Genomic DNA, 57,671 nt, shown 5'->3' with positions numbered 1-57,671 from the left:
GGCCACGCAGGCTTTCCGACCTGGGAGGTATGGATGAAGAAAGCGGGTGTGACGAACGCGCCTCCCACGCGCGGCATGCAGATCAACAATTCCGCCGCAGTGCTCCAGGCTGCGATCGAGGGACACGGCATTGCGCTCGCACGCAGCGTCATGGCGCGGGATGATCTCGCGAGCGGGCGATTGGTTCGATTGTTCCCGGATATCAGCGTTGCATCCGAGTTGGCCTACTACGTCGTTTATCGGCCGGAGTGCGCCAGCTTGCCGAGATTGGTCGCCTTTCGTGACTGGTTGCTCGCCGAGGCGCAGCATGACGGAACAAGTCCCTGATCGAAAGATCTAGCGCTTACTCGTACCAACATTCTCCCATCTGCCGCATACCTTAGCGGCAGATTTGTTGTTTTGGCGATTGGTGGTTATGGCTTTCCGCCGAAAATGCGAAAAGCCACGCCGTGCCGTTCAGTCGTGAAGGGGCGTGCGGGGAAGTAGACATACGGACGTATCGATTGACGGTGCCGTTGCTCGACGACATGAAGTGGTGGTTCGAAGCGACACTCACCACGCTCTCCGCGAAGTCGGACGCGACCAAGGCGAGCCTACGCGCTAAACCGCTGGTCGGCGCTCATCTACTGCTGCAGCGAAGGGCCACGGTGATCGACAGCCTGATTGCCGAGTTAGCGCTGGGGCGGAGTCGCGTCCAGCGCGTGGGCGGCGTGCGTATGAGGCATCCAATGGGGCTGGCGCGTCGTAGCTTTTCGGCAAGCGCCGGGTTGCGCGCATTCATACGCTCGGGAATATCTCGGAGAACGTCACGAACCATCTGCCGCAACCGCGCTTGATACCGGTGCTGCCAGGTTGTGTTGCGCGATGCGCGACACTGAGGGCGGTGACTAGCGGCGTTGCCGGACGCCTGTGGGCGCGCACGACCGGCAGCCCCGCGCCTTCAGCGCGCGCCGCCGGACGTCCCGCGCAAGCGCCGGCAAGGCCACTCGCCCCGATTTCGCCCCTTTTCCTATTACCTGTTGCCATAACGCGCCGCGAGCGTCCGCCGCGATGGGGGGCCTTTGATTTTCATGTGTTTTTCCGGTTAAGCGCTTTTCGGCCTTGTAAGGCTTTGCCTTGCGGCCCCCAATAACTATTCCGATAAAACAATGAGTTAGTGTCTACCCTTTGCTCGCGAAGCGGAGGGCGTCCTCGGATGCCGCGGTATCACCGACGGGTGTTATCACGATCAGCGGAGTGAGTTCACCTCGTCGTTACGCGCTCCGACTGGTTCATGGGATGAGGTTGTCGGCCGCGACAGTAGGCAAGATCCGCCTTGCGTAGAGCACCCCGGGAAAGTTGAACATGCCGCACAAGTTGATGTCCTCGAGATGAGCGGAGGCAATTCGCCGAGTTGCTCGATCGTGATTGGCTGCCCCCAGCTGCCTTCAATGTTCTCCAGGGGGCGTTGCATGTAGGTGGTGTTCCACGCCATCAAGATGTTTGATAACAGTGTCAATGCCGATGACACCGCAGCGAGCGCGCCGCGCACGCTCCACCGGAATGCGCCCGATGTGAATTGCGCGTTGCACGGTATGCACCGCTTCTTCTCGATTCAGCGTATGTTGCATCTCCGACCGGAACGAAACATTGGTGAAGTAGCCGATCAAAAACACGCTTCTTAACAGGCGACCGATGTGAACGTCGACATCCCACCCAGCTTGCCCTCGACCAGTGGAACGGAATCTGTCGGTCGCCTCGATAGCTGTACGTCGCTGCCTGCTTGAGACAGTTCCTCAATCGCCTCAATTTCGACGCTGCGCTCCGTGCGATATCGCGTTACCGATGCCCGCGCTAACAGTCAGGAAAACACGGCGCTAGCAGTATTACTGGACGCTGCTAGCACTCTTGTGAACGCCGCTAGCAGTGATTGTGAACGCCTACAGACGCTGAAGCGTTTCGGCCATCCGCGGCCGCGCGCTGTGCGCCGGCCGCCGGCGCAGCTTCCCGGACAGCAAGATTTCTTCGCTGATAGCAACGAACTCGAGCAGCTGGCAGATCACTAATCGGGCGCTGCTATCGGACTGCTACTATCCATCCACACCAATCGTCGGCGACGTCGGATGTGCCGGCGCCGCTGGCTACGAGCGGCACTGAGTCAACTTTTGGGCTGCTATCGAAAGGATTCTCCGATGAGCACATTCCGCACCGAACAAGATCTTCGGCACGCATTGAGCGAGGCCGGATTGGACTCGCTGTCGGACCGGATCGTGGCGACGATGCGTCCCGCCATTCAGTTCGTTCGCAGACAACAGCCTGACGATGCACTGCCGCCTGGCACAAGCAAGATCGGCGGCCTGCCCGATCTGCCCCCGGGCTTCGCCTGGCCACACCGGCGATCGCCGGTGGATGCCGATACACAGATTCGCGCATTGCGCGAACAGCGCATTCGCGACCGGGAGCGCTCGGCCTCGTCCAGATCGCAACGGCCCAGTGACGATATCTTGGCTTTGCTGTCGGAACACGAGCGGGAAGCGTGGCTTCGCTCGATAGAAGCCAACCGTCCCGACCCGGACAAGCTCACGGCCATACACGCGCAAGAGGACCGTTACGACGACTTGATGGTGGTTGCTTTGGGCTGCGAATTCCCGCTGGCTTTTCTTGCGCAGATCAACCTCGGCGCTTTGTCGAATGAATCAGGCTTCGACCGTGATTTTCCCCGGCACGGCGTGTTTAGCTTGTTCGAGGATCTGACGGCTCGCGATGGCGACGGCTCGTTCCAAATGCATTGGTTCGACGTCACCGCCGAGACACTGGAGCGCGGAGCGCCCCCCGCGACGTTGATCGAATTGTCCGACGCCCGGCAACCGGATTTTCCCTGGCACGAACAGATGATGGCGGAAGTGTTGCAGCCACATTCCACATTGGTGGTGCCTTTCCACTGGATCGAGGCCGTCGGTCCTGAGCGAGACGCCGTATTCGACTTTTTGCACCGGCCTGTCGGCGGCTATTTCCCGCAGCCGGATGTCGTCGAAGGTGAGCAGGCCGGCAATTTCGGCGACTTCCTCGGCGGCTGGCCGAAGCCGATCCAGGGCGATCCGGAACGCATGTTCATCGGGGATGCGCGGAGTTTTCTCAGCCCCGGGGACGACAGGATTCGTCACCTCTTTTCGTGGGGCGGCGAATACTACGCAGGCACCCGGCGGATGCACGCGCCCTCCGGCGGAGACGGTACGACCTATCTCATGATTCAACGCGACGATCTGCTGAGTCGTCGCTTCGACAAGGCCCAATCGCTCTATCAGTGCGACTGACCTTAAATCCGCCCCCTCAATATATAAGGAGATCCAATGCGCTGGTGCACCCGACTATCTGCAGCAATGGTGGCCGCAGCCACGTTCAGCGCGATCGTTCCGCATATGCAGGCAAGGGCAGCCACTCCATCTGCAGACGTTTATCGTCCTTTAACGGCAGAGGCTCTGCTCTCCGGAATCGACAACGGAACACTGGCAGGCAGCGAAGAAGGCGAGGTGAGGCAACGAACAATCTCGACGAACAGGGCGACGAGCTTCATCTACGGCGTGGCCGACACGACCGCCGGAATGGCATGGTGTCCGCCGCCCAGGATGGCGGCGACCGAACTGGTTGTCGCGACCTATGGGTATCTGACCAAGCTTTCGCCGCGCGACCTGCAGGCCCCGGCTGCGCCCCTGATCACTCGGGCATTGAAGACTGCTTACCCTTGCATCCGATAAGAAGCGTGGCCCACAACCGTCCAAGTCAGGGGGAGGCCATTACCAAGAGGACCAGCCGCAAGAATTGCTTTTAGGTGCAGAGAGCGGCATGAACAATTAGATTCGATCTGGCGACGCTCGCAATCGCCGCGCCTCCACAAAACCGGGACCGCGCGGGGAGCGACCGTCGCGAACACCTACGGGAGTAGTTGCTCATTCGAGTACGGGGAAATCCCATCAAGACGCTGGGCGCCGAGCCTCCTAAGCAACCGCGCGCAAAGGGACGTCGGCCCGAACACGTACTCGGCTGTTTCGTGCCGACAAGTCGATGCCGCCGAGCTGCTTGCCGCACGGACTCCCGACAAAACGCGAAGCGCTCGCGCGCTGGCTCTCGGTCTACCGAGAAGGCCAGGCACCCACGGAGGCGCGCGCGACCCTGGCCGCCGCGCCCGCGCAACTGGAATCGCTCGTCAGTGCACTCGAGGTGGCGGCCGACACTTTGTCGGCCGCCGATGCGGACCACCTGTGGACGCAGTTGCAGACGATCGCTCGGACGTTAAAGCGCGCCGGCCATCCGCGGCCGCGTGCAGCACGCCGGCCGCCGGCACCACTGCCGGGACAGCCTGACTTCTTCGACGAATGCGACGATCTCAAGCAGTTGGCCGAACAGTAAGCTCGCCTCCCTCCGGGACAACCACGATGCATCTACACCGTATCGTCGAAGCCACGAGTCGAAAGCGGATCCCGACTCCCCCGGCCAACGTCGAGGACGGCCGGCGCTCGGCTTCGCTCCGCTGGTGTCTGCGCGCACTTCGAGTCTTCAGCGCATCATTCAAGGTCCATTGAGAGGTCTGACGAGAGATCGTCATGTCGAACCGACACGCACCTTCATCACGACGACACCACCCGGCCGCGCACGCGAAGCTCGCCCCGACCTTGTTGCTGTCAACGCCCCGACTGAAAGCAGAGGAACTCGCATTGCAGTATCACGCGGCCTTCCGGCCCCTGCGGACTGGTTGTTCTCCTCCAGGTGGTCGTGCTTATGGGGTTCGTCAACAAAGCCCATAAGCACGAATTGTGTGTCGAGGTTACGGTGGCAACCCCACGCGCCATCAATGCTGTGCTCGAGCAGGGCAAGACGATGGATAACACGAGATGTCGAGCTGGTCGGGCGGTCCGCTCGGTGCCGACTGCGTCCCGCATTTCAGTTCCCGTGGCGTAGAGCAAAACAATTCCGTCACACCTGATTCCTCGTGGATCAAGGCTTCCGGCCGGCGAGTTGACGACTTTATTGACGGTCACTTCAAAATAATGTCGTCAATTCGCCTACGTCCGCAGTAAATTTGTCAATTCGCGTTGTGGACCAAGCGTTCCGGCGGTAACGTCCTGATTTCTCGGCCGATTGTCGACGCACCGCTCTGTCGGTCGAAGCGCTGAGTTCAAGCAGGACTCTCTCTGCCTCAAGCTCAGTCACCTATGCTGGGAAAGCAGTGTTGCGGGACGTTCGGGGTCGACTGCGTCCGGCGGCTCTCGGCCAGTTTCGGTCAGTCGACCGGCGAGGGAGTCGGACATTCGAAGGTCCGATAGACGCAGCCAAGCGACGTTCAGTCCATGATTTTGTTCGTCGGGTCAATTGCCGGTATCGATGCCTTGGCGCTCGTTTGGGGGACGACAGTTGCTAGTCGCGCGAGGACGTTAGCTTGACTGTATCAAGGTGACCAACAAGGGCATCAATGAAAGCGCGGACCTTTGCTGACATGCTGCGGTGAGTCGGATACAGCGCGTGAAGCTCAATGGGTTCCCGCCTCAATGACGGAAGTACCCGAACCAGGGTACCTGCCGTCAAGGCGGGAGCTGCGAGGTAGCTTGGAAGAAAACCGATCCCGCCACCGCCTTCAAGAACAATCTTCTGCGCAGCCGCGTCCGGGATGATTGCCGAACCGCGCGGGTGTAGGGCCAATTCCGTGTGGCCATCGTGAAAGACCCAACTAGTGGGGGCCTCCCGAACGACGAGCCTATGCCCATGAAGTTCATCTGCCTCCATCGGGACGCCCGATCGCGATAGGTAGGATGGACTTGCGCATAGCCACAATTCGACAGGTGGCAGTCTGCGAGCGATGAGCGACGAGTCAGGAAGTGTACCGACGCGCACCGCTACGTCGATACCTTCGCGCGCGATGTCAACGTAATTTGAGTCCGTGGTCAGCTCGACGGTAAGTTCCGGATAGCGGTCTAGAAAGTCAGGCAGCATGGGCGCAATGAGTCCCTGTGCGAACGATTGCGTTGTGTTAATGCGTAGCAGCCCGCGTGGCTCCCCCGCGTAGCCATCGATGATCGCCTGTGCTTCCTGCAGGTCGTGAACTGCCCGCGACGCGTAGGGCAGTAGCAGTTTTCCCGCGTCAGTCAGCCTGAAGTGTCGTGTGGACCGGTCGAAGAGCGCTGATCCAATCTCCGTCTCCAATCGTAAGAGCGCCCGGCTTACGGATGATTTGGGGGCCTTCAGCGTCCGTGCCGTGCCTGAAAGGCTTCCGCTGTGAGCTAATCGGAGAAATATGATGAGGTCGGCCTGGTCCATTTCGTGTCGTTTTCCGGAACAGCGAGTCGCGATTAAGCTATCTTATATTCAAACGTGGAACGCCCTAGACTTCTCCCCGACGCCCTACACCGCGCGTCACGACGAACCGAGGGAGATATGGAGAACACACACGCGAGCTATCTGGTCGCCGGCGCCGCCGGCGGTCTGGGACACCGAATCATCGATGCGTTACTTCGCACACGGCCCGGCAGGAAGATCCGTGCGGGTGTTCGAGGCGGTTCAGCAGGCAAACACGGCAATCGGGCAAGGGTGTGGATAGCGAACGGCGTAACCGTCGTCAATCTGGATCTGGACGACCCGCTCAGCCTCAAGCACGCCTGTGCAGGCGTTGGTACCGTTATTTCGGCAGTTCAGGGTGGCCCTGACACCATCATTGATGGCCAGTCCCGTTTGCTTGAGGCGGCGCTCGCGGCGGGCATCGGGCGATTTGTTCCGTCGGACTTTTCTGAGAACCTGTTCTCAATCCCCGAGGGCATTAACCCTTATCTCGACATGCGGCGGACCTTCGATCGCAAGGTCGAACTGAGCGGCATTGGCTACACCCATATCCTGAACGGTGGATTCATGGAAGTCGTGTTCTCTAACCCCGGCCTGATCAACGCGGATGCGGGCACGATCACTTATTGGGGCGACCCCGAAGTGGCCCTCGATTTCACCTCCATGAACGACGTTGCAGCCTGGACGGTGGCCGCCATTGACGATCCTGCGACGATGAATAGCGTGGTTTCCGTAGCGGGTGACCGTCGCACCATTGCCCAGATTGCGGGTGACTATGCCCTGGCAACGGGCAGCGCGCTTCATCCGGTGCGCAGAGGGTCGATCGAGGACGGATATGCCGAACTACGGAGAATGGCGAAAGCCGGTGCTCATCCGTTGGCAATGCTGCCGCTCCAGTATCTGCTACCCATGATGTCGGGCGAAGGGACCTTGCGCGACATTGCAAACGACCGGTATCCGACAGTGCGGCCGACATCGCTCCTTGACTTCATGAAACGCCACTACATAACCGGGGGTAGCAAGCGATGAGTGGTCTGATCAAGCCATTCCAGCTCAATGTGTCCGAGCGGGAGTTGTCCGAGTTGCGTGGGCGACTGCAGCGGGCGCGCTGGCCAGACCGTGAAACCGTCAATGACACGAGCCAGGGTCCGCAACTTGCAAAGCTGCAGGCACTGGTCGCGCATTGGATAGACGGTTACGACTGGCGTCGCTGCGAGTCAATGTTGAATGACTTCGGGCAGTTCAAGACGACCATTGACGGCCTGGACATCCATTTTCTTCACATTCGGTCACCTGAACCGGATGCGATTCCCTTACTGATGGCGCATGGTTGGCCCGGCTCTGTGCTTGAATTCCGCAAGGTGATAGCGCCGCTCAGCAATCCCGCCGCGCATGGCGACGATCCGAGGCAGGCGTTTCACCTCGTCATTCCCTCGATGCCGGGATTTGGGTTTTCTGACAAACCAGGTGAACCTGGGTGGGACATGACGCGCATTGGGCGTGCTTACGTTGCACTGATGCGACGGCTTGGCTATGACCGTTGGGCCATGCAGGGTGGTGATTTTGGCGCAGGAGTGACCGACGAAGTCGCGTCACTAGCGCTCCCCGAGCTTATCGGTATCCATCTGAACTTCGCGATGTTCATGCCCACGCCAGACGAAATCCGCGACGCTACGCCGGATGAAGAGGGCATGCTTGCCAGTGCCCGGTATTTCTGGAGCACGCTATCTGGATACGCCCAGGTGCAGCAGACCCGACCGCAGACGATAGGCTACGCGCTCGCAGATTCTCCGGTCGCGCAGGCAGCGTGGATTTACGCAATGTTCCAGGACACGTGTGGTACGGCAGGCAACGCAGAAGCTTCCTTCACGCTCGACGAAATACTCGACGACATCATGTTGTATTGGATACCCAATGCGTCAGCTTCGTCGGCTCGACTTTATTGGGAATTGAAGCGATCCAACTGGTCCTCTGCGGCTCGCATCGATCGTCCAATTGTCGTGCCGTCTGGATTCACCATGCTTGCCGGCGAACAGGTGCGTAAATCGCGACGCTGGATTGAACAACGCTACAGCGATGTGCGGCACTTCGCTGAGCACGAGCAGGGCGGCCACTTTGCCGCGTTGGAAAATCCGCATGCTCTGGTAGGCGATATTCGCTCGACCTTCGCGAGCCTTCGCGAAAGCTAACCCAATGGCATGCCCGCGTCGAAGCGATGTTCGGGTACTTCCTTCATGCGGCAATTAGCTGCGGACGTCGACGACGCAAGTAGGCTGATTACTTGTCCACCAACTTCGCCTCGGGGAAATGACCGTTATATCCTGTAAGCAGCCTTAGGCTTGGCGCCCGGCTGTCGGACCGAGTTGGGTCGGTTATGCCTGTTGCATGAGACGTGGACCGGGGGCGAGCGGCGTGCCCGGTCGTGGGACGCAGTGCGGCCAGAAGGAGACCGCCGACAGGCCCGCAGTGTTCGTCGACAATTCCCCGGGGAAGTGGCGGTGAACGCTGTCCGCCGGCAATCGATCTTCAGCTTGCCGATTATGATTGAATACAAAGACCAGACGGTTCGGAAGCTTTACCATCGCGCCAACGCGCTATGCCGTTAGGATATCAGCCCAATCGTGAGAAAAAACGGTGATGCGGTTCCCTTTCAATGATCTTCACAGCTTCAAGGACTATGTTGTCTTTGTAAGGATGTGCGCCCCGAACCAGTTTCCAGTGCGCGAAGGCGCCTCCTTCGAAGACCAGTGGACGTTAACGCTAGCCTTTCGTGGATTGAGGGAGGGGCTGTCTCGAGCAGTAGAAGAGATGGGACCGCGGGATGAGTTCGATCGATGCACAAAACTGGTTGACGAGGCCTACGCGTACTATGAAGCGGGGCAACGGAAGGAGGGCTTCATGGCATTGGATCAGGTTCACAAAATCTTGAGGAAGATTCGTACCCGGTAGCGTCCCTACCGGCGTTTTGACCGCGAATATGAATGGCTGCTTTTGGCATTGGCGACCGTCGCTTAAGGGTCGTAAAGAGCCTTTCGCGCGACTCAAGAACGGCCACCCGGTGTCGCTCACAGCTGTTTGCAGGCATCGCCGAAGGACTCGCCCGCGAGATAGGGCCTGTCAGTAATTTCGTGTTCAAGGCATATGATCCTCCCCAGGAGAACCTATGCCTCGCAAACCGAAAACCCCACCGGTAGAGCTACCGGCGATTCCCGCTGAACTGCTTGAACAATTCGGCAACGGCCCGATGACGGCCGAAGCGATCAATGCCGCGACGCTAGCCCTCAAGAAGGCGCTGATCGAGCGAGCGCTGGGCGGTGAGATGAATCACCACCTCGGCTACGCGCCGGGCGCGGCAAAACCGGCCAGCGTGACGAACCAGCGCAACGGCCGTGGCGCCAAGACGGTTCTGACCGAAGACGGACCGATCCGCATCGAAGTACCGCGCGACCGCGACGGCAGTTTCGAACCACTGCTGATCCCCAAACACGAACGACGCTTCACGGGCTTCGACGACAAGATCGTTGCGATGTACGCACGGGGCATGACCGTGCGCGAGATTCAGGGCTTTGTGCTGGAGCAGTACGGCACGGAAGTTTCGCCCGAATTCATCAGTTCGGTGACCGATGAGGTCATGGCCGAAGTGACGGCCTGGCAGGCCCGGCCACTCGAACCGATGTATCCGGTCGTATTCTTCGACGCGCTGCGCGTGAAGATTCGCGAAGATGCCGTCGTGCGCAACAAGGCCGTCTATCTGGCACTGGGCATTCTGCCCGACGGCACGCGTGACATCCTGGGCCTGTGGATCGAGAACACCGAGGGCGCCAAGTTCTGGATGAAGGTATTCAATGATCTGAAAACACGCGGCGTGGGCGACATCCTGATTGCCGTGACCGACGGCCTCAAGGGCATGCCCGAAGCACTTGCGGTGGTGTTTCCGGCCACGACGCTGCAAACCTGCATCGTCCACCTGATCCGCAACAGTCTCGATTACGCGAGCTGGAAAGACCGCAAGTCCCTCGCTGCTGCGATCCGCCCGATCTATACCGCCCCGAGCGCTGAAGCCGCGCAGGCCGAGCTGGATGCGTTTGCTGACGGTCCGTGGGGGCAGAAATTCCCGCCGGTCAGCACGGCGTGGCGCAACGCCTGGGATCGCGTGATTCCGTTCTTTGCGTTCCCGCCGGGCGTGCGCAAGGTGATCTACACGACGAACGCCATCGAGAACATCAATTCGCAGCTACGCAAGATCATCAAGACCCGAGGTCACTTCCCGACCGATGATGCCGCGACGAAACTGATCTGGCTGGCGCTGCGCAACATCACTGCCGATTGGGGACGTGCCGCTCACGACTGGAAGACAGCGATGAACCAATTCGCTATCCTCTACGAGGACCGGTTCGTTCGACCATCCGTGTGAATCTCAACCCCGCCTTGAACACGGAAATTCTGACACCCCCGCGAGATAATTTTTTTACCACTACGGCACGATCGGCTGCTCAAACTCCGTTTTCGCACGACGCGCGACAGGGGCTGATAGCGCTACAACGGCGCCGCGGGGAAGTTGACACCGGTCTTCGCAACCCCGTGGCCGGTGACAACTTTAATTCGCGACGTGCAACCTCATGAATTCACGACGGTTTCGCCTTTCATCGCAGGCGCGAGGCGGCGAAGTGACATTTTTACTTCGCAAACGGTGACAACTTTAATTTGGTCTACGGTCTACGGTCTACGGTAGGGCCGACCCGCCGCTCAACGGTCCCGGGAGTCTTCGGGGTACTCGATTCCGTGCAGGAACCATAAGCTCTTGGCTTTACTGTCGTTGGGCGCTTGGTTGAAGATCAAAGCATGGCATTCTTCGTCTGCCTTGTCGATCAACTTGGCCAGCAAGGCGACGTTGCGGCACTGTTGGTCTGAAAGTTTCGCTCGCCAACCCTCCAACTGCTCGATGCTGAGCTTTTCCATGCAACTGAAATGCTTGCCCAGAATCCCGCATAGAACGTCTGACACCTGAATGGCGGGCTCGCTCCGGGAGTTTGCGAAACGGTACATGATGGGTTGGTCGCCGTGGACGATCCGCCGCTGCTCCAAGCTCGCACGGACCTGAGGCTCATCGTCGAACACGTGCACGGCGTTCGTGAACGTGGCCAGTCGATTGAGGAACACCGTGTCGAAGCTGTCCACCAAGACGTCCGAATCGTTGCCGACCAAGAAGTCAAGTGTAGTGTCGTGCGCTGCATCCTGCAGCAGGTCGCACAGCGTCATCGTCTCGAGGTTTCTGAACGCGAACCCGTTACGAAACAGGAAGGTGCGAACGGCTCTTACGAACTCCGGCATTCGGCCGACGCCGACATTGGGGTAGTCAAAGGTCTTGAGAAGGCGAAAATAACCAAGCGGGTCGTGCCGGACAAGCGCGTGCAGCTCGTTTTTCAGTTTGTCGTGCACCGCTATCAGATGCCGAAAGCGCTCTGATACTATGAGCGAATCGATTAGGTCTACGATAGACCAGTTCAGGATGCTGAAGTTTGAGTAGTGGATGTACACCGCTGCCTCGAGGACCCAGGCGAGGAAGTGCTCGACTTTTCGCGAATCGAGGCAAGCTGCGTAATCTCCTTTCACGAGGTGCCTGAGTTTCATCTCGGGCGCTGACGGTTGAATCCGCAGCTGCGCTTTCAGTGCCGCGACGTCCGAAAGCATGGTCCCCGGCTCCAATGCGATGCCTCCGAGGACAAAACAGTCCAGCGCGTCGTGGTTCAGTCCGGCACGGGTGAGCGTTAGACGACGGATGTTGTTGGTTTCGTCGTAGTACAGCGTGTATCGCTTATGGACGTTCGGCATGAAGTCGAGCCCAACGGGCCTGAAGCGCTCGACGTCGATGGTAGGCTTTTCCCGGTTTCCGTTGTTCATATCGTCAGCCTTGGAGATGGGCGGGGGCGAGCGCTTGGCGTTGCGAGCTGCCGATCGTGCCACGATGAAATCCTGATCGAGTCCATTCGGGCGCGATGCCCCAGCTATTGGCAGGTAACTCAGTCGTCTGCGTTGGCTAGCTGTGTCTTCACTCCGTTCTCCTGACGGGGCACGCCAGCCAGCCCCAGAATGCGTCCGTAGACCCGTTTGCAAAACGCATCATCTCGTTCGTCCTGGTCACCATCATCGCGCACGACGTGCTCGAGTAGCGCACCGCGCCGCCGCATGATCTCGTGAGTGCCGGCCTTCTGAAGCAGATAGCTTTCCGAGTCCGATCCCATGGTTTCGATCACAATTCGGTGGCGCTGCGCGTCAGGCGCTTCCTGCGTCACTTCGTGAAACTCCAGTTCGAAGTCGGCTCGGCAATTGGCCGTCTCACCCGACTCGAGCGTCACCTCACTGTCGAACAATGGCTTCGTCAGCGTGACGGTTACGCCCTTTCTACGAACCCATTCGATCACCTTGAGCAGTTGTACTAGCGTACGCCGCTCGTAGTGACTGTCGAGCGGCACCGGTTCGTCTTTGCTGTACGCGTGCTGTGCGAACGCTTCCCGCACGCGGGCAGTCCCATCCCGGCCGCGGTCGACGACCGCGAGCACCCAGTACGGGGGGTGACTGTGGCGCTGGTCCCTGCCGCCAATGCGCAATGGCTGCTGTGGTGTCACCCTTGCAGGTTTGAATCGCGTGTGCTTGACCGCAGTTCCATCATCGATCTCGTCAGCTACGAACAGCATGAAGGCGCTGCGCTTCTTGCCAGCGGGCCAGGGAAGTGCATCGATCTCGCTCATTTTGGCCGGAAGCCTGGTCCACGGCTCTGTGAATAGCACATCGCTCAGGGACAGCGACTCGCTCATTTCCTCGGCTTTGGCAAACGCGTTGACGCGCGCCCACCACGACTGCTCGCCTGATAACCACGTCGCCCCGGAGGCCACCGTGTTGATGCCCGCATGATGGAGCATCGTGTAAAGGACGCGCCCGAGTTTCGGTAATCGCCGGCCCCGGGCGGCTCCCCCGGCGCCGCGTTGTCCACCGGAAGGGTTCCTGCCACCACGCGGCTCGTGTTCGTCGTCGAGATAGTCGAGGGTATCCTCGACCGGACGCAGCGGGCGGTGTTTGCCTGGCTCCGGCGCTTCGTCCTCGTCAACTTCCACGTCCGGATCAGTACGAAAGGACTGCAGCGCGCATGCATGGGGCCCGTACCCATTCAGACGCATGAAATGCACCGGTCCCTGTTCGCGTGCCCGAGCCGTTAATCTCGGCTGCTGGCTACCCTTAATCTCGGTGCCGCGACAGTCGCATTCGAGCCAATACTGAACATCCCGACCATCGCGCATCTCGGCGAGGATTCCCGCAATGACGCCGGCGTCGTGAGCTTCAGTTTTCTCACCGGCGCCGCAAAAGCGGCGCACCGACTCGGCTTCGTCGGCACTCAATTCCCGGACCACCGCGTCTGGCTTCTTTCGATTGATCAGGCGCATGACAAGAGTTGGCAAACATATGAAGTTTTCCATTCTAGATCGGTTGAGCGGGTCGGGGGGTATGGTGGCTGAGCCGGGGTTATTCAACGGCGTCGACCAATGGAGGCGTGCTGGCCGACTTCAAAGGCCGCATCAACGAGATATTTGTCGGGTACCAAAATGCCCCATCCGACAATGTTCATTATCAGAAGGGCGATTTTTGCCAGATTGGCGTTTCTCGGCGACACTTTCGTCGTACCCTTGATCGGCGCGACGCCCGCCCCGTTGCGGTTTCCGTAGCGCGCGACACACGCTTGAGCCGACCGCCCAGGAGGACGAGATGCAGCTGAATCTCACCGAGGCTACCGAGAGGATGCGGCGTTACCCACAGCAGGTCTGGTCCGAGGGCCTCAGCTGCGCGGGGCGCTACACCGCGCTGTTCGCCCGCCACCCCGCGCACCTGCAGTTCGAGAAGGACGGTGCGCTGAGCCTGTACTACCTCGGGTTCCGCTCCGAGCCGAGCTTCCACCTGGCTGACGCGCCGCGCGCGGCACCCGCGTTCGTGCGCGACGTGCAGGCGCACATGGCCGCACTCGTCCCCGACGCGCCGCAGCGCTCGGCAACCGGAGGCCACGCATGAGCGAACTGCGTGCGACGCGCCGCTGGCAGTCGATCGAACACTGGCCGGAATGGCTCCGCATCCGCTATCACGCGCTGCTGGGCGGTCTGCTGATCGTGATCGCGTCGGCCTTCGAGGGCGCCGGCGACGCATGGCGCAAGGCGGCTCAGCACGGGGATCCAGGCGCGCGCGCCGCGCGAGCATGGGTCCGCGCGGCCATTGGACATCGCGATGCGCTGTCCGCGCTCGAGCAGTGGCCACCGGCGCCGGCTGCGCCCTGATCGGCTTCGGGTTCCTGCAGGTCGGCTATGCAGTACTCGTGTCGGGACGCGACCGGCCCGTCGAGCCGTTCGCCGAACCGTTCGCTGCGTGGCAATGGGTGGTCTTTGCGCTCGGCACGGCCGGCCTGAGCTATGGCGTAGGGTCGGTTACGTATCCAGGCACGGGTGTGCTGATGGGGGGGATCACGGCAGCGTACGTGCTCGTGCCGCTGACCTACCGCCAGCAGGTCGCAAGTGCGGCGCTCGCAGTGCCGCAGTGGATCACGACCGCAGCGGGTCTGCCCTTTTGGCTACTCGCCGACTTCATGTGGAAGCTCTATCACGCCCCGCGCGTGCACGAGGCGCCGGCGATGGTGGCCGTGCATCTGGGTCTCGGCCTCGCCGGCCTTGTGATGGCCAGCTGCGGACTCGGCTGGATCGCGAAGCGTACCGTGTGGCTGCACCCGGCGCCGACCGGAGGCCAGTGACGTGCGTGCCTCACCCGCCCGCGCCACGATGCGCCTGACGCCGGCCCACTTCGCGCTGTACCGCGCGTACCTCGGAGGGCTCGACGAAGCGACGCTGCATGCGCGCTACGGCGTGCCGGGCACCGACGTGCGGATGACGCGACGCACCTGCTGCGCCTGAAGCCTGGCAGCTTGCCGCGAGACGCGCACGCCGGTGGAGCCGGCTGGGAAGTGCCGCCGCTCGTGGTGTTCCCGGGCGAGGTGGGTCCCCGACGCGTTCTATAGCGAGCGCGAGCTCGTCGCGCTGTACGTCAAAACCTATCCGCCGGCTTCGTCGCCGGCGCTCGATCGGAAAGACGCGCGCAATAGTCGCCTGCGCGATCGCTAGGACGCCGCGCTCGCGCTGATGGAGGCGACTGTCGTTGAGGCGCGGCCGCCGGAGCACGCCCCGGCGGCTGCGGCCGGGGGCGCGTCCTCGCGCGCGTCGGGCGCGAGGTGCTGGCCGGCGTGGCGCGCACGCCGACCCGCGATGGGGTGACCGTGCTGCAGGTGCCGTTCGTGAGCGACGAGGCATTCGATCGACGCGTCGATGACCTGCTGGTCGCGATCGCGCTCACCGCCGAGCAACACCGATGTGCTTCGGAAAGCTAGGCTTCGGCGGAAGTCGCGGGGCAGACGTGGCGAGGGTAGAGGCGGTCGTCGTCGCGGCCGGCGGTCACGCCAACTGGTGTTTACATGGTCCTATGGTTGGCCGAGAAAAATTTTTCGAACCTCGGTAGACTGGATGTCCCATCGGCAATCCCGCCGAAGGGAATAACCGAGCTACATTTTATGAAACAGAAGAAGTACAAAGACTCATTTTGTCGGCCGATCGTGACCAACGAAGGCACCAAGCTGGCCGGCGGCGCCGCGCGTAACTATCGCATCGGCCAATTCGAAGACGGCCTCGACGAGATCATCGCCGAAGCGATCCAGAGCGTGCACGAACGCCTGTTCGACCGCATGACCGAGAAGCACACGAGTCGCCGGATTCTCCGTACACCGCCGGCACCGAGCGCGGGGTTGCCGAACTGATCTAGTCTTCGCTTGAAGTTCGCGCGGGTCTAAGCGTTCAAGACTGTTGCGACATCAACTATCACTGCCGAGTAGCAACCAATGGATGACCGAATCCAGTGCTTCATGCGACGCATGGAGCGTGCGAGCGAGCGCCGCACACCAGGCCGCCGATGCGGCCTTTTTTTTCGCCCGTCGGCCGGTGGGTCGCGCACTGCGGGCCGTGGCCGGCACATCGCGTAAATTTTCTTGCGAATGGGGCCGGTCGCAGCCACTTTCGCGACTATACGAACATGCAGGCCGTTGCGACGCCTGCCCCAAGGCCGGCCCATCCGCGGCACGGAAGGCGCAGCATATCGAGGTGCAACATGCCGAATGATTGGCGTGGCTGGGCGGTGTCCGCCCTGATGCTGTTGTTGCTGCTCGCGCAACTGCGCGGCTGCAGCTCCCTGTGAGCCCCGCGGCCGAAAGGTCGCATCTTCCCCCTGTGGTCCGCTGGCACCATCTCGGATAGGGTCACGCTGCAGGCCACCCAACCCTTGCGCCGCCCCGACGAGGGGCGGATCAATGAAGCGGCAAGCCGGGTCGGGAGCGTGCGCACCGCGCTGGCGGCCGCCTTCGTATTCGGCGTGCTGGACTACGTGCTGACGTCGACCAAGCTGCTGGTGACCGGAAAGCTGCTCGCGTCGGGCAATCTGATGCGCCAGGTCGTCGAGGGCATCGCGATCGCCGCGCTTTGCTCGACCGACGAGCTGCTGATCATCGAGCCGAAGAAGGGCGGACCGGTCACGGCACGCTATTGGGAAAAACTCGAAGCCGGCGACAGTCGTACGCACGGCTACCTCGCCCTCGGCCAGCTATCGCAGAATGCCGCGAAGCTCGGCTTCAATGTCGATGCGGTGAAGCGCCTCACCGCCGCGAAGCGACACTACAACGGCTTCAGCCACGCCGGCACGTTCTCGATTGCGGCCCGGGTAGCGCCGCATGAACCGGGCACGGCGTTCGTCGGCGGCCACTTCGACGAAGCCAAGCTCAACGGCTACCGCGCCGAGCTACGTGAACAGATCGGTTTGTGCGGGATGCTGCCGGCCTTCATGCGCCGCATACTTGCCAGCCTCACACCCGACCCGCGCGCGGCGCTGGCGGTTCCTGCCTGAACGCGATCTCAACCTGCAGGAGACACATCGATGTCCATCAGCTACGGGCCAATCATCCTGGCCGCGGCGGCCTTCGGCGCCGGCCTGACGAGCGCGTGGTACTGGTACGGGTCCGCCCGGGTCGAGTTCCGGCGTCCACCGGCCACGCCGTTTGGGCCGCTCGATCTGAACGATCCGATGGCGCGCGAGCCCATTTTGCCGGAGCAGAAACCAGGCTGGTATGCCTACTGGCAGAGGACGGCGACCGATGCACTCGCGCTCGCGGCCGAGCAGAATTGGAATGCGATGGTCGACGCGAATCGCGAGATGGGACGACTGAACCAGATCGCCGCGCGATGGACCGCGGCGGCGGTCCTGCTCGGCACGGCCAGCAGCGTGTGGTCGGCGCTCGGCGGGGCTTGATACGACAAAATGTCGTGCTACGATGCAGGGGCACGACATTTTGTCGCCTTTGGAGGTAAGTCCGATGTCCACCACTGTTCCGACGCTTGCGACGGACCGGCCGACGGCCGAGATGTTGCGTCAACTGCGGGAGCGCAGCAACCGCACGCAAGGCCAGATGGCCGTGCTGCTGAATCTCACGGAACGTCAGTATCAACGATTCGAGGCCGGCGATAGCAAGATGCCGCTCGGCACTTGGAAACTGCTGCGCAGCGTGTGGGGTAGCCGCCATCCGATCGATTTCGAGGTCGTAACCGAATCGACTCGCGGCTGGGACACGCGGCGTGACACCCGGCGCGACACCATCGAGCGCGGCGACGTAGTCGAGCTGCAGCCGATCGTCGGCCCGCTACTGCGCGCGACCGTCTGCATGGACCGCGTGCACGATGGCCTGGGGGACGAAGACGGCTACGGCGCCTTCGTCATCGAATTCGTCGGCGCCGATGGTGCCGGTCAGGAATATCTCGGTTTCTATATCGGTGAGCGCGTGCGGTTCGCTCGCGAAAACGTCATCCACCTCGAGCAGCGCGCGCCGCGCCGCTAAATCAGGACCTCTCTGATGCGCAAAGAATATGAACTGCAGACCGACGTGCTCGCGACGATCGTTGCGGTGACACCGGTGGTGCCGAAGCATGCTGAGTTGTTGACCGCATTCGCGACCCGCACCGACTATCGCAGCGCGCGATACGCGGTGACGCGTGACGAATTCTGCGAACGGCCCGCGCGCGTAATCGACGCCGAGGGCCGCGAGATCGCGGCCGACTATCACGCGTGGATCGACATGCAACTCGACGCCCACCACGGCTCGGTCGAGGAGCTGTTGCGTGCGCACCGGGATTCCGGCTACAAGCTGGTCGAGGTCCAGCCGCTGTTGCACTACTTCGTGCACGACCGCGGCGGCGACCAGGACAATTTCGTGCAGCTCGAGATCTGGGAAGAGCAGGAGTTCGTCGAGCGTGAGGTGTTTCCGCGCCGCACGCCCTGGCGGTTGCCGGATGCGCGTGAATTGCGCTCGGGCTGGCATGACATGGAGGGCGAACCGGTCGAGCGACGCACCCTCGGCGCGCCGCGCTATCGGCTTCAGGCCGTGATCGACATGAAGCACTTCTCGGCACTGGCCGAAGCGACATTTCAGGAGCGCCGGCAGCGCGACGGCGACCGGCAATTGGTGGAGCGCAACGTCGACACGGGCGCATCGCGCGTGATCAGCGTGCGCGATCTCACTCCCGGGTATGACAACCAACAATGGCGCGGCCGCAGATTCTTCGACGATTGGGCCGCGTCGAGTGCTGGCCGTGCTGGCGAGCGCGTGTGTCAGCGGTGGGTGTTCAGCGCCGAGGACTATACCGATTCGCGCAGCGGCCGCGACATGAATTTCGTGCCGCGCTGGACCCATACGCGCAAGATCGCCGGGCTGAAGAACACCGCGAAGCTCAACGTATACAGCCTCGCCGGCAAGCTGACGCAATTCGACGAGCGTATTGGCCACCGGTTCGCCTGGTACTTCTACGGCGTGCACGGCAACCTGATCCTGAGCGGCCAGATGGAACGCATGCTGGAGGCCGCCGAGTCGGGCCTGATCGTATTGCCCGAACACGACTACCAGGTGCTGCGGCGCTGGGGCGACGATCAATACGGATTTTGACGGGGATCTCTGCGATGGCCAGCGGACCCCAAAAAGTTGGATCACGGCGGCCTGCACCGGACCCAGATGAAGGTGACGCGTCGCACGCTGACGGAGTTGCGTCGACGAGGAAACCGTTCGCGAGATCGGTGCCTGCGGAGTTTCGAGAGCGTGTTCACCGCTTTTGCTCGCTTGGCGATGGGCAACCGAACCTCCCGAAGCCCAGAGGGCTGTCACGAGGGCCATAGTGGCGGCCCTCGTTTCATGACATTGGTAATCCTCATGGCTTGCGTTTTTCAAGCACTATGATTGATTCGGCACCGACTCGATAAATTCGAGATAAGCGTGCGCGACGCCCGGTTAGAATCGCTGCGTCTACCTATGTATGAGCACGGAACCGATTGAGAGATCGGCGTGACCATCTGAAAAGCGTATGGCCATCGAACCCGAGGATCTTCTACCGCATTTTGAGCGTGAGTTGGGTCTGCTGCGCCGCTCGACGCGCGCATTCACCGAGCGTTACCCCAAAATCGCGGCTCGTCTTGCGATGTCCGGTGAGCACTCGGATGACCCACACGTCGAGCGGCTGCTGCAATCGTTCGCGTTGATGTGCGCTCGGCACGACATCCGACTCGAAGATGAGGTGCCGGAGTTTACTCACGCGTTGATTGACACAATCCACGGAGCGTTCCTGCGGCCGTTTCCATCTTGTGCGATGGCCCAATTCCGCGTGGATCGAGCTAGCAAGCAGACCGAGCCGCGGATAGTTCCACGCGGCACGCCACTGGTGGCGCCGAATAGCCGCCTGGTGTTCCGCACCGCCGCCGACGTCACGTTGGTGCCGTTGACTGTCTCCGGTGTACGTTACGCGACGTCGACCGTCGCGCCGATGGAAACGACACTGCCGTCCGACACCACGGGGATTTTGTCTTTCACCCTTGAGCTCACGGCGCCGTCAGCCCAGTTCTCCATCGCGCCAGATATGCTGCGGTTGCACTTGGCAGGGGAGAGGGAGGTCGCGGCCGCGCTCGCCGACGGCGTGCTGATGCACGCCACGCGTGCCTTCGTTGAACTGGACGGCAACGGGCGCTGGCGCCGGGTGGACATGCCGCTAGCGGCCGCAGGTTTCGACGATGCCGACGCGCTGCTTCCGCCGCCTCGCGACAACACGATTGCTCCGTTTCATCTGTTGATGGAGTACGGGGCGTTTCCCGCTCGATTTGACAACCTCGATCTGAATTTGGCGCGGTTGAAACGGTTGGCGGTTGGCGCGCGCCGGATCACGTTGCATTTGGCCGTTGCCGGCATCCACCCTGACTCACGTCGCGCGCAACGGCTGGTAGCCGCGTCGGCCGACAATCTCCGGCTATTTTGCACGCCAGTAGTCAACTTGTTCTCGAGCAATGCGGAGCCAATCGAAACGAGGGCTGGGCAACCGTACTATGCGCTGAAACCGTTTTCGCTCAAGACCGCAGCTACGAGCGAGGTCTGGTCAGTTGATCAGGTCCGTATAACGACGGCCCAGGGTGCCGTGCTTCTGCCGCCCTTCGAATCTTTGCAGCACGCGCTTGGCGCAGCGCCTGGCCTCTATTGGGTTGTTTTGCGCGACGAAGCCCGGCGCGCGCCGAAGCCGCCTTCCGAGCCCGCCAAGCCGGGACAGGAAGCGCTGCGCGGACAGGCAACGGTAGCGCGCGCAGACGGATTGCGCGGCTTGGAACTCGCGCTTGTGAACGCTCGCGGCGAGCCCGTTGATCCGGCCGCGCAGCGCCAACTCGACATCGTGCTGTCTTGCACAAATGGCGACCTGGCGGACATGCGCGAGAGCCAGTTGGCCGTGCGCGATGGGGACTCCGGTGACGAGCTCGAGTTATTGGCTCAACCCAGTTCAAGTCCCGCGCCGATTCTCCGCCGCGGCGAGCTGTGGGAATTGCTGTCGTGGCTGGTTCCGCAGGCAGCGCGGCTGAACGCCGAAGGCCTCAATGAGCTGAAGCGGCTGTGCACTCGCTTCGGCATGTTTGCGCCCGACGCCGGCCGGCGATTCGACGCGCTCGTGTCCCTTTCGACTGAAAGGGTGCGGCGCTGGATGCCAGGCAAGCCGGCTTCAGCGTTCGTCCAAGGATTGGAGGTCCGGCTCGTGATCGACGAGCAGCGTTTCGTCCAATTCAGTCTCGCCGGATTAGGGCGCGTGATGGATCGACTATTTTCCCCGTACGTTCCAGTCACGAGCTTCGTGCAAATCGTGTTGGTCTCGGCAGAGACCGGTGCGGTTCTGCGACGGGGAGAACCCCGCGCCGGTTCCCAACCGCTTATTTGATTGGCGGGTGGAAGTGGTGTCAGCTAGGAAATTGCAAAGGAATTTCAGGTATCTTTCGCTGGCAAACGTTTTGTCCTACAGTAGCGGGGCCTCAAGCTGGTGAGTCAGTTGGGGACAGAACCTGAGACGAAAATAAAGGGTATTCAAATGAGTTTCGCCCCAAATGGCGGTATTCCGGCCGGTTCCGGTGGGAATCTGTTGGGCTCGTTGAGCGCGCTTGGCGGCCTCGCCGGGCCGGTTGCGTCCACGGTGGCAGGCCAGATTGGCCCGCTCGCCGGCGTCGCAAGTCATATCGACACGGTGCAACGCGCCGTCCAGCTTGCGCAGACCGGTTTCTCGCTGATGAACAAAACGCCGGCCGCAATTGCGGACGCGCTCAACAATGCGGCTGGCGGCGTTGCGCGACTGACTCAGCTAAATCGATACGTGACCATCGACTCGCCGCTTGGTCCGGACATGCTACTGGTCAGCACCGCGGTCATCGATGAACACGTCAATCGGTTGCCGGAAATCCACCTCGATTTGCTGTCGCACCAGCACGATCTGGCGCCCGATCAGCTGATCGGCCAACCGATCAAGATCCGATTTGACCAAAGCGCGCGGCAGTCCACGCTAGAGCGCATCGTCTCGTCAGGCGGGGCCGACGGTATTCGCTACTTCGACGGCTACGTCACGTCGTTCGACCGGGCGGGCAACCCGGGCAAGGTGACGCAATATCAAATGACGGTGGCGCCGTGGTTCTGGTTTCTGACGCGCTCGACCGACTGCCGGATTTTCCAGAACAAGACCGCTCAGGACATCCTCACCGAGATTTTTCAGGATCACGGGTTCACCGATTTCGAGTTCGACATCCGGACCGCACAGAAGCCGCTCGAATACATCGTGATGTACCAGGAGTCGTACTTCAACTTCTGTGCACGTCTGATGGAGCAGGAAGGCCTGATTTGGACGCATCGCTACGAAAAGGAAAAGCACTTCCTTGTCATTGGCGATACGAATTTCGTTTTCCGCCCAATCGACGGGTTGGCCAATTTGCCGTATGCAGCCACCGCTGCGAGTGAAGACAACGGGATCGACCAGTTGCACGAAGGGCGACGCTTTGGCGTTGGTAAGATCGCCTTTCGCGACTTCAATCACCAGAACCCGTCGTCGCCGCTGATGCTGGCGCAGGCCGAGCCAGAGAATCTCCGGCATGCGGGACTCGAGACAACGGAGCGATTCGAACACCAGTCGTTATTCGACCACGGTGATGATGGCGATCGCTACGCACGCATTGCGATGCAGGCGGAAGAAGCGAGCGCGCATCGCTATACGGGCAGCGGCTATGCATGGCGGATGACGGCTGCAGGCAGCGTGACGGTGTCGAACCATCCGGTCATGGCCAACAATCAGGAATACGTCATCCTGCACGTTCGCCACGAGGCCGTGAACGATTACACGGAACACAACGCAAAGCTGCCGTACCGCAATACATTTTCTCTGCTTCCGAAGAAGTTTCCGTATCGTTCGCCCAGAAATACGCCGAAGCCCGTCATTCACGGCACGCAGTCGGCGATCGTGGTCGGCCCAAAGGGCGAAGAAATTCACACGAACGGCAGTGCTGTGAAGGTGCACTTCCTGTGGGATCGCCGCGGCAAGTTGGACGGGTCGGATTCGATGTGGATCCGCGTGTCCCAACCGTGGGCAGGCGACGGGTGGGGGGCCGCAGCCATTCCGCGGATCAAACAGGAGGTCTTGGTCGCGTTTAATCAAGGGGACCCAGACAATCCGGTCATTGTGGGCCGCGTCTACAACGGCGAGCAGGGCAACCCTTATCACGGGGCTGCAGGGCAGACGATGGGGATCAAGAGCCAGACGCACAAGGGCGCCGGCTCGAACGAACTGCGGTTCTCCGACGTGAACGGCGCGCAAGAGGTCTTTCTGCACGCGCAGAAGGACATGAACACGGTCATCAAGGATTCGGAAACGCATACGGTCGAAGCCGGCGGGCGCACGGTGTCGCTGCTCAAGGGCAGCGAGACGAAGCAGATCGCCCAGGGCGGATTGAAGGAAACCATCGCGCTGACTCGCGACACCACGGCGAACGTGATCAATACGAAGGCCATCGCAAGCAAGGCCGGGCCCGGCATGCAAAGCCATCAGGCGAGCGACGGCATCGAGCATCGGGTCGGCGATGGCGTCGTGACGATGACGCCGGACAGCATCAAGCTGACCTTCGGTCCGTCAACGATCGTCATCAACGCGAACGGCATCTATCTCGACGGGCCGGTCATCCATCTGAATCGCGGCAGCGCGCCGTCCGCCGAACAGGCGCTCGCACTCGAGTGGGCGGCGGAGCAGGCGACGATCGCGAAGGGGCTGGCGAGCTCCGACCCGGCGACGCGCGCGGCGGCAGCCAAGCTGGCGAGCTCGCTGAAGGCGCAGCAACTGGCGAAACTCGCGGATCACGTGTATCACCCGAACGATCCGCCGCCGACCGGGTGGAAGATGGCGACCAACGATCCGGAAGCATTGAAGGCGTTCGGCCTAAAGCCGGGTGATTTCGAGAAAAGCGGTAGCAACTTCGGGGCGCAGATGTACATCCCGGATCCGAAAGTCTTCGGCGACAGCATGAAGCCGACGGTCGCGTTCAAGGGGACGCAGCAGCTCTTCGGCGAAGACATGAGCAACAACATGGCCCAAGGGCTCGGCGCGGATGCGCCGTATTACCGCAACGCGGTCACGATCGGCAAGAACATCGAGACCACGGGCGCGTCGGCCGGCGTCGATTTCACCGGGCATTCGCTCGGCGGTGGCCTGGCGTCCGCTGCAGCCGAGGCCAGCGGCGGTTCGGCTGTGACCTTCAATGCTGCAGGCCTCAATCCGGAGACCGTCGCGCAATACGGCGGGACCGCCCAGCCGGCCAACATCACGGCCTACCGCGTCGACGGCGATATCCTGACCGGCCTGCAGGAAGGCCGCCTCGGACCGATCAGCGACGGTACGGCGGCGTTGATGCCCAAGGCGGTTGGCAGCCCCGTCACGCTCGACGGTGAAAGCGTGACCACGGTCGGCCGTCACCTGATGGGTGACGTGACGAACGGGATCAACCAGCAGGTCGCGAAGGATCAACTCGACCTGGTCTCCCAACTGAATTCATCTCACTGATGCGATACAAAAAAGCGATAACCGCCGGCGCGATTGCCGCACTCGTTGGAGTGTCCTCGCCGCTCTGGTGGCCCACTCAAGCCCAAGGGACGAACATGACTGGCTTCAAGCGTTACGCACCGGAAGATTTCTTTTCGGGGCAGCAACTCACGTTGGCTCAGGCCATTCATGACGGCGACCTCACTCGCGTTCAGCAGCTTGCGCCTAAGACCGATCTGAATGCGCCGGGCGCGAAGAATACGACGCTGCTGTCGTATGCCGTGCAGGAAATCGTTCCGGTCAAGAATGACGCGTCCAATCCGCGCTACCAGATCATTTCGGTGCTCGTGAAGAACGGCGCAGATCCCAAGGCGCCGGTCGGTGCCAGCGGCGGATCGGTAGTCGACGTCGCATTGCGGGCCGATACGCCCAACCTCCTGCGCGTGTTGTTGAACAGCGGGCTCGATCCCAACTGGCAATACAACGGCGACACGCCGATGATTTTTGCAGTTGCAGAGAACCGGCTGCTGCCCCAGCTGAAACTGCTGGTTGAGCACAAGGCGAACGTGAATGCTCGTGATTCGCTCGGAAAGACGGCACTCTTCGAGGCGACGATGATTCAGCAGTGGGACGTCGTCGACTATCTCCTCTCGCACGGCGCGGATCCGAAGATTGCCAGCCAGCTCGGCGTGTCGTACGGGTGGGTGCTGCAGAACGAGTTGAAGAACCATACGGCCGCGGACTCGCCGGCGCGTACGCGTATCGAAGAGGTTCGTCGCAAGATCGTTTCGGCCGGCGCGCCGTGGCCGCCGCTCGATCCGAAGGCGCAACGCGCAGCGATGCGCGCGCGCGGCGAGAAGGTTGTGACGCCGGCCGGCCAGACGGATTGAACGCACGCGTGACGGTTGAAGCGTCGTGCAATGGATTCGGGAAATGATGAACGTTTTTGATTCGACGCCGCGTATCAGGCGGGAGACGGTCCTCGGTGTATCCGGGGCGCTGTACCTCCTCTCGCTGACGATGCCGGCGATGCATTTCGAAAAGGAAGCGTCGCTCAGCGGGCTGTCGGTTCTCGCCCAGGGCTGGTTGGGACTGTTCATGCTCAATCCAGCATGGCTCGCCAATCCGCTCTACGTGGCCGCGGCCGTCCAGCTCGCTCGGAGCCGATATACCCGCGCGAGCCAGCTTTCGGCCGCTGCGCTCGCGTGTGCGCTCTGTTCACTGTTCACGACGAAGTGGTACTTCAACGAAGCAGATGCGACGCCGATATCCGGCTACGGCGTTGCGTTTTACGCGTGGCTCGTCGCACATGTCGTATTGCTCGCGGGCAGCTTGCGCTTGCGCCGGGAAAGCGCCGTCGCGCTGCAAGGAAAATGAGTGGTGGCGCGAGTGGGCGCTGATTTCCACTCATTCCAACAACTACACATCACGAGAGAACCAGCATGACGGATTCCGAAAACCGTATCCGGATTCACGAAGGCAGCATCGTTCTGCCTAACGGTTTCGAGGATCGCACGACCAACCTGTTCGTGCCGGCCGATACTGCCGCACAGCCGAACCTCAGTGTCGCACGCGACTGGCTGAAGGACGGAGAGACCCTTGCGCCGTATATCGATCGGCAGATCGCGCTGCTCAAATCGAGGCTGCAGGGACACCGGGTGCTTTCGCGTCAGACTGAACGGCTTGGACCTGAAACCGATGGAATGCCGGGGGAGCGCATCGACGCTGCCTATCGGAACGGCCCCAAGACCGTTTTTCAACGGCAAGGCGCATTCATTGTTGCCCCAGGACGCGTGCTGATCTTTACCGCTTCGAGCGCGAAGAGCTTCGGCGAAACGCTCGACGCATTGTGGCGCGACTGGCTCGACGGCTATCGTCCGGCAGAACAAGAGTCGGCATAACAACAGCAAAGGACCATCATCGTGTACGAAGCCGCACGAGTCACTGACCCGATCGATCACACCAGCGCGCTCGCGGGCTTTCTGGTCGGCGCCGTGCTGGGCATTGCCCTGATCGCCGCAGTCGCCTTCGCCACATTCACATGCGGATTCGGCGTGGCCTTGCTGGCCGGCATGATGGCCGGTATCGGAGCGCAGGCTCTCCTATCAATAGGGGAGTCGATCGGGAAGATGTTCAGCTCGCAATCCGGCAACATCATTACCGGCTCGCCGGACGTCTACGTCAACTCCCTTTCGGCGGCCTATGCGACGCTGAGCGGCGTCGCGTGCAGCAAGCACAATCCCATTCCGCTTGTCGCGCAAGGATCGACGAACATCTTCATCAACGGGCGGCCCGCGGCGCGGAAGGACGACAAGATTACCTGCGGCGCGACGGTCGGCGACGGTTCTCACGACACGTTCTTTCACGGCGGCACGCAGACATACCTACCGGTTGATGACGAAGTGCCGCCTTGGTTACGGACCGGGACCGACTGGGCGTTTGCGCTGGCGGGACTGGTCGGGGGGCTTGGCGGACTCTTGAAGGCAGCTGGCGGCCTGTCGCGCGCGGTTCTACCGTGCGCCGCAAAGTTCATCGGCGGGTTTGTTCTTGGAGAAGCCTTTGGGCGCTACGTCGCCGGCCCTGCGATCAACAAGGCGATAGGCGGGATGTTTGGTAACCCGGTCGATGTGACGACCGGCCGGAAGATCCTGCAGGCCGAATCGGAAACCGACTTCGTGATCCCGAGCCCGATGCCGGTTTCCGTCGAACGATTTTATTCAAGCAGTATTGACTATGCGGGAACGCTCGGCCGCGGGTGGGTGCTGCCGTGGGAGCGCCGTCTGCATGCTCGTGACGGGCGCCTCTGGTTGACTGACACACAAGGACGCGAGAGTGGGTTTCCGCTGCTGAGGGCTGGGCAAGCTGCGTTCAGCGAAGCCGAGCAGCAATATCTGACCTGTACGCCGGATGGACGTTACATCCTGCATGACATTGGCGAGACGTATTACGACTTCGGCCGATACGATCCGGACTCCGGCCGTATCGCATGGGTGCGCCGCATCGAGGATCAGGCTGGGCAGTGGTGCCAGTTCGAGCGCGACAGCCGCGGCCGCGTCACCGAGATTCTGACGTGCGGCGGATTGAATGCCGTGCTCGATTACGAGCAGGGACACGGACGGCTTAGCGCGGTCACGCTCGTTCATGGCAATGAGCGCCGGCTGGCCGTCGCTTACGGATACGATGAGAACGGCCAGCTGGCGTCGGTGACGGACGCAAATGGGGCGGTCGTGCGCCAGTTCGCATATACCAACGGCCTGATGGCGAGTCATGTGAACGCACTGGGTTTCACGTCGAGTTACGTGTGGTCGACGATAGAAGGCCAGCCGCGGGTAGTCGCGACACGCACCAGCGAAGGCGAGGACGCGACGCTCGAATACGACATCGAAGGCCGTCAAACCCGCGTTCGGTACGCCGATGGCCGCACCGGGCACTGGCGCTTCGACGCACAGTTTCAGATTGTCGAGTACATCGACTTCGACGGCGGACTCTACCGGATCAAATACAACGACGCTGGCATGCCGGTGATGCTGATGCTGCCGGGTGAGCGCACGGTCGAGTTCGAGTACGACGATGCAGGCCGGATCGTCGCCGAGACCGATCCGCTGGGCCGTACGACTCGCACTCGCTATGACGGCAACAGCATGCGGCCCGTGGAGGTTGTCGGGGCTGACGGCGGCGCCTGGCGCGCGGAATACGATCCGCAGGGCCGGCTGCTGTTGAGTCAGGATCCGCTTGGTCGGGAAAATCGCTACGAATATCCCAAAGGGCTGACCGCGCTGCCGATCGCGCACGTCGACGCGCGTGGCGGCCGTTCGACGCTGGAGTGGAACAGCCTCGGCGAGCTGGTCCGCTACACGGACTGTTCCGGCAAAACGACGCGGACGATTTTCGATGCGTTCGGCCTGCCGCTCGCGCGCGAGAATGCTCTGGGGCAACGCATCTCGTACGATCTGCGCGCCACGGGGGAGCCGCGCCAGATTAGGTATCCAGACGGCAGCGCGGAGACATTCGAGCACGATGCGGCAGGATTGATGGTCAGACACGTCGACCGTGGCGGACACGTCCAGCAATTGCTGCGGAATACTCGAGGGCAGCTAATCGAGACGATCGATCCCGCCGGAAGGCGGCTTTGCTATCGCTACGATGCACAAGGACGGCTTCGCGAGCTCCGACAGGGCCACGCCCACTACACATTCACGTATAGCGCAGGCGGCCGCCTGTTGACCGAGACCCGTCCGGATGGCGTGCAGCGGCGGTTTGAGTATGGGGAAGCTGGTGAATTGTTGGCTGTAGACTTTGTTGGTGCGGCAGAAGGCCGTTCGGCGCAAGATCGTCCGATTCGAACCATCCGATTGGAACGTGACCGGATGGGAAATGTGAAGGTGCAATATTCGCCGACCGAAGTCACGCGCTTCGAGTACAACAAGGGCGACCAGTTAGTGAGGGTAGAGCGGACGCCGACGTCAGCCGGGATAGCACTTGGGATCTCGCCGGACGTTGTGAACTTCGAATACGACAAGGCCGGTCGACTGGTTGCCGAGCATGGGGCGAATGGCAGGGTCGAATATGCGCTCGATGCACTCGATAACGTGATGGCGCTCGAGTTGCCTCACAACCAGACGTTGCAGATGTTGCGTTACGGCTCTGGGCACGTGCACCAGATCCGCTGCGGCGATCAGGTGGTGAGCGACTTCGAGCGTGACGACTTGCATCGCGAGATCACGCGTACACAGGGGCGGCTGACTCAACGCTCCGCCTATGATCCGCTCGGTCGTAAGGTCTGGCAGTCGTCTGGCCTCCAACCTGAAGCGTTGGGACGCGGGCGCGGTCAGTTGTGGCGAAACTACGGATACGATGCCGCCGGCGAGTTGATCGAGATGAGCGACAGCCTACGCGGCAACACGCAGTACAACTACGATCCGGCTGGGCAACTGACTCGCCGCGCAAACACCGTGGACCGGCAGCTCGAGGAATTTGCTTGGGACGCCGCCGGAAATCTGCTCGACGAAGCGCAGCGGCGAAGTCGTGGGTACGTCGAAGGCAATCGCCTGCGCATGTGGCAGGACCTGCGCTTTGAATACGACGCGTTCGGCAATCTGGCGGCAAAGTTTCGCGGGGCGAACCGGACGCAGCGCTTCACGTATGACGGACAGGACCGGCTGATTCTGGTCCGAACGCAGGACGTGCGTGGCGTCGTCGAAACTCATTTTGCCTACGATCCGCTCGGTCGGCGCATCGCGAAAACCGATACCACTTTCGATGTGCGCGGCGCGAAGCAACGGTCCGAGACGAAACGGTTTGTTTGGGAGGGGGCGCGACTGGCTCAGGAGGTCCGCGAGACTGGTGTGAGCAGCTATGTGTACAGTCCAGACGCACCTTACTCGCCAGTGGCGCGCGTCGACGCGGTACTTGCAGAGGCGTTGGCTGCAGCGGCAATCGACACGGCCAAGCGTGCCGCGCGGATCTACTACTTCCATACCGATCTCGTGGGGGCGCCGCTCGAAGTGACCGACGAGGCGGGGGAGCTAGCGTGGGCCGGCCAATATGCGGCTTGGGGTAAGGTCGAACCAGGCGGCCGGCAAGTAACCGCCGCGCGCACCGATCAGCCGTTGCGCTATGCTGGGCAATATGCCGACGACAGCACTGGCCTCCACTACAACACGTTTCGATACTATGATCCGGACGTAGGGCGGTTCATCAACCAAGATCCGATCGGCTTGTTGGGTGGTGACAATCTGTACGCGTATGCGCCCAATCCAACCGGATGGATTGATCCGTGGGGATGGTGTGTTACACCTGCTGTTTCGCGTGGGGCCGCCGGTCAGCCACTTCGTGCAACCGCGACGATCACGGCTGCGGACCTCGGCACCGGAACCGCAACGAATGCGTCGTCTCGAGCGTGGGCGAGATTATTGGGGTATCCAACTGACGATGCGGGCCACATTCTAGGAAAACTTCTCGGCGGGAGTGGTGGAAAGGACGGTGTCTTCCCTCAGTTGCCAGGCATCAACCGTGGTTTGTTCAGGGATTTCGAGGGACGGGTCGCAGCTTATGTGAAGAGGGCTGGCTCGGCTGATGTGGACATCCAATTCGTCTACGGTAACGGTGGCACTCGGCCTACGCAGATAATCTATGACGTATTCCAGAATGGGCAGAAGATTATGGGTAGTATTTTCAATAATTAAAGGTTTAAGATGATGGATGATAATGTTGAGCAAGCACGAGCGGCGTTGCGATCATTTATGTTGGAGATGAATCAATGGGAAAAGGATTTTTACGAGAAAAAGCATAGTGCTCTGAAAAGTGGTGGCGATGTTTCTGGTATTGATGACCGTGCACGGAAAGATCTTTCTGCTATTTTAGAGAAATGGGCGTTCCAGGAAAAAACAAACCAAGGTCGTTTGATTGACTTGGGTTGTTCGGATCCGCCGACATACGATCCTGAAACTGATGTTGAAGATAGCGTCGAATCCAAAGACGGAGAGGTGGTTTTCACCATTCGCCAGACATTGGGAATGTTGACGATATCCCGATTCACGATGAAGGAAAAGGCGGGTAAATGGATGGTGAAGAAAAAAGAGTTTCTTAATTTTAACGACAAATGGCAGCGTTCAGTTCTATAACAACGTCGTTCGCCCCGTTTTTCTGATTGGGCGTTGTCAAGCCTGGCGGAATGGGGCACCCTTTGATTCCGTGCAGAAAGGTAAATAGTATCGGCCTGGATGTCGTGGGTGCTGAGAGTAACACGTCGACATTTTTTCTTGAGCCGTGTGAGGCCGGGATGCGCGAGGAGTTTGCACCGCGCCATAATAGCTGATGGATTCTCGGTATTTATGGAATTTGGATGTGGGGCGGTGCGTGAGTAACGTTTACGGTTTGAGGCAGGATGAAGGATTTCAGCCTCTCGTTCAAGTCGATGATGGCGGTGAAATCGCATATGACAATAGCGTAGCTATACGAGCAACCGCTCTATGTGGGCGAGGGTTTGGCCGAGACTATGACCCCGTTAAGCTTACGTGGGGCACTTCGCGCAGAAAAAAGACCAGCGACGTTCATACGATGCTATCTCCGTTTCTCGTGTTTAGTGAGAGGGCGCTTGTTGTATTGGCGCCGGTGCTTCGTGACAGCGGGGAGATATTGCAGGTCGAGGCCCCGATAAAAGACATGTTCGGATTTCATGTAACCCGGGTGATAGAGAATGCTGTCGATATGGATGCATCAAAATTCAAAGTCTACCCTCCGGAGAGGGTTTTTAATAAAATATTTCTTCTGAAGAGTCGCATTGAAGGGGCTGATATATTTCGCCTAAAAGAAAGCCCGGCTACGGTATTTGTATCCGAGCGTTTTAGAGAGCTTGTAGAGCAAAATAAATTAAAAGGGTTCGATTTCGGAGAGGTCATTTCGCGATCTGAGAAGTAGGATTTCGCAACTCCCGTGACTGGTCAGAGCATGGCCAGGGTGGCCTCGATTTCACGAGAGTAACGTGTGAGAATCATACGTTGGGGCGGTCGACTTCTAGGCCTCTATGGGCGGGTACGCCGACGAAAGGAATTTAGCGGAGCAGCAACGTTGTCACTCGATCAGTTGAAGCGAATGCGAGAGGCTCTTCGTCCATACGGATTGAAGTTGCTGGAATCGGAATGGAAAGGTTGGCACGCGCAGTATCGATTTCGATGTCGCAAGGGACACGAATCCAGCCGATGCGGCTCCTATCTGTTCTACACGATGGTCCAGTGTCCGGCATGTCGCGTTGACGAGATACTTCGTCAGATCCACCAACTCGCGCGGCAGGCCGGCGGGCGCTGTCTTTCGGAGCAGTATGCGGGCCGCGGCACACCACTCCAGTTTGTATGTAAGGCCGGGCACGTGTTCGAAAAGACCGCCGAGAATCTGCGAAAGGGCTCTTGGTGCGTGCTCTGCGCGAGGACGCAACACTCGAAACGCATGGCCGATCCGGACGGGATGACGCGCATGCGAGGGGCCGCAAATGCGAGAGGCGGCAAGTGTTTGTCGACCAGCTACACGAAACTGACAGAGCGCTATCGTTTCCGGTGTGCTGCTGGACATGAATGGGAGACTTCCGGTAGCGAGATCGTGCGGGGCGCCTGGTGCCGCATTTGCGCGGACCGAGAGAAGGTACACGCATATCGTCACCAGGATGGCCTGGCAAGGTTACGTGAACGAGCGAGGAGCCATGGTGGGGTCTGTCTGTCGAAGGTCTACGAGGGCAGCAAGGCCTACTATAGGTTCCGATGTGGTGCAGACCACGAGTGGGAGACGCAAGGCGCGAGAATCTTTCGTGGCGCTTGGTGCCCGGAGTGTCAGCGGGAGGCAATGCGCTTTGGGATCGAGCGCATGCGCCTGCGGGCGAGGGAACTCGGCGGGCGGTGCTTGTCCGAAACATACCGAAACGCTGCGACGCGCCTGAAATGGGAGTGCGAACACGGGCATCGCTGGGAGGCCGCTCCTGGGGCTGTTGTTCGGGGGCATTGGTGCCCAGTGTGCAGCCGCGACGGGTCCAGGCTCGGGCTCGAGCTGATGAAAGACATTGCACTTGAGCGTGGTGGGAAGTGTGTCTCAGCGACTTATGTGAATAGCGCAACCAGACTTGAGTGGGAATGCGCCCGAGGCCATCGATGGCTCGCCACACCGAATACGATTCGACGTGGCCACTGGTGTGCTCGGTGTTATTTCATCAGTATCACGACAACGGAAAGGACTCGCCGCAAGCGGCGACATGAAGCGGTCGGGACGTGAGCTTTTCAACCGGATGCACGACGCGCCGGCGCATTTCAGCTCAGTGAGATTGTCTTTGGCGGACAATGACGCGATAGGATATGAGCCGTTGCTCAATCGCTCATGACGTACTGTTTTGTTATGCTCTGGTGTGATCGCATGGAATCAGAGACGAACGATGCTCATTCGAGAACAAGGGCGCCTCATCAAGTTGCTTCGGGTCGAGCCTCCAAAGCGGCCTTCCATCAGGGCGCGGACGCGCGAATGTGTCATCGGTACGTTTCGTGTCGATGAACCTGTCCCGACTGGGCTGCTTGACACTCTGTCCCGCGACGAGCGCAAGCTGCTCGAGCGATGGCTTGAAGCATATCGGGAAAGCAAGGCGCGCGATCAAGTGCGCCCCGTGCTGGCCGGCGCACCCGAACAGCTCGAGAGGCTCGTTGGTGCGCTCGAAGTGGCGGCCGACACTTTGTCGAGCGCCGAAGCAGATCAGATTTGGGCGCAGCTTCATGCGATTGCGCGCACGTTGAAGAGAGCGGGGCATCCGCGGCCGCGAGCAGCACGTCGGTCGCCGGCGGCACTGCCAGGGCAGCAGGACTTCTTTGGTGAATTCGACGAGCTCGAGCGGCTGGCCGAACAATGAACATGCGCCGCTTGATCTTCTCTGTGCGAGGCGGACGGGCATAGGCTGGAGCGCCGGTCGTCGTCTACAACAACGACATCTGGCTCGAAGTGCTTTCGTCGATCGTCTGACCGGTTTCCTTGGCGGGCCGGTTCCGCCAAGTTGCGGATTGCGCATGCCCGTTTGGCACTTCAATTTCGGTGATCTGCTGATACTTACGCGCCCAGTCGGCCCCGAGTACATCGGCGGAGAACACGACACCCGGCGCAATCTGAACAAACTGGCTCATCGGCAGGTCTTCCTAAGCGGACTGAACGTCGAAGTGCGCAGCGGCGTAGCGCGCGCTGCAGTTCCGAGGTGACCTTGATTTCAGCGCAATTTGCCGGTTAGGACGGTTCAGACTCTACGCGTGGTTGCGGCATGGCCCCAATAAATATTGGTCTAAGATCAAACAGTTGCTGTCTGGGTGCCAAGCGGGTGGCGCTTGAGCGCCTGTTGTACGCCAAGCAGTGCGGTAACCCGTTCCGTCATTGCGGCATGGCGAAGATCGCCATCCGGCCGTTCTGGACGCGCCCGGGCTGGTCTACCTAGACCGGCATTTCGAAAAAGGCAAGCTGGACCAGGAGCACTGGATGGCGAACCGGCGCGCTGCGCACGGCACGTAAAGTTCCGCGGCGCTGTTCGCCGGACCGATGCGCGCACCTGCAGTTCGAGACGGACGGCGCGTGGCGCGTGACCTGACCTAGCTCGGGTTCAGGTCTTAGCGGCTCGTCCACCTAGAAGACGTGCAGCAAGGTGTCGGCGTTCGTGCGCAACACACTCGTCGACATAGTGGATCTCGCGGTCGACGCCCGCCCGCAATCGTAGAGCGGGACCGTCGCACGACCGGTATGTTCACCGTACGTCGCAGTTTCTCAATTCGTAAATGGCCGACCGTCCTTCGCATGGCGTAGCACCTCGTGCTCGGTTTACCGCCTGCTTGAAGCGATGGGCAACGTCGAGGTTAATGCCCGTCGGCCAGTGAACTTGCCCCTGGGTGACCGGACAGGCGGTCACGCTTCGGTTTGAGAATGTGCTTGCTGGCGAAACTCGCGTAGTGTTCCGATACGTCCGTTACGTGAGCAGTCTCTATCGGGTGACACGCGGTTAAACTCGCGTGCTGGCAAATATGGGAACGAGCCTGATCTGCTCCGTGCGTGTGCCACAAGCGAACCCACGGTCATCCAATGCGAACGGGGATAGCCGGGAAGTTGCCCGGAGAGATGCAGGGAGGATACATTCGCCGCGGTGGATTGACAGAATGCAGGGCTGATCGATTACCACCGGAAGCGGTCGCCTACGAGGCGGGAATGTGTGCCCCAGCCGTCAGGGTGATAGGTCACGCTGGGGATGTAGATCGGGCCGGAAGCCGAATCGCTTGCCCACGCGTGGCGCGCTTGCGGCGTCGAACCAGGCGACGGCTGAGGGCTGCCCACATGCAGAATATTCCGCGCCGGGGCAACGACGTGGCTGGCCGTTCCCGCATGTGCGCTTATCGAATGACCGGGCTGTAAGGCGGCCAGCGCGATCAGCATCGGTATCGAAATGCCGTCCACTTCTCCTCACTCATGCTGGTTGATGGGGTCAATCCACGCTGCGATCGGAGTAGCGATTAATGAAAGCACTTTGCACTACCCGTCACGCGCGCCTATATTTTAGGTCACGTGATGACATGATTCCAGAAAACTCCCGGTGTTTCCGGAGTTCGTGATGGCAGCAAGCAATCGAAAGGCTGGCGCAAGCGCCACGAAACACGACCTTGAGCAGCTATCCGAATTTCGCTACCGGCTGCGGCGCTTCCTGCGTTTCTCGGAGGAAATCTTGCGTGCCGAGGGGCTGACGCCGTTGCAATACATGCTGATGTTGCACACCTGTGCGTTTCCGGACCGCTCGTGGGCGACAGTGGGCGAGATTGCCGAGCGGCTGCAGGCGTCCTCGCATGGCACTGTGGCGCTCATCACACGCTGCGAAGCAGCCGGGCTCGTCCGGCGCCAGACGAGCGAGCAGGATCGAAGGCAAGTGGAGATCCATCTGACAGAAAAAGGGGCGGATTGCTTGCGCAAGGTTGCGGCCCTGCACAAATCGGAAATTCAGTCATTCGGCTGGGCATTCCACGACGTCACCGATACCAACTGATCGCGCGGCAGCGATGCGCGCGCAACGGGTTCCCCGAACGGCCGACACACATCGGCCGTCACAAGAACCGGCAGGGTGGGAGAACGAACACACACGCAGCAGGGGGAGGTCGTTTGCAAGGAGTGGCATATGAGCACGACCTCGAGCCTCAATCTGGAAGGCAAACTCCGGCGTGACGCCGGAATCATCGGGCTGTTGTTCGCCAGCACGACCAGCATGGTCGGTTCCGGCTGGTTGTTCGGCGCCTATCACGCATCGCGCATCGCCGGCCCGCTGAGCATCGGCAGCTGGGTTCTGGGCGCGGTCATCATCATGTTGATCGCGCTTTGTTTTGCCGAACTCGCCGCACTGTTTCCCCGCAGCGGTGCTCTCGTGCACATGAGCCATGCGAGCCACGGCGCAGGGCTCGGACGCATCTGGTGCGGACTGCTGTTTCTCGCGTATGTGCCGGTGCCGGCAGTCGAGGCAGAGGCAATCGTCACCTACGCGAACAACTACCTGCCGTGGTTTATCCAGCCGGGAAGCACCGGCCTGCTGACGGCGATCGGCTTCATGGCCTGTGCCGGCCTGCTCGGGGTCATGGCCCTGCTGAATCTGATGGTGATCCGCTGGCTGTTGCGCGTGAACTCCACGATGACGTGGTGGAAAGTGCTCGTGCCGCTTCTGACGATTGCCGGCTTGCTGGGTGCGAGTACGCATTGGGGCGTCATGCAGGCAGCGCCCGGCAGTTACCACGTGTCCGGCATGTTCACCGCGCTGCCGGCCGCGGGCATCGTCTTCAGCTACCTCGGCTTTCGAACCGCGATCGACCTGGGCGGCGAAAGCGCCAATCCTCATCGAAACATTCCGCTGGCCGTGATCGGCGCGGTACTTCTGGCCGCCGTCATCTACATCCTGCTGCAGATCGCGTTCATCTACGCGCTCGCGCCGGCCGATCTTGCCGCAGGTTGGAACAACCTCAGCTTCAAAGGCGAGATGGGGCCGTTCGCGGGGCTCGCAACGACCCTCGGCATGGGATGGATGGCCACGCTGCTTTACATCGACGCCTATGTATCGCCAGGGGGAACCGGTCTGATGTACGTCACAGGTGGCTCGCGCATCCTGTTCGCGGCAGGAGAACTGGACGCAGGCCCGCGCATGCTGACGCGGTTGAATACCAACAAGATTCCCTGGGTTGCCGTCCTGATCATGTGGGCTGTCGGTGTGCTGTTCCTGATGCCGTTCCCGGCGTGGCAGCAGATGGTGAGCTATATCACGTCGATCACCGTTCTCACGTACGGGCTGGGGCCGATTGCGCTGCTCGTCCTGCGACGCAACATGCCGGAACTGCAGCGGCCGTTCCGCATGAGCGGGGCCGGGTTGATCGCGCCGCTCGCCTTCGTGTGCAGCAACCTCGTCATCTACTGGACCGGCTTCAAGACCAACAATTTCCTGTTCTCGCTGGTCGCAATCGGTTTCGTCCTCTACGCGCTTCACCATCACGTCGTGTTACGCCGTAGCGCGCGAGACTTCGGCTGGAAGCACATCGCCTGGTTGCTCCCATGGTTCGGCGGCTTATGGTTGTTGTCGTGGCTGGGCGGCATCGGAGGCGGTCTGGATGTTATCGGATTCGGCTGGGACATTCTGCTGGTCGCCGCCTGGAGCGTGGCTGTGCTTGCGCTGGCCATGCGCAGTGCGCTCGATGCCGGCGAGACGTCGGAGATGATGGGGCGCATGAACGAGACCAGTTGATGGATTTGCACACTCGACACAGGCGGGAGTCATGACATCGGGATCGACAGGAGGAGAGGGCAGCGCGGCCGGCGAACTCGCATCGCTTCGCGTGGAAACCGGTCGCGTCCAGCGGTCGTCACAAACGGAAGACGACGCGTCGCCGATCGACATGTATCGCCTGAGTTGCCTGGGTATTGTGGTCGGCGTCGTCACGGGAATCGGCGCCGTCGCGTTCCGCGGGCTGATCGGTTTTGTGCACAACGCCTTTTTCCTCGGCCGGTTTTCGGCCTCGTACAACGCAAGCGAGTTCACGCCAACTTCCGTATGGGGGGCGTTCGTCATACTCGTGCCGGTTATCGGTGGACTCGTTGTGACCTGGCTCGTGGGTACCTTTGCGCCGGAGGCGAAGGGGCACGGCGTGCCCGAGGTGATGGACGCGATCTACTTCAAGCGCGGCGTGATTCGCCCGGTGGTCGCGATCGTGAAATCGCTGGCGTCCGCGTTCGCGATCGGCACCGGCGCGGCGGTCGGTAGAGAGGGGCCGATCATCCAGATCGGTTCGGCGCTGGGTTCGACGCTCGGGCAAGCGGTCAGGATGAGCGCCGGCCAGCGCATCACGCTCGTGGCAGCAGGCGCGGGTGCCGGGATCGCCGCGACGTTCAATACGCCGATAGGCGGTGTCCTGTTCGCGACCGAGCTGATGATGCCCGAAATCAGCGTGAACACGTTCCTTCCGGTCGCGCTCGCGACCGGCACGGCCACCTTCGTCGGACGGTTGTTCTTCGGCAGTGCGCCGGCGTTCCTGGTGCCGGCCCAATTGGGCGCGATTCCGGATCGTCCGGGCAGTGTGCTGACACTCCTGCTGTATGCGGCGCTCGGCATCGTCACCGGTACCGGCGCAGCCATGCTGACCCATGGTCTTCATTTCGCGGAGGATGTCTTCGAGCGCATGCCGGGCCGCTATGCGCGTCACGCGTCGGGGATGTTGCTCGTCGGCGTGACGATCTACCTGCTGATGCGCTTCGCCGGGCATTACTACATAGAAGGCGTGGGATATGCAACGATTCAGGCTCTGCTTTACGGGCAGCTCGGCGGCAGCCTGTTTCTGATCACGCTTGCGCTCTGCAAGACCCTCGCTACGTCGATCAGCCTGGGTTCGGGCTCCTCTGGCGGCGTCTTCTCGCCGTCGCTGTTCATCGGTGCGGCATTGGGCGCGGCGTTCGCCGCCTCGGTCCAGGCCGTACTGCCCGAGGCGCCCGTCAGCGCGCCTGCGTTCGCGATGGTCGGGATGGGAGCGATGGTCGGCGGGGGAACCGGCGCGGCGATGACGGCGGTCGCGATGATCTTCGAGATGACCCGTGACTACGACATCGTGCTGCCCATGATCATCGCCGTCGCGGTCAGCCTTGCGACGCGGCGCCTGCTTTGCCGGGAAAGCATCTATACGCTCAAGCTCGTGCGACGCGGTCACGTGATTCCGAACGCGTTGCATGCCAACATGTTCCTCGTCCAGAACGCGGCACAAGTGATGGAGACGGACGTGCTCGTGCAGGACGCCGAGGTACTGTTCCGCGACATTCTGGGCAATCTGGACGGCCCCCCGTTCCGCCACGTGGTCGTCACGCGATCGGGCCGGATCGAGGGTGTGCTTCGCATCAACACCGGGTTGCGCCGGGCCATCTCGCACGACCATCCGTCGGTGACGCTCGGTGCACTCGCTCAACGCAATTTCATCGTGGTCGCGCCGGGCGAAGCGGCGTTCGACGTGATCAGCAAGCTGCGTCAGAAGCACGCGACCATGGCGGTGGTCGTGACCCGACCCGAAGAAGAGGGCGCAATGGAAGTGGTCGGGGTCATTGCCAAGGAACACATCGCAGACGCAGTGGCGAGCAGCATCAGGATTTTTCCCGAGAGCCGGCGTGGAACGGAGCGCACCCGGCAGTCAGGGACACAGCATCGTGACAGCCACGCGTCGACTCGGGCCGAAGTGCGTGCCGGCAAGGAGGTTCAGCATGAAACTGAGCGTTGAACTGGCCGTTCTGCGCCGGCGCCTTGCGATGGCCCTGCATCTCGATGAATGGAAGGAAGTGTTGGCCGGCAACCTGGAAGGCGAGGCGAGTGACGATCGCGAGTGGGTCATCGTCTACAGAACGGCGAATGGATATTGTTGCCTTTACCGGGGCAAGCCGGTCGAGTTCGATGAACTCTCCGATGTGCAGTCCTGGTCCGCCGAGATGGATGTCCGGACGTACTTCATGGGCTTGTGATCACGATACCGGTGACGAGCCGTTTCTGTCGTTAAATGCGTGGCGGGAGCGGGCCCCCGCCACGATGACGCCTCATCGATAAACGATATCCGCACGGCGGTTCTGCGCCCACGACGCTTCGTCGTGGCCCAATGCGACCGGCTTCTCCTTGCCGAAGCTGACCGCCTCGATCTGTGCGTCAGGTACGCCGAGCGTTTCCAGTGTGCGAAGCACGGCCTGCGACCGGCGCTCGCCCAACGCGAGGTTGTACTCGCTGGTCCCACGTTCGTCGGTATTCCCCTGGATCAAGACGTGTCGGCTCGGATGAAGACGCAGATAGTCGGCATGCGCCTGCAGCAGCGACTGGTACTCAGGCTTCACTTCATAGCTGTCGAAATCGAAATAGATGCTGCGTTTTGCGAGCGGGCTGTTGGGGTTGTTCAATTCGTCAGCCATGGTCGACGGCGTCCCGATCGCCTGACCATTTGCGGTCCCCTGATTCATCATGCCGGCAGTGCTGGACGTCTTTGTTGCGGAGTGGCACCCACCGAAAATCACAAGGGTCAACACCACCGCGTATCGCATCAAGCCTTTCATCACTGGTCTCCCGAAGAGGGCGTTCGATCGAACGGAATGGGTCGCGGATCAACGGAACGGGCGGCGGCACCCCTGCTGGAAGCGCAGTGAACGGTGCTGCTCCATTTTGACGGGCGACGGGGTTCTGTAAATAAACTGAAGGATGATTCGAAGGATTTCTTGGTCACATGGTTGGTGAATACAGCCACCTTAACTAGAGTAGGAGAAATATCATATCGTGACTAGTTGCCATGTTACGATGCGGAAATTCTGCGAAATTGTGAATTCAGATGTGCTCCCTCAGCTCGCGTCACTCGACGTCCGGTCGTCCCGATACGAAAGGCCGGGGCGAGCTTCTTGAACCCGGCTACCCAGCTGGTTTTTTTTGTCCGTTGTTGGATCTGTTCGGTAAATCGCGTCAACGATGTCCCAGTCGTCCACCGTGTCTTCGCGCCTGACCGCGCCCGAATTGCGCGCGACCACGTCGCTCGCGGCGATCTTCGCGCTGCGCATGCTCGGCCTGTTCATGATCATGCCGGTGTTCTCGGTCTACGCGAAAACCATCCCGGGCGGCGACAACGTGCTGCTCGTCGGTATCGCGCTCGGGGCCTACGGCGTCACGCAGTCGCTGTTCTACATCTTCTACGGGTGGGCGTCCGACAAGTTCGGCCGCAAGCCGGTGATTGCGACCGGCCTCGTGATCTTCGCGATCGGCAGTTTCGTCGCCGCGTTCGCGCACGACATCACATGGATCATCGTCGGCCGCGTGATCCAGGGGATGGGCGCCGTGTCGTCCGCGGTGCTCGCGTTCATTGCCGACCTGACCTCCGAGCAGAACCGCACGAAGGCGATGGCGATGGTCGGCGGCTCGATCGGCGTGTCGTTCGCGGTCGCGATCGTCGGCGCGCCGATCGTGTTCCACTGGGTCGGGATGAGCGGGCTGTTCGCGATCGTCGGCGTGCTGTCGATCCTCGCGATCGGCGTCGTGGTGTGGATCGTGCCCGATGCGGCGAAGCCCGTGCACGTGCCCGCGCCGTTCGCCGAGGTGCTGCACAACGTCGAGCTGCTGCGCCTGAACTTCGGCGTGCTGGTGCTGCACGCGACGCAGACGGCGCTGTTCCTCGTCGTGCCGCGCCTGCTGGTCGACGGCGGGCTGCCGGTCGCCGCGCACTGGAAGGTCTACCTGCCGGTGATGGGGCTCGCGTTCGTGATGATGGTCCCGGCGATCATCGTCGCGGAAAAACGGGGCAAGATGAAACCGGTGCTGCTCGGCGGGATTCTGGCTATCCTGATCGGCCAATTGTTGCTCGGCAGCGCACCGCATACCATCCTGATTGTGGCGGCGATTCTTTTCGTCTACTTCCTCGGATTCAACATCCTGGAAGCGTCGCAGCCGTCGCTCGTGTCGAAGCTCGCGCCTGGTTCACGCAAGGGCGCGGCCACGGGCGTCTACAACACCACGCAATCGATCGGGCTCGCGCTCGGCGGTATCGTGGGCGGCTGGCTGCTGAAGCAAAGTGGCCCGAATATGGTGTTCCTGACATGTGCCGGCGCGGTTGTAGTATGGCTGGCGATCGCATTCAGCATGAAGCCGCCGCGGCGGCGAACCTGAACGATCAGGGCATCGTTTGAAAATGAACAAGACTGACGAGTGGGTAGGGGGAGACCGATGATCTGCATTTCCGCGCTCGCAGATCGACGCGCGTTGCTGCATGCGCGGCGTCTGTGGCTTCACTATGGCGTGTTCTGGCTGGGTGCGGTGGCTGTCGGCCTCGTAGCGGTGCTTTACGCGAAGCTGATCGATTTCGGCTACGCGGTGTTTCTGGGCTACGCGGCCCAACATGCATGGTTGCCGCTGATCATCACGCCGATGATCGGTGCGGTGACGGTCTGGCTGACGCGGAGATTCTTCGATGGTGCGGAGGGGAGCGGCATTCCACAGGTCATTGCCATGCTGCATGCGCCAGGCAACTCGGGAGCGCGGTTGCTCAAGTTCCGGATCCTGATCGGGAAGATACTCGTCTCGTTCCTGGCCATTCTTGGCGGGTTCACGATCGGTCGCGAAGGCCCGACGATTCACGTCGGCGCCGCACTCATGTTCAATCTGCGGAAGTTTTATCCCCAGCGGTTCCGTGCGATTCGCCCGGGCGTCCTCGAGCACCGGCTGGCCCTCGCGGGCGCGGCAGCAGGCCTTTCCGCCGCGTTCAATGCACCGCTCGCCGGCGTCGTGTTCGCGATCGAGGAACTCACGCGCAGTTTCGAACAAAGGACGAGTGGCGTGCTGATCACGGCGATCATCTTCGCCGGTATCGTGTCGCTCGGCATTCAAGGTAACTACGTTTATTTCGGCACGATCGATGTTGGCGCGCGCCTGCCTGAGTCGCTGGCACTTGCGGTCGTCCTCATCGGTGTGATCGCCGGCGTCATGGGCGGAATCTTCTGCTGGTTGTTACTCAACACGCGACGCTGGATGCCGCGAGGGCTTCAGGATTTTCGTGCCGGCCGGCCAGTGCTGTTCGGCGCCGCGTGCGGGCTGGTCATCGCGGTCGTCGGCGTGGCGACGCACGGCCATACGTTCGGCAGCGGATACGCGGAAGCCCGCGGCATGCTCGAAAGCCACACGGACGTGAGCGTCCTGTACCCGGTGTTCAAGATGGTTTCGATGATTGGCTCGTACCTGCCCGGTGCGCCGGGCGGCCTGTTTGCACCGTCGCTTGCGATCGGTGCAGGGATCGGCAACACGCTACATATTTTGTTCTCGGGAATGCAGTTGCAGATGCTGATCGCGCTCGGGATGGTCGGCTATCTGGCCGCGGTTACGCAGAGCCCGATCACGGCGTTCGTGATCGTCATCGAGATGATCAACGGTCACGCACTGGTCATCTCGTTGATGGCCACGGCGCTGATCGCCAGCCGCGTGTCGCGGTTTTTCGCTCCGCCGCTGTATGAAGCACTTTCGACCCGCTACTTCCCAGGGTCCCCCCGATGACTTGGAGAGGCCATCGGTCCGCGGAAGGAAATATGATCCACCTCGTTTACCTCGACTCATGAAAAGCCTGCTTATCCTTGTCTCAGTGTCCATGTTTCTGTTTGCGTATGCGGCACGATCCAGGGCTGATCAAACGATTCCCGAGTACTATCGCTACCTTGCGCGCATCAACGTTCGCCCGGCCGTCATCAAGTGTGTTGCGGAAATCGACCGATGGATCAGGACATCGGCGCAGTACGACATGTTTATCGCGCCCGATGGGCGGTTGCTTAAGGCTAAGGTTCGCGCCTTTCGCGCGATCGAGGGGAGAACGGCTCGCGGACCGTCCGTGGACTCGATGGTGTCCATTCGCGCCTCAGCGCGCCTTCGACCTAGCGGCGCATGGATTCCCGTGTCGGCCAAGTGCAGTGCCTGGCGTTCGCACATCGTAGGTATGACAATAAAGCCATTGGTAACGCAGTGACCGGCTTACTCGTACTGCGTGCGTCATCAGGTTTGCGCGGCGTGAAATGCGACGACTTATGGTCCTGCATCGGGCAATCGGGATGATTGCGCACGCACCGGTGAGGAATTTTGTGTGCCGGGCATTGCCAAACTCGATAAAGGCCGAGTGTTAGCGTGAGGAACTGTGGACCGGCCCCCGCGAAAGCCGGACATGAGGTGACGCTTAAATTATGAGGTAGTCTTCGGCCTATGTTTAAGCCTAGTCACAACGTGGAACCCATCGAAATTCTGACCCAGCCGGAGCAGCGTCGTCGGCGTTCGGTCGAAGAGAAACTCGCGATAGTGCGCGAGACGTTCGAGCCCGGCGCCACGGTTTCGGGCGTCGCCCGTCGTCATCAAATCAATGCCAACCAGGTGTTCGCCTGGCGCAAGCTTTATCAGGACGGAAGCCTGTCGGCGGTCAGTGCCGGCGAACAGGTGGTCCCGGCATCGGACCTGTCCGAAGCCATGAAGCAGATTCGCGAACTCCAACGGCTGCTGGGCAAGAAAACGATGGAGGTGGAAATCCTCCGTGAAGCCGTGGAGTACGGTCGAGCAAAAAAATTGATTGCGCGCTCACCATTGCTGCCGGGGGACGACCGTTGAAGACGGTGTGTGAAGTCCTGGGTGTGTCGCGCTCGAATCTCGCAGTCAAATCGAATCGCCCGGCCGAATGGGTCGACCGGCGCAGGACGCCTCTTTTGAATGACGTGCCGCTCGTTGCCGAGCTTCAAGGGCTGGTTGCCGAGCTGCCAACCTATGGCTACCGGCGTGCCTGGGCGCTGCTGAGGCGAAGCCGGGATGCGTTGGGCCAACCCCGCGTCAATGTGAAACGGGTGTACCGAGTCATGCGCCGCAACGGTCTGCTTCTCGAGCGCCGAGCGCGTCATGCTTCGTGCACGCGCCGGCATGATGGCAAGGTTGCAGTGGACAAAAGCAACGTGCGCTGGTGCTCGGACGGTTTTGAATTCCGCTGCGATGATGGCGCCCCCTTGCGCGTCGTCTTCGCGCTGGACTGCTGCGACCGCGAGGCGATGAGTTGGGCCGCAAGCACCGGCGGCTACACCGGCAACATGGTGCGCGACGTGATGCTTCAGGCGGTCGAAAATCGCTTCGCCGGCGCGTTGAAGGCGGACAGCGAAATCGAGTGGCTGAGCGACAACGGTTCCTGCTACATTGCTGGCGATACGCTGACGTTCTCGCGAGAAATCGGCCTGAAGCCCGTTACGACACCCGTCAGGAGTCCGCAGAGTAATGGGATGGCCGAGAGCTTCGTCAAAACGATGAAGCGCGATTACGTGTCGTGGATGCCAAAGCCAGACGTCAGGACGGCGCTGCAAAACCTGGGTATCGCGTTCGACCACTACAACGAATCGCATCCTCACAGCGCCCTGAAATATCGTTCTCCACGCGAGTTTCGCCAGCGCGAAAATTCCAAAACCTAAGCGTTACTGCGTGTCCGGTTATGCGGGGGCAAGTCCAAACTGTTCGCTGAATCAGCCCGCTTTCAACTACAAGCGAGGGTACATCAGCATCGGGGAGGCGAGGATGATCGACAAAGCAGAGCCAGCATCAGAGAGATCGTCTGGTATCAAAAGTGGTGCGACTAGCCCAGTGACTGGCATCTCGGGCGACAACATGAAATGCATAAGTTGATGCGCGAGCTTGAGCGCGCTCGAGACCGACAAAGCTAGCGCAAGTTCTGAGCGGTCTGTTGGCAGCGCCGGCGAGCGGCTTTCCGTCTAAAAGGACGGCTGCTGCGCGCTAGCGTAAAACTCCCGGCGACTGAGAGGATCGGGTTGCCTCCAAATGACCGTTTGCTAGGGCGGAGCGGACGTCAACGCGTCCACGTGACTGTGCTGAAGAATGACGCCTCCTCGCCGAACTGAGTCACACGATCTGACGTTGTCTGTTCGGTTTAGTCCAGCCTTATACATCTGATTGCCAGGCAATTCTGGATAGATCGTGCCCGTGATCAACGATCGTGGGCACGATCTAACGTGATCCAGACGGAATTCTCCAACCTCTCACATCATGCTCCACGCGCACGTGAATCGGGGACCGGCCGCGCCGAGTCGCTTACGCGTTTGGGGAACTATTCGACGGATGAGGCGACACAAATTGCATCGACGTTCCGGAAATTCTCGATCTATATCTACGGATTGCACTCAAGCGGGGAAGAGCAATGAGAAGCTGGTTGGACCTTAATGCATTTATGGGGATTGCTGTGATTGACTGGGTGTACGCGCTTGCAGCGGCTGCGGGAAGCTACGTCGCTCTCGCCTATATGCTGAAGTTCATCACGGATCGCCTCGCGGCTCTTTCGATACGTACCAGTACACAGTACGACGACATGCTTGTGGAGGTGCTGCGCCGCACACACAAAATCTTCCTGCTGGCCGCCGCCCTACTGATCGGCGCGAAATTCCTGCCGTTACCAGAGCGCTGGGGAAACCGACTCGATCACCTTTGGTTCCTCGTAGTCGGACTGCAGCTCGCGCTCTGGACAAGTCGCGGCGTTGGCATTTGGACCACAAGACGACTGGATGCAACCGGTACCCTTGCTCACAATCCGGTCATGACCACGATGATCGCCTGGGTCTTAAGGGGGGTCTTATGGTCTGTGCTTTTGCTCGCGATCCTCGCCAACATGGGCGTGAACATTACCGCGTTCGTTGCGAGTCTCGGTGTGGGCGGCGTCGCGGTTGCATTGGCAGTTCAAAGCATCTTGAGCGATTTGTTTGCATCGCTTGCGATCGGTCTGGACAAACCTTTCGAAATCGGCGATTTCATCGTATTCGGCGACGTGGCCGGCAGCATCGAGCACATCGGGTTAAAGACGACCCGCATTCGAAGCCTGAGCGGTGAGCAGGTCGTCTGTAGCAACACCGAACTGCTCAAGCACACGATTCACAACTACAAGAGGATGGCCGAACGCCGCATCCAATTTTCTTTTGGTGTGACCTACGACGCGACACCGGACACGTTGCGGAGGGTACCAGGAATCGTGAAAGCCGCGGTCGAATCCGCTGGCAACACCCGGTTCGATCGCGCGCATTTCAAGGGGTTCGGGGACAGCGACCTAATATTCGAAGTCGTGTATTACGTTACGGACCCAAGTTACAACGTCTATATGGATGTTCAGCAAGAGATCAATCTGGACCTGATGGACGGACTCACCCGCGCTGGACTCGAATTTGCGTTCCCCACCCGAACAGTCCACGTCGTTGGCCTCGAACGCGACGAGAATCGGGCGACCGCATTGTAAAGGGCGCCGATGTGCCGCCGCGTGCGCGGTCTGCGTTCATGGATGGTATGGCTCGCAGCCTTCCCTCGCGGATTCAAGATGTTCCACATTCGTCACAGGAAAATTGCGTCCTTGGGTCGTCGGGCACGACATTCAAAATCCTCATCACGTCGTGCCCGATCCTCGAGAAAACGGGGCCGGACACTGCCCCGCCAAAATGCGACCCTTTGCGCGGCCGATCAATTGATACTGCAATAATGACGCGTGTCGCTTGTGCGGGAATCATGCCGACAAAGGAAGCACGGTATTCGTCGCGGTTGTACCCGCGGGATGTCCAGCGGTAAGCGGTGCCCGTCTTGCCAGCTGCCGTATAGCCGGGGATTGCAGCAAGGGGGGCTGTGCCGTCGGCCGATATGACGGCCCGCAACATCTGTCTGACCTGCCGGGCAACCTTTATCGAATAAACGCGGTGCCCGCGCACAGCCGATCGGCTCCGCATATAAATCGTCGCGGGAACGAATACGCCGTCGTTCGCGAACACCGAATACGCCTGCGCGAGTTGCAGCAAAGAAGCTGACAGTCCGTACCCGTAAGACATCGTGGCCTGCTCAATGCGTCGCCAGGTCCGGTATGGACGCAAGCTTCCTGATGTCGAGCCTGGAAGGCCGGCGTGTGGCGGTTTCCCGAGTCCAACCGCTCGAAAGTTCTTCCACATTACCTGAGGCGACATCATGAGCGCGATCTTTGTCGTGCCAACGTTGCTCGACTTCTGTATGACTTGCGAGACAGTCAATGTACCGAAGTTCTTGTCGTCGTGAATGACAGCATGATCGAGGCGCAGGCGCCCGCCATCCGTCGGGACGATCGTCCTAGGCGTGACGACGCCACGTTGCAATGCCAACGCGATAGTCAACGGCTTGAGGACCGAGCCTGGCTCGAAGACGTCGGTGGCCGCACGATTGCGGACGTGCATGCCCTCGCGGGCAGAGCGCGAGTTGGGGTCATATGCCGGCCAGTTCGCCATGGCAAGAATTTCGCCGGTATGCGCGTCGATCACAATCGCGGAGCCTGCTTGTGCACCTGTCCGCTGCACTGCTTTCTGAATGGCCTTGAAGGCCGCATATTGGATCGAGCGGTCTATCGACAGCCGGATATCACGGCCGGGCCTCGGAGCGGTGAAAGCCAGCGAGTCGATGATCTCGCCGCGTGCGTTGCGCAATACGCGATGCAGACCGTCCGTACCCGTAAGGATTGCGTTCTCAGCGCGCTCGACGCCTTCTTGACCCTTACCATCGACATTCGCGAAGCCGGTCACGTGTGCCGCTATCGCGCCTTCCGGGTAAAAGCGGCGATAGTCGCTTTCGGCATGAAGCCCCGGAATATCGAGGCGGATGGCGGCTTGCGCGATTGCAAGTGGGACTTGCCGCTGCAGATAGGCGAATGAGCGATGGTGCCGATACGCTTGCTCGATACGACTGCGCTTGATGCCGAGCAGAGCTGCCACCGCGGCAAGCTTGCTGTCGGAGATTGGGGGCACGTCGCGCGCATCGACCCACAGTGAACGGGTCGGAAGGCTCATCGCAAGAATCTTGCCATTGCGATCAAGGATGCGCCCGCGCGCAGCATGCACCGTGAAATCACGGATTTGGCGAATGTTGCCCTGAACCTGGTAGAAGCCGTCATTGATGCATTGCACCCAGAAGGCCCTCGCGACTAATGCGAAGAAGGCAAGGCCAAATGCGAGTCCCAGCACTGCCGATCTCGACCGAAATCGGGAGTCGAGACTATGGCTCAATACTTCGGATCTCGTGCTGTGTGAACTGTGTCGCGCAATCATGACCGAGGGACGGGCCGAGTGCTGGCTTCGCTGGGAGGCGCTTGGAGATGAAGACACTCTCGCACCATCTGCGAGTAAAGTGGATCCGCGCGGCGTTGCCTGAAGTACTCGATGCGCGAGTGACCTCCGTCCGGTACGATGCGCACCCTGACCGGCACGCCATTAAAGAACGACTTGGCGCGCAGTGTAATTTCCCCAGCGGACTCGCGGCGGCCCAACTGGCGCGTGCTCTGCTTCCAACGGCTCACAACGCAGTTCGCGACCTCGGACGCCGACATGTTCGACCTTGCCGCGAACACGGGGGATAGAGCCTGAACGCCGTCACGGCGTGAGCACGCGATGAGCAGCATGCAAATTCCTCCAGCAATCGCCAAATGCCAATTGCTCATTGGTGTTCTCCCCATGCAACTAGATAGAAGTTGCACTGTCGGTGAAAATTGGTCACAGTGTGACATAAAAAGCGTGGGGAGCGTTGCATTGCTGACAGGGGATCTAGCGTATCGAGAGAGGCTTGACACTGAGTGCGCTATGGGCAACCGATATGCCTCGCCTTTTCAATCGTCGCTGCCGAGCGGTGCGATGTACCAGGTTTTGGCCGACCGAGATTCTTCAAGGTGCAGGTGGCTACTACGAGACCAGAGGCGCTCGGATTGGCTGTTCCGCCTGCCTAAATGCGGAGGATGAGAGGCAAGGAGACGAGTTTTCTCCTTACCAACAACAAACATCGGGGTAGCGGACGTCGTACCTGATTGCGCTTCTCTCTCGTAATCGAGGACGCTGCTGGCAACGACATCCGTTGACTGACTTTGACTGGTTTGCACTTGAATTTCGGCGCCAACGAGTCTGAGTCGGCTGGTTGGAGCACGTCGCTCCCCGGGGATTGGAGACCAGAATGTTCGAGAGAATTCTCGTCGCGCTCGACGGAGGGCGTGCTTCTCGATGTGCATTGCACAAAGCTATAGATATAGCGCGCAGCGCGAACGCGAAAGTCACGGCTGTATTTGTACTTGATCACCATCTCACTGCGGTAGATGTACTTCGTGATATCAGTGAAGAGAGGATCTTTCGCTTATTTATGCACGAAGAGGCGGAGAACGAACTACGGTATGCGCGGAAAATGTTCTCCAGCAATGGTGTCAAAGGACGGACCTCGATGATTGACACCTCGGGTGAGTCTGTAGCGGATGCGATCTGTCGCGCTGCTATCACGGAAGAAGCCGACCTCGTCGTGATAGGTCACCGTGAGCCAACGGCGTTCCAGAAGATCTTCGGCAGTGTCACCTCGAAGGTCATGAAAAAATCCGATGCCCTAGTGCTTTTAGTCAGCGAAGGGGAAGAGGACCATACTCGAGCAGGGCACAACGTTAGTGATGGTCGTTGACGATCCAGGCGATCGCGTGCCGTACCGCCGATCGCATCCGCACGCTGGTCGCGCGCGGCGAAGCGCATGCGCGCGCGCGAGGGCGATCGGCTCGGCCATAACGAGGCATGAAATACCGCTTTCGAGGACTAGCTGGTTGAGCGAGGAGTGCAGCTCTTCGCCCAACTTGACGTCTTTGCTTCGCAACCTGGAGCGTCCATGCACCGTCTACGGCACGTCATATGCACCACACAGAGAGCTGTTGCAATTGCCATCTGCCAATTGTCTATCGGCAGGCTCCTGATCGATATGGGGCGACGCGGAGCCCATTGATGAAATTACGCAACAGGTGACGTAACAGACTACCGGTGGGACAGCGCCGAGGGATCGTTCTCCCAGATTTTAGCGGCAGGCGAGATATGGCGTGCGCGGCCACCCTGGCGGCGGACTATGCCGGTCCATGTCCGTCCTGGCCGATCAGCAGTTCGGTCGGCGACAGGAACATGTAACGTGGCACGTCGAGGTTATGCGGTGCTGGCTTGTCGCGAAATACCCGTCCGGCAAGATCGTAGGTCGAGCCATGACAGGGACACAGGAAGCCGCCTAGCCAGTTATCCGGTAGGTTTGGCTGAGACCCTGGTTGAAACCGAGGTGTCGGCGTACAACCGAGATGCGTGCAAACGCCGACCACAACGAGAATGTTCCGATGATCGGCACGCGAGCGAAACGGGTTTTTGCAATAGTTCGGCAGCGGCATCGAGAACGCGTGGAGCGAGTCGGGGTCCGCGACCAGCGGGGTCGCCTTGACGACGCTTGCGAGCATGGCCGGCGATCGGTCGACGATGAACACCGGTTTTCCCCGCCATGCAACCGTCGACATCCCGCCCTCCGACAACTGACTGATGTCGACCTTGACCGGGGCGCCTGCAGCGAGCGCGCCGGCGGGCGGTGTCAGCGAATCTACGAATGGAATTGCAGCCGCAATTCCGCCGACGCCACCCGCGACGGTTGTCGCGATGAGCCAACGACGGCGATTGACGTCGGGTCCCGTAGCCTCGATCGGTTTGTCGTCCATGTCAACTCCTTCGAGACAAAAGAGCGCTCGTGCTTACACTGCTGCTGTTCCTGAAACGCTAGCCGAACGGGGCAGCTCGGCGCCCCGTATCGATCACATTGTCCAGACGAACACCGCGTGAGAATGCGACGACGTCTGTATGGCGACGCTCCGCCGCATGACTTTCCCGTGATAAGTGGCCGTCACGGCATAGTGCCCGGCCGGCATCGATACGAGCAGAAATGGTCCGGCGGTCACCGTCGAGAGCACGGTGTTGCCATGTGCGTCGACGATCTGCACCGGGATGTCTGCCAAATACTCGTTCCCGCTGCTCGTGTGCCCCGCGAACTCGAGCGTGAGCGAGTATTTGGCCATCTCCTGTTTGATCGCGGCCGATTGGTCACTCCCGATTCCTCCGGACAGATAGGTAACCTTGCCCGAATTTTCGGGAGGTGGAAGCGACGTCAGCTCTGCGGCCAACCCGCTTCGGGCGAAAACGGCAATCGCTGCTGTCGCGACGCCGAGCGCCAATCTGGATGAGAACTTCATGACTGCCTCCTGGTGTGCTCCATGTCGATGTGCTTGTTTCGAAACGTCTTCAGCTCACATCCATGGTGACAAACATTCGCGTGCCGTTCCGGTCGACAAGGAGCGCAACGTTATGAGCGGATCGCGCGATTCTCTTGAAGAACTGGGCCGTACTCGTCACGGGCGTGTTGTTGATCCTCAGAATGATGTCGCCCGGTTCGATCCCGGCGAACGCAGCCGGCCCGCTGCTTTGCTCAACGCGTACGCCGCCCTGGACTCGGGCAGCCCGTTCTTCGTCGCCTGTCAGATTGCGCACCTCCAGGCCGTACGCGCCGGAAGGCGCGCGGGTCATCGTATTGACGGACAGATCGTGGGTGTCCATCGACGACAGAACCAGCGTCGCGTGATGTACAGCATGATTTCGCCAGTAGCCAAGATCGATCGAGGCGCCAGGACTCAGATCGGCCACAGTCGCCGGCAAATGTGTCGAATCCGAGACTTCCGTGCCGTTGATGCCAACGATGATGTCGCCTGCACGCAGGCCTGCTTTCGCTGCAGGACCACCCGAATCGACCGACGTGACGAGCGCACCGTTCGGCCGTGGCAACCCGAACGATCGGGCAAGCGGATCTGTCACGTCTTGCACTGCGACACCGATGCGCCCATGAGTAGCCTTGCCATGCAACTTCAGCTGGTGTTCGACCTTCATGGCTTCGTCGATCGGTATCGCGAAGGCCAGACCTTGGTACGCGTGGCCGTCGTTCGGGAGTGGCGTTTCGATACCGACGACTTCACCGTTGAGGTTCAGGAGCGGACTACCGCCATCGCCGGCGTTCTCCGTAAGATCGGTCTGGATCAATGGAGCATACGATTGGTCAGGAAGCAGACGGGAGGTATTGCTTACGATGCCCCTCACGATCGAGTTCCCGAGTCCGTATGGGGAACCAATCGACGCGACCCATTCGCCGGCTTTGAGCGCCGAGGGCGATCCGATTCTGGCAACCGGCAGCCCTTTCGCGTGAATCTGAAGCAGTGCGACGCCGCTTGCCGAGTCGCTTCCGATTACTTTGGCGGGATACGTTCGACCGTCGGAGAGGGTAACAGTGACTCTCGAGGCACCGGCAATGTCGCTGGCGTCGGTGAGGATGCCACCGTCCGACGAGATGATGAAGCCGCTGGCGTGTTGTCGTGCGAGGGCACCGCGGTTGTCGCCAGGTGCGGGAGAGAATTCCCTGAAGAAGCGAAGGAACGGATCGTTTGCGCCGCCTGGCGGAGGCCATAGTTGCTTCACGCTTGATGTCGCATCGAGTGGCGACACGTTGACTGTTACGACAGCGGGCCCGTCTACCCTCGCCATGTTCTCGAAGTCGGACACGATTCCCGGATAGGCCGCCATGTCTGACGTTGCGGAGAGAACGCGTTGCGAAGCCCGCGTTGCCTGCGCCGGGGCAAGCGATTCCTTCGACATGCAACTTGCCGACAAGGCTGCAATTGCGACACTAGCGACCGCGATACGCTTGAATCCGATGCTTGCCATGACTACGCTCCTGTCGCGCGAAACCGAACCGGTTGAGCGAAACCGTCGGCAGGACACTTTCGTGACGCGACGTTTTCACCGTAGGTCGCGAGAATTAAATTGCGCTTAAGAAGCTCGGATGAGTGCGACCGGTTGTCTTGGGGTACGATGATTTTCGCGCCCGGGCATCCAGCCTGGCTTCGGCCCGGCGAACATCGTATTGCGCATCGTGTGTGCGCTGGAGTATGCGGACACGGGGGATGTCCCGAGCCAATTCGGGACCGGGTTCCGGCTATGTCACGATGTGACATTAACCCTGATTGGCGCCGATTTTGGCGATGTATGCTCCGTCGCCCCGCGGTACGCTCTGACGAATGCGTCGAATCCTGAACTGGATTCACCTCAGAGGATTCGTCGCCCGGTGCCCTGCGGAATGAATCGGGTCATGGGGTGGGCGGCCAACTTTCAGCAGGACCTCGGATAGGTAAACATGACGTTTTTTCAAGCGCTTACTGCCTTGATTGTCCTGGCTGCACTAGGTAGCTACGTCAACCACCGCGCTTTTCGGTTGCCACCGACTATCGGGGTGATGACGATCGCGCTCGTCGTTACCGTCCTTCTCGTCACGCTGGGAGAAATCGGGGAAATCGATGTCGCGCGATATACGCGACTGATCCCGGAAATTGACTTCAGTGAACTCCTGTTTCACGGCTTCCTGCCATTTCTGCTGTTCGCCGGCGCATTGCACGTCGACTTTGGTGACCTACGTCAGGTCAAGTGGACAGTCGGTGTGCTCTCGACCGTCGGCACACTGATCTCCACCGCCGTTGTGGGCGTCGCGTTCTGGTACGCGTCGTCGTGGGTGGGTGTTCGTATAAGCTTCATGTATGCATTGCTGTTCGGAGCGCTCATATCCCCCACTGATCCGATTGCCGTGATGAGCATCATCAAGAAGACGGGTGCTCCGAAGGAGCTGGAAACCCGGATAACCGGGGAAAGTCTCTTTAACGACGGCGTGGGTGCGATCGTCTTTCTGACTCTACTGGGTATAGCGACTGGTGCTCATGACCCAGAGCCGATCACCGTCGCATTTTCGTTTCTTCAACAGGCCGTTGGCGGCGCATTGGCGGGATGGTTGACCGGTTGGCTCGTCTTCCGCCTCGTCAGCAGCATTGACAATCACCACGTCGAGATCTTGCTATCCATCGCACTTTGCATGGGATCGTATGCGCTGGCAGAGGTTGCACGGGCATCGGGCCCTATCGCAGTGGTTGTGGCCGGACTGTTCGTTGGTAACAAAGGGGGGATGACGGCGGCGGCCGGACAGGCAGGCGATTATCTGAGCATATTCTGGGAGGTCGTCGATGAGATGATGAACAGCGTGCTGTTTCTTCTGATTGGCCTTGAGGTTGTTTCGGTCCATCAGACCGGACCTTATCTGATAGCTGGTCTCGTTGCCATCGTCTGTGTGCTCGTCGGACGAGCGGTGAGCGTGGCTATTCCGCTCTGGGCAATCAATCTACGTATCCGGTTTCCGAAAGGCACAACCACGCTGCTGATCTGGGGCGGCCTCCGCGGTGCCATCTCGATCGCGCTCGCGCTATTGCTTCCACATGGGCCGGAGCGTGAGTTGGTCGTGACCGTGACCTATGTCGTTGTCGTGTTCTCCGTGCTGACGCAAGGCACGACGTTCGGATGGCTGCTCCGGAAGTTGACGGCGACCTCGAACCGGCAAAGGCAATCCCGTCGCGAATCATGACGTGAAGCCCCCGTCAACGGTCGATAGTTCAACGATTTCGGCAGTGATTTGCTCCTGCCTCAAGCGGTGGTAGTCCCGGTTCAGGCGTTGCGAGGTGTCGTCGATATTGCGTTTCGCCGCGATCATTGCGCGCATGCGCGCTTCGTTCTCCGCCGCGAACGACAGGATGATCGCCTCGCAAACCTGCGTGTAGACATATTCCTCGGCCAGCCTTTCCTGCAGTTGCTGTATCGGGAGCGTGACAACCGGCGGAAAGGGGCGCGTGACAGGTTTGAAACGCCGGAAATCGAATGGCAGTAGCGACGTTGTCTGGATAGCCGATTCGCCGATTGCTTGCGGCGCGCCGTGCACGAGCGTGACGTGCGAGGCGTTGCCGTGCTGCAAACGCATGTACAGCGTGTCGATGATTTTCGCCGCAAGATCGGACACTGCGTCGGCGTGAACGATCATTTCCGATGACCAGGCGACAGGCAGATTGAGTGCGTCGGCCGTCGTTCTCGCGCGATCGCCGACTACGAAGTACTCGACGGCGCCAATCGCCGGGGCGCGGATCGCCTGAAACACACGTTGATTGTAGGTGCCGACGAAGCCATGTTCCGCGCCGATCACGATATAGACATGGGTGTCGCCCGGAAGCGGCGACCTCGGGCTCTCGGGAGGCCGTAGTACGGCAATGCTCATCGCGTCGGCGATCGCAAGGCCGATCAGATCGGCACATGCGCGGATTCCTGGCAGGCGCGCGAGTGCTTCTCGCGTTCGTGTCGTCGCGATGCCGCGCATCGCGCTCACCACGGATTCCAGTTCGCGGACCGTACCCAGTCGGTTCTGGACATCAACGAGCCGATTGCTCATCGGTCGCTCCGGATTTCAGCGGGCTGCGGTACGAGCTCGCGGACGATTCGAACGAGCGCCGCGCGATCATCGGACGACACGTCGTCGCCGGCAGTGAGCATCGGACCGAGCTTTGCCGCGATGCCGGTCGAATCGAGGTGGGCGGGAAGTGCGACACGCACCGCTGCGATCGCCGACGGCACGCATGCATCGAATACGCCGTCGGCCAGCGCATACAGCAATGCGATCTCGCCTACCGGGCGTAGCGGCGCGAATCGCGGTTGCGCAATCAATGCGCGAATACGTTCCCCGCGAGCGATTTGCGCCTTGATTCTCGTATCGCTGAGCCCGCCGAAGCGCGTGAACATCTCGAGCTCGAGGAACTGTGCGTAATCGAGCCGCAACCTTCCCGAGGCGGCTCTCAATGCCGGAAGCTGGGCCTTGCCGCCGACTCGGCTGATGCTGAGCCCGACATCGATCGCGGGACGCTGGTTGGCTGCGAACAGGTGGGAGTCGAGCACGATCTGCCCGTCGGTGATCGAGATCAGGTTGGTGGGAATGTAGGCGGCGAGATTCCCGGCGTCGGTTTCCGCGATGGGCAGCGCGGTCAACGAACCGCCGCCGCGCTCCGCCGCGAGCTTGGCGGCACGCTCGAGCAGGCGGGCGTGCAGATAGAAGATGTCGCCCGGATAGGCTTCGCGCCCGGGCGGATCTCGCGCCAGCAACGCCAGCTCGCGGTGGGTGGCGGCGTGCTTGGTCAGGTCGTCGATGACCACGAGCGCATGCTGACCCCGATCCCGGAAGTATTCCGCGATGCTGAACGCGGCAAACGGCGCGATCCATTGCAGGCCGGGCGGATCGGCCGCCGACGCGACGACGAAGATGCAGCGTTCCGGTGCGCCGTGCCGTCGGACCGCATCGATCACGCGTTCGACGGCGGTGGCCCGCTGGCCGATCGCCACGTACACGCAGATCACGTCGGAATGCTTCTGGTTGACGATCGCATCGACCGCGATGGACGTCTTGCCCGTCGCGCGATCGCCGATGATCAGCTCGCGCTGTCCGCGGCCGATCGCGAACAGCGCGTCGATCAGCAGGATGCCGGTTTCGACCGGCTCGGAGACCGGCGCGCGCTCGATGATCGACGGCGCGGCGCGCTCGATCGGAAGCGACGACGGACATTTCGGCGGCTGGCCGCGATCGAGCGGCCGCCC

48 protein-coding genes and 2 pseudogenes (1 of these 50 running past the window's edge) are annotated in these 57,671 nt (G+C 60.8%); 38 read left to right on the top strand and 12 right to left on the bottom strand.

All coding sequences use genetic code 11. The features are described 5' to 3' along the window. Both gcvA and J7024_RS15730 read left to right on the top strand, forming a co-directional pair. Window positions 1-327, top strand: partial view of a transcriptional regulator GcvA gene (gene gcvA, locus J7024_RS15735; RefSeq protein WP_038442242.1) — the final stretch only. The gene continues 600 nt to the left of window position 1, outside the view; the window shows 327 of its 927 coding nt (coding positions 601-927); the start codon falls outside the window, past its left edge; it ends in the stop codon at window positions 325-327. A gap of 182 nt (window positions 328-509) precedes the next feature. Next, window positions 510-680 (top strand): annotated as a pseudogene (locus J7024_RS15730) (IS66 family transposase); the annotation flags it as partial. Between the two features lie 548 nt (window positions 681-1,228). On the opposite strand, the pseudogene J7024_RS15725 reads toward J7024_RS15730, so the two are convergent. Further along, window positions 1,229-1,742, bottom strand: a pseudogene (locus J7024_RS15725) (Tn3 family transposase). 429 nt (window positions 1,743-2,171) lie between these two features. Between J7024_RS15725 and J7024_RS15720 the strand changes: the two are divergent. The 3 genes from J7024_RS15720 (at window position 2,172) to J7024_RS15710 (ending at window position 4,386) form a co-directional block, all read left to right on the top strand. Then, window positions 2,172-3,293 carry a DUF1963 domain-containing protein gene (locus tag J7024_RS15720; RefSeq protein WP_105823354.1) on the top strand — a complete coding sequence of 374 codons (1,122 nt, stop codon included), beginning with the start codon at window positions 2,172-2,174 and terminating at the stop codon, window positions 3,291-3,293. Window positions 3,294-3,329: 36 nt separating this feature from the next. After that, entirely contained in the window at window positions 3,330-3,734 is a 405-nt protein-coding gene (locus J7024_RS15715; protein ID WP_146122784.1) for a Rap1a/Tai family immunity protein, read from the top strand. A gap of 307 nt (window positions 3,735-4,041) precedes the next feature. Continuing rightward, entirely contained in the window at window positions 4,042-4,386 is a 345-nt protein-coding gene (locus tag J7024_RS15710; RefSeq protein ID WP_105823355.1) for a hypothetical protein, read from the top strand. A gap of 1,005 nt (window positions 4,387-5,391) precedes the next feature. Here the strand turns inward: J7024_RS15710 and J7024_RS15705 are convergent. Beyond that, the gene (locus J7024_RS15705; RefSeq protein WP_105823357.1) at window positions 5,392-6,288 is read right to left on the bottom strand and encodes a LysR family transcriptional regulator; all 897 of its coding nucleotides are present in this window, start codon (window positions 6,286-6,288) and stop codon (window positions 5,392-5,394) included. 117 nt (window positions 6,289-6,405) lie between these two features. On the opposite strand from J7024_RS15705, the gene J7024_RS15700 reads away from it, so the two are divergent. The 3 genes from J7024_RS15700 to J7024_RS15690 all read left to right on the top strand — a co-directional run bounded on the left by J7024_RS15700 (window position 6,406) and on the right by J7024_RS15690 (window position 10,720). Further along, window positions 6,406-7,335: an NmrA family NAD(P)-binding protein gene (locus tag J7024_RS15700; protein ID WP_105823358.1), complete on the top strand. Its 930-nt coding sequence runs from the start codon at window positions 6,406-6,408 to the stop codon at window positions 7,333-7,335. Beyond that, window positions 7,332-8,495 (top strand): epoxide hydrolase family protein, encoded by a 1,164-nt coding sequence (locus J7024_RS15695; protein WP_105823359.1) that lies wholly within the window; start codon window positions 7,332-7,334, stop codon window positions 8,493-8,495. Before J7024_RS15700 ends, J7024_RS15695 begins: the two co-directional genes overlap by 4 nt. Window positions 8,496-9,469: 974 nt before the next feature. After that, a complete protein-coding gene (locus J7024_RS15690; protein ID WP_059600046.1) occupies window positions 9,470-10,720 on the top strand; it encodes an IS256 family transposase in 1,251 nt (416 codons plus the stop codon). Window positions 10,721-11,052: 332 nt separating this feature from the next. Here the strand turns inward: J7024_RS15690 and J7024_RS15685 are convergent, their stop codons facing one another. Further along, a complete protein-coding gene (locus J7024_RS15685) occupies window positions 11,053-12,270 on the bottom strand; it encodes a DUF3800 domain-containing protein (protein WP_146122748.1) in 1,218 nt (405 codons plus the stop codon). Window positions 12,271-12,326: 56 nt separating this feature from the next. Beyond that, window positions 12,327-13,778, bottom strand: a complete 1,452-nt coding sequence (locus J7024_RS15680; protein WP_234745283.1) for a hypothetical protein — start codon at window positions 13,776-13,778, stop codon at window positions 12,327-12,329. Window positions 13,779-14,097: 319 nt separating this feature from the next. On the opposite strand from J7024_RS15680, the gene J7024_RS15675 reads away from it, so the two are divergent. The 19 genes from J7024_RS15675 to J7024_RS15585 all read left to right on the top strand — a co-directional run bounded on the left by J7024_RS15675 (window position 14,098) and on the right by J7024_RS15585 (window position 34,164). After that, a complete protein-coding gene (locus J7024_RS15675) occupies window positions 14,098-14,364 on the top strand; it encodes a hypothetical protein (RefSeq protein ID WP_234745282.1) in 267 nt (88 codons plus the stop codon). Then, entirely contained in the window at window positions 14,361-14,624 is a 264-nt protein-coding gene (locus tag J7024_RS15670; protein WP_234745281.1) for a hypothetical protein, read from the top strand. The genes J7024_RS15675 and J7024_RS15670 overlap by 4 nt, the downstream gene beginning before the upstream one ends. Next, the gene (locus tag J7024_RS15665; protein WP_234745280.1) at window positions 14,597-15,091 is read left to right on the top strand and encodes a hypothetical protein; all 495 of its coding nucleotides are present in this window, start codon (window positions 14,597-14,599) and stop codon (window positions 15,089-15,091) included. The genes J7024_RS15670 and J7024_RS15665 overlap by 28 nt, the downstream gene beginning before the upstream one ends. Window position 15,092: 1 nt before the next feature. After that, entirely contained in the window at window positions 15,093-15,251 is a 159-nt protein-coding gene (locus J7024_RS15660) for a hypothetical protein (protein WP_234745279.1), read from the top strand. Window positions 15,252-15,565: 314 nt separating this feature from the next. After that, a complete protein-coding gene (locus J7024_RS15655) occupies window positions 15,566-15,721 on the top strand; it encodes a hypothetical protein (protein WP_181157820.1) in 156 nt (51 codons plus the stop codon). An 84-nt stretch (window positions 15,722-15,805) separates the two neighbouring features. Next, a complete protein-coding gene (locus tag J7024_RS15650; RefSeq protein WP_234745278.1) occupies window positions 15,806-16,144 on the top strand; it encodes a hypothetical protein in 339 nt (112 codons plus the stop codon). Between the two features lie 518 nt (window positions 16,145-16,662). Then, a complete protein-coding gene (locus J7024_RS15645) occupies window positions 16,663-17,280 on the top strand; it encodes a hypothetical protein (protein ID WP_234745277.1) in 618 nt (205 codons plus the stop codon). Between the two features lie 30 nt (window positions 17,281-17,310). Beyond that, the gene (locus J7024_RS15640) at window positions 17,311-17,682 is read left to right on the top strand and encodes a hypothetical protein (protein WP_006752189.1); all 372 of its coding nucleotides are present in this window, start codon (window positions 17,311-17,313) and stop codon (window positions 17,680-17,682) included. Between the two features lie 112 nt (window positions 17,683-17,794). Further along, window positions 17,795-18,265 carry a helix-turn-helix domain-containing protein gene (locus tag J7024_RS15635; RefSeq protein WP_234745276.1) on the top strand — a complete coding sequence of 157 codons (471 nt, stop codon included), beginning with the start codon at window positions 17,795-17,797 and terminating at the stop codon, window positions 18,263-18,265. Window positions 18,266-18,280: 15 nt separating this feature from the next. Then, window positions 18,281-19,366, top strand: coding sequence for a hypothetical protein (locus J7024_RS15630; protein ID WP_105822430.1), 1,086 nt, complete (start codon window positions 18,281-18,283; stop codon window positions 19,364-19,366). Between the two features lie 412 nt (window positions 19,367-19,778). After that, window positions 19,779-21,659, top strand: a complete 1,881-nt coding sequence (gene tssF, locus J7024_RS15625; protein ID WP_105822429.1) for a type VI secretion system baseplate subunit TssF — start codon at window positions 19,779-19,781, stop codon at window positions 21,657-21,659. 147 nt (window positions 21,660-21,806) lie between these two features. After that, the gene (locus tag J7024_RS15620; protein WP_105822428.1) at window positions 21,807-24,806 is read left to right on the top strand and encodes a type VI secretion system Vgr family protein; all 3,000 of its coding nucleotides are present in this window, start codon (window positions 21,807-21,809) and stop codon (window positions 24,804-24,806) included. Then, the gene (locus J7024_RS15615; RefSeq protein ID WP_105822427.1) at window positions 24,806-25,675 is read left to right on the top strand and encodes an ankyrin repeat domain-containing protein; all 870 of its coding nucleotides are present in this window, start codon (window positions 24,806-24,808) and stop codon (window positions 25,673-25,675) included. Before J7024_RS15620 ends, J7024_RS15615 begins: the two co-directional genes overlap by 1 nt. Window positions 25,676-25,718: 43 nt before the next feature. After that, a complete protein-coding gene (locus J7024_RS15610; RefSeq protein WP_105822426.1) occupies window positions 25,719-26,162 on the top strand; it encodes a hypothetical protein in 444 nt (147 codons plus the stop codon). 65 nt (window positions 26,163-26,227) lie between these two features. Next, window positions 26,228-26,686: a DUF1795 domain-containing protein gene (locus J7024_RS15605; RefSeq protein WP_105822425.1), complete on the top strand. Its 459-nt coding sequence runs from the start codon at window positions 26,228-26,230 to the stop codon at window positions 26,684-26,686. A gap of 21 nt (window positions 26,687-26,707) precedes the next feature. After that, window positions 26,708-30,970 carry an RHS repeat-associated core domain-containing protein gene (locus J7024_RS15600; RefSeq protein WP_105822424.1) on the top strand — a complete coding sequence of 1,421 codons (4,263 nt, stop codon included), beginning with the start codon at window positions 26,708-26,710 and terminating at the stop codon, window positions 30,968-30,970. 12 nt (window positions 30,971-30,982) lie between these two features. Continuing rightward, window positions 30,983-31,408, top strand: coding sequence for an NTF2 fold immunity protein (locus J7024_RS15595; RefSeq protein ID WP_166722861.1), 426 nt, complete (start codon window positions 30,983-30,985; stop codon window positions 31,406-31,408). A gap of 235 nt (window positions 31,409-31,643) precedes the next feature. Further along, a complete protein-coding gene (locus J7024_RS15590) occupies window positions 31,644-32,204 on the top strand; it encodes an imm11 family protein (protein ID WP_234745275.1) in 561 nt (186 codons plus the stop codon). Window positions 32,205-33,699: 1,495 nt separating this feature from the next. Continuing rightward, the gene (locus J7024_RS15585; RefSeq protein ID WP_181157818.1) at window positions 33,700-34,164 is read left to right on the top strand and encodes a hypothetical protein; all 465 of its coding nucleotides are present in this window, start codon (window positions 33,700-33,702) and stop codon (window positions 34,162-34,164) included. Between the two features lie 64 nt (window positions 34,165-34,228). Here the strand turns inward: J7024_RS15585 and J7024_RS15580 are convergent, their stop codons facing one another. Continuing rightward, window positions 34,229-34,432 carry a hypothetical protein gene (locus J7024_RS15580; protein WP_105822420.1) on the bottom strand — a complete coding sequence of 68 codons (204 nt, stop codon included), beginning with the start codon at window positions 34,430-34,432 and terminating at the stop codon, window positions 34,229-34,231. Window positions 34,433-35,892: 1,460 nt separating this feature from the next. Here J7024_RS15580 and J7024_RS15575 point away from each other — a divergent pair. From J7024_RS15575 to J7024_RS15560, 4 genes are all read left to right on the top strand, one after another. Next, a complete protein-coding gene (locus tag J7024_RS15575) occupies window positions 35,893-36,318 on the top strand; it encodes a MarR family winged helix-turn-helix transcriptional regulator (RefSeq protein WP_105822435.1) in 426 nt (141 codons plus the stop codon). 129 nt (window positions 36,319-36,447) lie between these two features. Then, entirely contained in the window at window positions 36,448-38,049 is a 1,602-nt protein-coding gene (locus tag J7024_RS15570) for an APC family permease (protein WP_234745274.1), read from the top strand. A gap of 91 nt (window positions 38,050-38,140) precedes the next feature. Next, window positions 38,141-40,060 (top strand): chloride channel protein, encoded by a 1,920-nt coding sequence (locus J7024_RS15565; RefSeq protein WP_234745273.1) that lies wholly within the window; start codon window positions 38,141-38,143, stop codon window positions 40,058-40,060. Then, window positions 40,044-40,298, top strand: coding sequence for a hypothetical protein (locus tag J7024_RS15560; protein ID WP_234745272.1), 255 nt, complete (start codon window positions 40,044-40,046; stop codon window positions 40,296-40,298). Before J7024_RS15565 ends, J7024_RS15560 begins: the two co-directional genes overlap by 17 nt. A gap of 72 nt (window positions 40,299-40,370) precedes the next feature. Here J7024_RS15560 and pal read toward each other — a convergent pair whose 3' ends face one another. Further along, the gene (gene pal / locus J7024_RS15555) at window positions 40,371-40,874 is read right to left on the bottom strand and encodes a peptidoglycan-associated lipoprotein Pal (protein ID WP_234745271.1); all 504 of its coding nucleotides are present in this window, start codon (window positions 40,872-40,874) and stop codon (window positions 40,371-40,373) included. Between the two features lie 403 nt (window positions 40,875-41,277). On the opposite strand from pal, the gene J7024_RS15550 reads away from it, so the two are divergent. The 5 genes from J7024_RS15550 to J7024_RS15535 all read left to right on the top strand — a co-directional run bounded on the left by J7024_RS15550 (window position 41,278) and on the right by J7024_RS15535 (window position 47,593). Continuing rightward, the gene (locus tag J7024_RS15550) at window positions 41,278-42,465 is read left to right on the top strand and encodes an MFS transporter (RefSeq protein ID WP_234745270.1); all 1,188 of its coding nucleotides are present in this window, start codon (window positions 41,278-41,280) and stop codon (window positions 42,463-42,465) included. Window positions 42,466-42,522: 57 nt separating this feature from the next. Continuing rightward, window positions 42,523-43,842: a chloride channel protein gene (locus J7024_RS15545; protein WP_234745269.1), complete on the top strand. Its 1,320-nt coding sequence runs from the start codon at window positions 42,523-42,525 to the stop codon at window positions 43,840-43,842. Next, entirely contained in the window at window positions 43,799-44,305 is a 507-nt protein-coding gene (locus tag J7024_RS37515; protein ID WP_442861904.1) for a BspC domain-containing protein, read from the top strand. Before J7024_RS15545 ends, J7024_RS37515 begins: the two co-directional genes overlap by 44 nt. A gap of 230 nt (window positions 44,306-44,535) precedes the next feature. Then, a protein-coding gene (locus tag J7024_RS15540; RefSeq protein ID WP_234745268.1) for an IS3 family transposase occupies window positions 44,536-45,770 on the top strand; the annotation gives its coding sequence in 2 pieces (ribosomal slippage) (window positions 44,536-44,890 and window positions 44,890-45,770; 1,236 coding nt in all). 740 nt (window positions 45,771-46,510) lie between these two features. Beyond that, entirely contained in the window at window positions 46,511-47,593 is a 1,083-nt protein-coding gene (locus J7024_RS15535; protein WP_234745267.1) for a mechanosensitive ion channel family protein, read from the top strand. A gap of 73 nt (window positions 47,594-47,666) precedes the next feature. Here the strand turns inward: J7024_RS15535 and J7024_RS15530 are convergent, their stop codons facing one another. Then, a complete protein-coding gene (locus J7024_RS15530) occupies window positions 47,667-49,325 on the bottom strand; it encodes a peptidoglycan D,D-transpeptidase FtsI family protein (protein ID WP_234745266.1) in 1,659 nt (552 codons plus the stop codon). Window positions 49,326-50,301: 976 nt separating this feature from the next. Between J7024_RS15530 and J7024_RS15525 the strand changes: the two genes are divergently transcribed. Beyond that, window positions 50,302-50,790, top strand: coding sequence for a universal stress protein (locus J7024_RS15525; RefSeq protein WP_234745265.1), 489 nt, complete (start codon window positions 50,302-50,304; stop codon window positions 50,788-50,790). 427 nt (window positions 50,791-51,217) lie between these two features. Here J7024_RS15525 and petA read toward each other — a convergent pair whose 3' ends face one another. From petA to J7024_RS15510, 3 genes are all read right to left on the bottom strand, one after another. Then, on the bottom strand, window positions 51,218-51,844 hold the full coding sequence (gene petA / locus J7024_RS15520; RefSeq protein WP_234745264.1) for a ubiquinol-cytochrome c reductase iron-sulfur subunit: 627 nt from the start codon (window positions 51,842-51,844) through the stop codon (window positions 51,218-51,220). A gap of 93 nt (window positions 51,845-51,937) precedes the next feature. Beyond that, the gene (locus J7024_RS15515) at window positions 51,938-52,372 is read right to left on the bottom strand and encodes a carboxypeptidase regulatory-like domain-containing protein (protein WP_234745263.1); all 435 of its coding nucleotides are present in this window, start codon (window positions 52,370-52,372) and stop codon (window positions 51,938-51,940) included. A gap of 49 nt (window positions 52,373-52,421) precedes the next feature. After that, window positions 52,422-53,888, bottom strand: a complete 1,467-nt coding sequence (locus J7024_RS15510; RefSeq protein ID WP_234745262.1) for a PDZ domain-containing protein — start codon at window positions 53,886-53,888, stop codon at window positions 52,422-52,424. A 469-nt stretch (window positions 53,889-54,357) separates the two neighbouring features. Here J7024_RS15510 and J7024_RS15505 point away from each other — a divergent pair, with 469 nt between their 5' ends. Then, window positions 54,358-55,626, top strand: a complete 1,269-nt coding sequence (locus tag J7024_RS15505; RefSeq protein WP_234745261.1) for a cation:proton antiporter — start codon at window positions 54,358-54,360, stop codon at window positions 55,624-55,626. On the opposite strand, the gene J7024_RS15500 is transcribed toward J7024_RS15505, so the two are convergent. Continuing rightward, window positions 55,621-56,478 carry a F0F1 ATP synthase subunit gamma gene (locus J7024_RS15500; RefSeq protein ID WP_234745260.1) on the bottom strand — a complete coding sequence of 286 codons (858 nt, stop codon included), beginning with the start codon at window positions 56,476-56,478 and terminating at the stop codon, window positions 55,621-55,623. The genes J7024_RS15505 and J7024_RS15500 overlap by 6 nt on opposite strands. After that, a partial coding sequence (locus J7024_RS15495) for a F0F1 ATP synthase subunit alpha (RefSeq protein WP_234745259.1) occupies window positions 56,475-57,671 on the bottom strand: 1,197 nt, incomplete at its 5' end. The genes J7024_RS15495 and J7024_RS15500, both read right to left, overlap by 4 nt.

Origin of the sequence: Burkholderia sp. WTPI3, from assembly GCF_021483755.1 — a bacterium.
In the GTDB taxonomy this organism is placed as follows: domain Bacteria; phylum Pseudomonadota; class Gammaproteobacteria; order Burkholderiales; family Burkholderiaceae; genus Burkholderia.
This window is presented reverse-complemented; position numbering and strand designations above follow the sequence as displayed.

Bases quoted from the DNA above. Each gene is read 5' to 3' on its own strand.
- J7024_RS15695 (WP_105823359.1), top strand. From the start codon at position 7,332: ATGAGTGGTCTGATCAAGCCATTCCAGCTCAATGTGTCCGAGCGGGAG.
- J7024_RS15705 (WP_105823357.1), bottom strand. From the start codon at position 6,288: ATGGACCAGGCCGACCTCATCATATTTCTCCGATTAGCTCACAGCGGA.
- J7024_RS15715 (WP_146122784.1), top strand. From the start codon at position 3,330: ATGCGCTGGTGCACCCGACTATCTGCAGCAATGGTGGCCGCAGCCACG.
- J7024_RS15525 (WP_234745265.1), top strand. From the start codon at position 50,302: ATGTTCGAGAGAATTCTCGTCGCGCTCGACGGAGGGCGTGCTTCTCGA.
- J7024_RS15545 (WP_234745269.1), top strand. From the start codon at position 42,523: ATGATCTGCATTTCCGCGCTCGCAGATCGACGCGCGTTGCTGCATGCG.
- J7024_RS15680 (WP_234745283.1), bottom strand. From the start codon at position 13,778: ATGGAAAACTTCATATGTTTGCCAACTCTTGTCATGCGCCTGATCAAT.
- J7024_RS15585 (WP_181157818.1), top strand. From the start codon at position 33,700: ATGCTCATTCGAGAACAAGGGCGCCTCATCAAGTTGCTTCGGGTCGAG.
- J7024_RS15515 (WP_234745263.1), bottom strand. From the start codon at position 52,372: ATGAAGTTCTCATCCAGATTGGCGCTCGGCGTCGCGACAGCAGCGATT.
- J7024_RS15570 (WP_234745274.1), top strand. From the start codon at position 36,448: ATGAGCACGACCTCGAGCCTCAATCTGGAAGGCAAACTCCGGCGTGAC.
- J7024_RS15630 (WP_105822430.1), top strand. From the start codon at position 18,281: ATGCGCAAAGAATATGAACTGCAGACCGACGTGCTCGCGACGATCGTT.
- J7024_RS15550 (WP_234745270.1), top strand. From the start codon at position 41,278: ATGTCCCAGTCGTCCACCGTGTCTTCGCGCCTGACCGCGCCCGAATTG.
- J7024_RS15580 (WP_105822420.1), bottom strand. From the start codon at position 34,432: ATGAGCCAGTTTGTTCAGATTGCGCCGGGTGTCGTGTTCTCCGCCGAT.
- J7024_RS15510 (WP_234745262.1), bottom strand. From the start codon at position 53,888: ATGGCAAGCATCGGATTCAAGCGTATCGCGGTCGCTAGTGTCGCAATT.
- J7024_RS15690 (WP_059600046.1), top strand. From the start codon at position 9,470: ATGCCTCGCAAACCGAAAACCCCACCGGTAGAGCTACCGGCGATTCCC.
- J7024_RS15650 (WP_234745278.1), top strand. From the start codon at position 15,806: ATGGTCCTATGGTTGGCCGAGAAAAATTTTTCGAACCTCGGTAGACTG.
- J7024_RS15500 (WP_234745260.1), bottom strand. From the start codon at position 56,478: ATGAGCAATCGGCTCGTTGATGTCCAGAACCGACTGGGTACGGTCCGC.
- tssF (WP_105822429.1), top strand. From the start codon at position 19,779: ATGGCCATCGAACCCGAGGATCTTCTACCGCATTTTGAGCGTGAGTTG.
- J7024_RS15595 (WP_166722861.1), top strand. From the start codon at position 30,983: ATGGATGATAATGTTGAGCAAGCACGAGCGGCGTTGCGATCATTTATG.
- J7024_RS15635 (WP_234745276.1), top strand. From the start codon at position 17,795: ATGTTGCGTCAACTGCGGGAGCGCAGCAACCGCACGCAAGGCCAGATG.
- J7024_RS15700 (WP_105823358.1), top strand. From the start codon at position 6,406: ATGGAGAACACACACGCGAGCTATCTGGTCGCCGGCGCCGCCGGCGGT.
- pal (WP_234745271.1), bottom strand. From the start codon at position 40,874: ATGAAAGGCTTGATGCGATACGCGGTGGTGTTGACCCTTGTGATTTTC.
- J7024_RS15640 (WP_006752189.1), top strand. From the start codon at position 17,311: ATGTCCATCAGCTACGGGCCAATCATCCTGGCCGCGGCGGCCTTCGGC.
- J7024_RS15675 (WP_234745282.1), top strand. From the start codon at position 14,098: ATGCGGCGTTACCCACAGCAGGTCTGGTCCGAGGGCCTCAGCTGCGCG.
- J7024_RS15535 (WP_234745267.1), top strand. From the start codon at position 46,511: ATGAGAAGCTGGTTGGACCTTAATGCATTTATGGGGATTGCTGTGATT.
- J7024_RS37515 (WP_442861904.1), top strand. From the start codon at position 43,799: ATGAAGCACTTTCGACCCGCTACTTCCCAGGGTCCCCCCGATGACTTG.
- J7024_RS15620 (WP_105822428.1), top strand. From the start codon at position 21,807: ATGAGTTTCGCCCCAAATGGCGGTATTCCGGCCGGTTCCGGTGGGAAT.
- J7024_RS15560 (WP_234745272.1), top strand. From the start codon at position 40,044: ATGAAACTGAGCGTTGAACTGGCCGTTCTGCGCCGGCGCCTTGCGATG.
- J7024_RS15610 (WP_105822426.1), top strand. From the start codon at position 25,719: ATGATGAACGTTTTTGATTCGACGCCGCGTATCAGGCGGGAGACGGTC.
- J7024_RS15710 (WP_105823355.1), top strand. From the start codon at position 4,042: ATGCCGCCGAGCTGCTTGCCGCACGGACTCCCGACAAAACGCGAAGCG.
- J7024_RS15575 (WP_105822435.1), top strand. From the start codon at position 35,893: ATGGCAGCAAGCAATCGAAAGGCTGGCGCAAGCGCCACGAAACACGAC.
- J7024_RS15605 (WP_105822425.1), top strand. From the start codon at position 26,228: ATGACGGATTCCGAAAACCGTATCCGGATTCACGAAGGCAGCATCGTT.
- J7024_RS15670 (WP_234745281.1), top strand. From the start codon at position 14,361: ATGAGCGAACTGCGTGCGACGCGCCGCTGGCAGTCGATCGAACACTGG.
- J7024_RS15505 (WP_234745261.1), top strand. From the start codon at position 54,358: ATGACGTTTTTTCAAGCGCTTACTGCCTTGATTGTCCTGGCTGCACTA.
- J7024_RS15615 (WP_105822427.1), top strand. From the start codon at position 24,806: ATGCGATACAAAAAAGCGATAACCGCCGGCGCGATTGCCGCACTCGTT.
- petA (WP_234745264.1), bottom strand. From the start codon at position 51,844: ATGGACGACAAACCGATCGAGGCTACGGGACCCGACGTCAATCGCCGT.
- J7024_RS15720 (WP_105823354.1), top strand. From the start codon at position 2,172: ATGAGCACATTCCGCACCGAACAAGATCTTCGGCACGCATTGAGCGAG.